The organism is Streptomyces sp. NPDC006393 (assembly GCF_040628575.1).
Taxonomy (GTDB): domain Bacteria; phylum Actinomycetota; class Actinomycetes; order Streptomycetales; family Streptomycetaceae; genus Streptomyces.
Map to the genome: position 1 here is coordinate 1 of NZ_JBEXZD010000024.1, position 56,889 is coordinate 56,889.

50 protein-coding genes and 1 pseudogene (1 of these 51 only partly in view) are annotated in these 56,889 nt (G+C 72.1%); 9 read left to right on the plus strand and 42 right to left on the minus strand.

The genetic code is table 11. The features are described from left to right. The 7 genes and pseudogenes from ABZ484_RS13170 to ureA all read right to left on the minus strand — a co-directional run. Positions 1-570 (minus strand): annotated as a pseudogene (locus tag ABZ484_RS13170) (citramalate synthase); the annotation flags it as partial. Positions 571-853: 283 nt separating this feature from the next. Further along, positions 854-2,155 (minus strand): MFS transporter, encoded by a 1,302-nt coding sequence (locus tag ABZ484_RS13175; RefSeq protein WP_358865969.1) that lies wholly within the window; start codon positions 2,153-2,155, stop codon positions 854-856. Positions 2,156-2,212: 57 nt separating this feature from the next. Beyond that, on the minus strand, positions 2,213-2,812 hold the full coding sequence (locus ABZ484_RS13180; protein WP_358865970.1) for a TetR/AcrR family transcriptional regulator: 600 nt from the start codon (positions 2,810-2,812) through the stop codon (positions 2,213-2,215). After that, the gene (locus tag ABZ484_RS13185) at positions 2,809-3,186 is read right to left on the minus strand and encodes a hypothetical protein (RefSeq protein ID WP_358865971.1); all 378 of its coding nucleotides are present in this window, start codon (positions 3,184-3,186) and stop codon (positions 2,809-2,811) included. Before ABZ484_RS13185 ends, ABZ484_RS13180 begins: the two co-directional genes overlap by 4 nt. Before the next feature lie 26 nt (positions 3,187-3,212). Beyond that, positions 3,213-4,256: an agmatine deiminase family protein gene (locus tag ABZ484_RS13190; protein WP_358865972.1), complete on the minus strand. Its 1,044-nt coding sequence runs from the start codon at positions 4,254-4,256 to the stop codon at positions 3,213-3,215. Positions 4,257-4,265: 9 nt separating this feature from the next. Then, complete coding sequence (locus ABZ484_RS13195) at positions 4,266-5,987, minus strand: urease subunit alpha (RefSeq protein WP_358865973.1); 1,722 nt, start codon at positions 5,985-5,987, stop codon at positions 4,266-4,268. Beyond that, the gene (ureA, locus tag ABZ484_RS13200) at positions 5,984-6,781 is read right to left on the minus strand and encodes an urease subunit gamma (protein WP_358865974.1); all 798 of its coding nucleotides are present in this window, start codon (positions 6,779-6,781) and stop codon (positions 5,984-5,986) included. Before ureA ends, ABZ484_RS13195 begins: the two co-directional genes overlap by 4 nt. Positions 6,782-6,934: 153 nt before the next feature. On the opposite strand from ureA, the gene ABZ484_RS13205 reads away from it, so the two are divergent. Continuing rightward, a complete protein-coding gene (locus tag ABZ484_RS13205) occupies positions 6,935-8,377 on the plus strand; it encodes a cytosine permease (RefSeq protein ID WP_358865975.1) in 1,443 nt (480 codons plus the stop codon). A 15-nt stretch (positions 8,378-8,392) separates the two neighbouring features. Here the strand turns inward: ABZ484_RS13205 and ABZ484_RS13210 are convergent, their stop codons facing one another. The 6 genes from ABZ484_RS13210 to ABZ484_RS13235 all read right to left on the minus strand — a co-directional run bounded on the left by ABZ484_RS13210 (position 8,393) and on the right by ABZ484_RS13235 (position 14,442). Then, a complete protein-coding gene (locus ABZ484_RS13210) occupies positions 8,393-9,481 on the minus strand; it encodes a branched-chain amino acid aminotransferase (protein WP_358865976.1) in 1,089 nt (362 codons plus the stop codon). A gap of 255 nt (positions 9,482-9,736) precedes the next feature. Next, on the minus strand, positions 9,737-10,780 hold the full coding sequence (locus tag ABZ484_RS13215) for a 3-isopropylmalate dehydrogenase (protein WP_358865977.1): 1,044 nt from the start codon (positions 10,778-10,780) through the stop codon (positions 9,737-9,739). A 76-nt stretch (positions 10,781-10,856) separates the two neighbouring features. After that, positions 10,857-10,988 carry a hypothetical protein gene (locus tag ABZ484_RS13220; protein WP_107473529.1) on the minus strand — a complete coding sequence of 44 codons (132 nt, stop codon included), beginning with the start codon at positions 10,986-10,988 and terminating at the stop codon, positions 10,857-10,859. 192 nt (positions 10,989-11,180) lie between these two features. Further along, on the minus strand, positions 11,181-11,636 hold the full coding sequence (locus ABZ484_RS13225; RefSeq protein WP_358865978.1) for a GNAT family N-acetyltransferase: 456 nt from the start codon (positions 11,634-11,636) through the stop codon (positions 11,181-11,183). A 196-nt stretch (positions 11,637-11,832) separates the two neighbouring features. Continuing rightward, positions 11,833-13,464 carry an L-glutamate gamma-semialdehyde dehydrogenase gene (gene pruA / locus ABZ484_RS13230; RefSeq protein ID WP_358865979.1) on the minus strand — a complete coding sequence of 544 codons (1,632 nt, stop codon included), beginning with the start codon at positions 13,462-13,464 and terminating at the stop codon, positions 11,833-11,835. Positions 13,465-13,515: 51 nt separating this feature from the next. Next, positions 13,516-14,442 carry a proline dehydrogenase family protein gene (locus ABZ484_RS13235; RefSeq protein ID WP_358865980.1) on the minus strand — a complete coding sequence of 309 codons (927 nt, stop codon included), beginning with the start codon at positions 14,440-14,442 and terminating at the stop codon, positions 13,516-13,518. A gap of 162 nt (positions 14,443-14,604) precedes the next feature. On the opposite strand from ABZ484_RS13235, the gene ABZ484_RS13240 reads away from it, so the two are divergent. Then, positions 14,605-15,795: a helix-turn-helix domain-containing protein gene (locus ABZ484_RS13240; protein WP_358865981.1), complete on the plus strand. Its 1,191-nt coding sequence runs from the start codon at positions 14,605-14,607 to the stop codon at positions 15,793-15,795. Here the strand turns inward: ABZ484_RS13240 and ABZ484_RS13245 are convergent. Continuing rightward, positions 15,792-16,379, minus strand: coding sequence for a TetR/AcrR family transcriptional regulator (locus ABZ484_RS13245; RefSeq protein ID WP_358865982.1), 588 nt, complete (start codon positions 16,377-16,379; stop codon positions 15,792-15,794). The genes ABZ484_RS13240 and ABZ484_RS13245 overlap by 4 nt on opposite strands. Positions 16,380-16,476: 97 nt before the next feature. Here ABZ484_RS13245 and ABZ484_RS13250 point away from each other — a divergent pair, with 97 nt between their 5' ends. Continuing rightward, entirely contained in the window at positions 16,477-18,048 is a 1,572-nt protein-coding gene (locus tag ABZ484_RS13250; protein ID WP_358865983.1) for an MFS transporter, read from the plus strand. Positions 18,049-18,142: 94 nt separating this feature from the next. Here ABZ484_RS13250 and serA read toward each other — a convergent pair whose 3' ends face one another. From serA to ABZ484_RS13280, 6 genes are all read right to left on the minus strand, one after another. After that, on the minus strand, positions 18,143-19,732 hold the full coding sequence (gene serA / locus ABZ484_RS13255) for a phosphoglycerate dehydrogenase (protein WP_358865984.1): 1,590 nt from the start codon (positions 19,730-19,732) through the stop codon (positions 18,143-18,145). Between the two features lie 273 nt (positions 19,733-20,005). Beyond that, positions 20,006-21,004 (minus strand): ketol-acid reductoisomerase, encoded by a 999-nt coding sequence (ilvC, locus tag ABZ484_RS13260; RefSeq protein WP_358865985.1) that lies wholly within the window; start codon positions 21,002-21,004, stop codon positions 20,006-20,008. A gap of 119 nt (positions 21,005-21,123) precedes the next feature. Then, complete coding sequence (gene ilvN / locus ABZ484_RS13265; protein ID WP_030179423.1) at positions 21,124-21,651, minus strand: acetolactate synthase small subunit; 528 nt, start codon at positions 21,649-21,651, stop codon at positions 21,124-21,126. 34 nt (positions 21,652-21,685) lie between these two features. Continuing rightward, positions 21,686-23,536, minus strand: a complete 1,851-nt coding sequence (locus ABZ484_RS13270; RefSeq protein ID WP_358865986.1) for an acetolactate synthase large subunit — start codon at positions 23,534-23,536, stop codon at positions 21,686-21,688. Between the two features lie 267 nt (positions 23,537-23,803). Then, a complete protein-coding gene (locus tag ABZ484_RS13275) occupies positions 23,804-27,208 on the minus strand; it encodes an EAL domain-containing protein (protein ID WP_358865987.1) in 3,405 nt (1,134 codons plus the stop codon). Positions 27,209-27,663: 455 nt separating this feature from the next. Beyond that, positions 27,664-28,626 (minus strand): 2-hydroxyacid dehydrogenase, encoded by a 963-nt coding sequence (locus ABZ484_RS13280; RefSeq protein ID WP_358865988.1) that lies wholly within the window; start codon positions 28,624-28,626, stop codon positions 27,664-27,666. Between the two features lie 78 nt (positions 28,627-28,704). On the opposite strand from ABZ484_RS13280, the gene ABZ484_RS13285 reads away from it, so the two are divergent. Further along, entirely contained in the window at positions 28,705-29,703 is a 999-nt protein-coding gene (locus ABZ484_RS13285; RefSeq protein ID WP_358865989.1) for an aldo/keto reductase, read from the plus strand. A gap of 152 nt (positions 29,704-29,855) precedes the next feature. Continuing rightward, on the plus strand, positions 29,856-30,998 hold the full coding sequence (locus ABZ484_RS13290) for a PQQ-dependent sugar dehydrogenase (RefSeq protein WP_358866033.1): 1,143 nt from the start codon (positions 29,856-29,858) through the stop codon (positions 30,996-30,998). Positions 30,999-31,009: 11 nt separating this feature from the next. Here the strand turns inward: ABZ484_RS13290 and ABZ484_RS13295 are convergent, their stop codons facing one another. The 7 genes from ABZ484_RS13295 to ABZ484_RS13325 form a co-directional block, all read right to left on the minus strand. Beyond that, positions 31,010-31,204, minus strand: coding sequence for a DUF6191 domain-containing protein (locus ABZ484_RS13295; protein WP_358866034.1), 195 nt, complete (start codon positions 31,202-31,204; stop codon positions 31,010-31,012). Between the two features lie 31 nt (positions 31,205-31,235). Next, on the minus strand, positions 31,236-34,298 hold the full coding sequence (locus tag ABZ484_RS13300) for an AAA family ATPase (protein ID WP_358865990.1): 3,063 nt from the start codon (positions 34,296-34,298) through the stop codon (positions 31,236-31,238). A 110-nt stretch (positions 34,299-34,408) separates the two neighbouring features. After that, the gene (locus ABZ484_RS13305) at positions 34,409-34,594 is read right to left on the minus strand and encodes a hypothetical protein (RefSeq protein ID WP_358865991.1); all 186 of its coding nucleotides are present in this window, start codon (positions 34,592-34,594) and stop codon (positions 34,409-34,411) included. A gap of 304 nt (positions 34,595-34,898) precedes the next feature. Continuing rightward, positions 34,899-35,510 (minus strand): hypothetical protein, encoded by a 612-nt coding sequence (locus tag ABZ484_RS13310; RefSeq protein ID WP_358865992.1) that lies wholly within the window; start codon positions 35,508-35,510, stop codon positions 34,899-34,901. A gap of 45 nt (positions 35,511-35,555) precedes the next feature. Then, positions 35,556-36,131, minus strand: a complete 576-nt coding sequence (locus ABZ484_RS13315; RefSeq protein WP_358865993.1) for a GNAT family protein — start codon at positions 36,129-36,131, stop codon at positions 35,556-35,558. Beyond that, positions 36,109-38,337, minus strand: coding sequence for an MMPL family transporter (locus ABZ484_RS13320; protein WP_358865994.1), 2,229 nt, complete (start codon positions 38,335-38,337; stop codon positions 36,109-36,111). Before ABZ484_RS13320 ends, ABZ484_RS13315 begins: the two co-directional genes overlap by 23 nt. Before the next feature lie 192 nt (positions 38,338-38,529). Then, a complete protein-coding gene (locus ABZ484_RS13325) occupies positions 38,530-38,964 on the minus strand; it encodes a hypothetical protein (protein WP_358865995.1) in 435 nt (144 codons plus the stop codon). Positions 38,965-39,033: 69 nt separating this feature from the next. Between ABZ484_RS13325 and ABZ484_RS13330 the strand changes: the two genes are divergently transcribed. Beyond that, positions 39,034-39,798, plus strand: coding sequence for a methyltransferase domain-containing protein (locus ABZ484_RS13330; protein ID WP_358865996.1), 765 nt, complete (start codon positions 39,034-39,036; stop codon positions 39,796-39,798). Positions 39,799-39,862: 64 nt separating this feature from the next. Here ABZ484_RS13330 and gatB read toward each other — a convergent pair whose 3' ends face one another. From gatB to ABZ484_RS13385, 11 genes are all read right to left on the minus strand, one after another. After that, complete coding sequence (gene gatB / locus ABZ484_RS13335) at positions 39,863-41,377, minus strand: Asp-tRNA(Asn)/Glu-tRNA(Gln) amidotransferase subunit GatB (RefSeq protein ID WP_358865997.1); 1,515 nt, start codon at positions 41,375-41,377, stop codon at positions 39,863-39,865. Between the two features lie 15 nt (positions 41,378-41,392). Further along, complete coding sequence (locus ABZ484_RS13340) at positions 41,393-41,635, minus strand: hypothetical protein (RefSeq protein ID WP_030179380.1); 243 nt, start codon at positions 41,633-41,635, stop codon at positions 41,393-41,395. Beyond that, on the minus strand, positions 41,632-43,134 hold the full coding sequence (gene gatA, locus ABZ484_RS13345; RefSeq protein ID WP_358865998.1) for an Asp-tRNA(Asn)/Glu-tRNA(Gln) amidotransferase subunit GatA: 1,503 nt from the start codon (positions 43,132-43,134) through the stop codon (positions 41,632-41,634). Before gatA ends, ABZ484_RS13340 begins: the two co-directional genes overlap by 4 nt. Before the next feature lie 5 nt (positions 43,135-43,139). Next, positions 43,140-43,436, minus strand: a complete 297-nt coding sequence (gene gatC, locus ABZ484_RS13350) for an Asp-tRNA(Asn)/Glu-tRNA(Gln) amidotransferase subunit GatC (protein WP_006130840.1) — start codon at positions 43,434-43,436, stop codon at positions 43,140-43,142. A gap of 100 nt (positions 43,437-43,536) precedes the next feature. After that, a complete protein-coding gene (locus ABZ484_RS13355) occupies positions 43,537-44,031 on the minus strand; it encodes a cupin domain-containing protein (protein ID WP_358865999.1) in 495 nt (164 codons plus the stop codon). 23 nt (positions 44,032-44,054) lie between these two features. After that, a complete protein-coding gene (locus ABZ484_RS13360; protein WP_358866000.1) occupies positions 44,055-44,426 on the minus strand; it encodes a DUF4267 domain-containing protein in 372 nt (123 codons plus the stop codon). A 560-nt stretch (positions 44,427-44,986) separates the two neighbouring features. Then, positions 44,987-47,245: a bifunctional diguanylate cyclase/phosphodiesterase gene (locus ABZ484_RS13365; RefSeq protein ID WP_358866001.1), complete on the minus strand. Its 2,259-nt coding sequence runs from the start codon at positions 47,243-47,245 to the stop codon at positions 44,987-44,989. Positions 47,246-47,505: 260 nt separating this feature from the next. Next, positions 47,506-49,701 (minus strand): NAD-dependent DNA ligase LigA, encoded by a 2,196-nt coding sequence (gene ligA / locus ABZ484_RS13370; protein WP_358866002.1) that lies wholly within the window; start codon positions 49,699-49,701, stop codon positions 47,506-47,508. 15 nt (positions 49,702-49,716) lie between these two features. Further along, positions 49,717-50,724, minus strand: coding sequence for a methionine synthase (locus ABZ484_RS13375; RefSeq protein WP_358866003.1), 1,008 nt, complete (start codon positions 50,722-50,724; stop codon positions 49,717-49,719). A 31-nt stretch (positions 50,725-50,755) separates the two neighbouring features. Next, entirely contained in the window at positions 50,756-51,454 is a 699-nt protein-coding gene (locus tag ABZ484_RS13380; RefSeq protein ID WP_358866004.1) for an SDR family oxidoreductase, read from the minus strand. A gap of 15 nt (positions 51,455-51,469) precedes the next feature. Continuing rightward, positions 51,470-52,009: a TIGR00730 family Rossman fold protein gene (locus tag ABZ484_RS13385; RefSeq protein WP_358866005.1), complete on the minus strand. Its 540-nt coding sequence runs from the start codon at positions 52,007-52,009 to the stop codon at positions 51,470-51,472. Positions 52,010-52,104: 95 nt separating this feature from the next. Between ABZ484_RS13385 and ABZ484_RS13390 the strand changes: the two genes are divergently transcribed. Beyond that, positions 52,105-52,428: a DUF427 domain-containing protein gene (locus ABZ484_RS13390; protein WP_358866006.1), complete on the plus strand. Its 324-nt coding sequence runs from the start codon at positions 52,105-52,107 to the stop codon at positions 52,426-52,428. A 38-nt stretch (positions 52,429-52,466) separates the two neighbouring features. Continuing rightward, positions 52,467-53,246: an alpha/beta fold hydrolase gene (locus ABZ484_RS13395; protein ID WP_358866007.1), complete on the plus strand. Its 780-nt coding sequence runs from the start codon at positions 52,467-52,469 to the stop codon at positions 53,244-53,246. Between the two features lie 61 nt (positions 53,247-53,307). On the opposite strand, the gene mnmA is transcribed toward ABZ484_RS13395, so the two are convergent. Further along, positions 53,308-54,438 (minus strand): tRNA 2-thiouridine(34) synthase MnmA, encoded by a 1,131-nt coding sequence (mnmA, locus tag ABZ484_RS13400; RefSeq protein WP_358866008.1) that lies wholly within the window; start codon positions 54,436-54,438, stop codon positions 53,308-53,310. A 60-nt stretch (positions 54,439-54,498) separates the two neighbouring features. Here mnmA and ABZ484_RS13405 point away from each other — a divergent pair, with 60 nt between their 5' ends. After that, on the plus strand, positions 54,499-55,152 hold the full coding sequence (locus tag ABZ484_RS13405; protein WP_358866009.1) for an N-acetylmuramoyl-L-alanine amidase: 654 nt from the start codon (positions 54,499-54,501) through the stop codon (positions 55,150-55,152). 27 nt (positions 55,153-55,179) lie between these two features. On the opposite strand, the gene ABZ484_RS13410 is transcribed toward ABZ484_RS13405, so the two are convergent. The 3 genes from ABZ484_RS13410 to ABZ484_RS13420 all read right to left on the minus strand — a co-directional run. Continuing rightward, a complete protein-coding gene (locus tag ABZ484_RS13410; RefSeq protein WP_358866010.1) occupies positions 55,180-56,349 on the minus strand; it encodes a cysteine desulfurase family protein in 1,170 nt (389 codons plus the stop codon). Between the two features lie 210 nt (positions 56,350-56,559). Then, positions 56,560-56,826 carry a hypothetical protein gene (locus tag ABZ484_RS13415; protein WP_030179348.1) on the minus strand — a complete coding sequence of 89 codons (267 nt, stop codon included), beginning with the start codon at positions 56,824-56,826 and terminating at the stop codon, positions 56,560-56,562. A 35-nt stretch (positions 56,827-56,861) separates the two neighbouring features. After that, positions 56,862-56,889, minus strand: the final stretch of a protein-coding gene (locus tag ABZ484_RS13420; RefSeq protein ID WP_086731149.1) for a hypothetical protein. Its footprint extends 137 nt past the window's final position; the window shows 28 of its 165 coding nt (coding positions 138-165); the start codon falls outside the window, past its right edge; the stop codon is at positions 56,862-56,864.

Genomic DNA, 56,889 nt, shown 5'->3' on the forward strand with positions numbered 1-56,889 from the left:
CATGCCGCCGTTGGTGTCGCACAGGATCACCACGTCGGCGCCGGCCTCGGAGGCGGCCCGGACCACCGACTTGGCGTACTCGGGGTTGGCGCGGTAGCCGTCGAAGAAGTGCTCGCAGTCGACGAAGACCCGGCGGCCCTGGGCGCGCAGGTGGGAGACGGTGTCGCGGACCATCTCCAGGTTCTCTTCGAGCGTCGTGCGCAGCGCCAGCTCCACATGCCGGTCGTGCGACTTGGCGACCAGCGTGATCACCGGGGCACCCGACTCGAGGAGCGCCCTGACCTGAAGGTCCTCGGCGGCCCTGGCGCCGGCTCGGCGGGTGGCGCCGAAGGCGACCAGCTGGGCGTGGTGGAAGTCGATCTCCTGCCGGGCGCGGGCGAAGAACTCCGTGTCGCGGGGGTTCGCGCCGGGCCAGCCGCCCTCGATGAAGCCCACGCCGAAGTCGTCCAGGTGCCGGGCGATGGCCAGCTTGTCCGCGACGGTCAGGTTGATGCCCTCGCGCTGCGCGCCGTCGCGCAGGGTGGTGTCGAAGACGTGGAACGAATCGTCCAGCCGGCTGGTTTCGGACATGTCTCAAGGCTCCTGTGTGGGATCTCGGTCGTACCGGAATGACCGGCTCCACCATCCCCCCAATACTCCCTCGCGCTTCGCTCCCGGCTGAAGGTGGGCCAGGAAAACGAAAAACCCCTCGCGGGTGCGAGAGGTCTGCGCGCGGGTCGAGGACGACGGTGGCCGCCCGTACCTGGTCGTACGTGGCGGTCACTGCGGACCGGCGCGCCTGCTGCCAATAATCATGGCGAACGAGAGCACGGGGGCAGTTTGGCACAGTTGCGCCCCCGTGCTCACCGCCGTCTCAGGATGCGGGCGTGAGCCTGGACTCCGGTGCGGTCTTCACCCGGGTCAGATCCAGGTCCTTCGTCTCCCGCATGGTGACGTACACCACGAGGGAGACGGCCGCGCAGGCCGCCACGTACCAGAAGAATCCGGACTCGGCGCCGGCGTTCTTGAACCAGAGGGCGACGTACTCCGCCGTGCCGCCGAACAGGGCGTTGGCGAGGGCGTACGGGAGGGCCACGCCGAGGGCGCGCACGCCGGTCGGGAACAGTTCGGCCTTCACGCAGGCGTTGATGGAGGTGTAGCCGGTGACCACGACCAGCGCCAGCAGGGACAGCCCGAGCGCCGGCCAGAAGCCGCCCGCGTGCCCCAGCAGCGTCATGATCGGCACGGTCAGGAAGGTCGAGCCGAGCGCGAAGGTGATCAGCAGCGGGCGGCGGCCGATCCGGTCGGACAGCCGGCCGGCCAGCGGCTGGAGGCAGGCGAAGACGATCAGCGCGGTGAAGGAGACCAGGGTCGCGGTCCGCTTGGGCAGGCCCGCGGAGTTGGACAGGTACTTCGTCAGATAGGTGGTGTACGTGTAGTAGGCCACCGTGCCGCCCATGGTCAGGGCCATCACCAGCAGCGCCTCCCGCTTGTGCGCCCACAGCGCCCGCAGGGTGCCCCGCTCCTCGCTTCCGGTGGCGTCGGCCTCGTACACCTCGCTCTCCAGCATGCTGCGCCGCAGGTAGAAGATCACGGCCGCGCCGAGCGCGCCGACGACGAAGGGGATGCGCCAGCCGTAGCTGTGCAGGGCGGTGTCGGACATGGTGCGCTGGAGCACGATCTGCAGGCCGAGACCGATGATCTGGCCGGCGGTCATGGACACGTACTGGAAGCTGGAGGCGAAGCCGCGCCGGCGGGGGTCGGAGGCCTCGGTGAGGTAGGTCGCGCTGGCCGCGTACTCGCCGCCCACCGACAGCCCTTGGAGCAGCCGGGCGAGAAGCAGCACCAGCGCGCCCCCGTATCCGGCGACCGCGTACGTCGGCGCGACGGCGATGAGGACGGCGGACGCCGACATGAGGGTGACGGTCAGCGTCAGCGCCGCCTTGCGGCCCCGCCGGTCACCCACCCGGCCGAGCAGCCAGCCGCCCACCGGCCGCATGAAGAAGCCGACGGCGAAGATGCCCGCGGTGTTCATCATCTGGGCGGTGGGGTTCCCGTGCGGGAAGAACGCCCCGGCGAAGTAGGTGGCGAAACTGGCGTAGACGAACCAGTCGTACCACTCCACCATGTTGCCGGCCGAACCGATCCAGATCTTCTTCCAGTGCTCTCGTCCCATGGGGCGGTACATGCCCGGCGACGGAGGAAAGGATTCCTCTTCTCGGCGCCCGCGCCGTCAGGAGATCGCGGCCAGGCCTTCGTCGAGGAACTCCCGCACATGCCCGAGCACTTGGTCACGGTCGGTCCCCCGCAACCCGATGGCGACGTGGATGGAGAAACCGTCCAGCAGCGCACGCAACCGCGCCGCGAAGCGGTCCGCGTCGACCGGGCGGAACTCACCGCGCGAGACGCCCTCGGCGATCAGCGCGACCAGGTCGCGGTGCCACGCCCGCTCGATGGCGGCCTGCCGGGCGCGCGCGTCGTCGTCCGCGTTCTGCGAGCGGTTCCACACCTCCAGCCACAGGGTCCAGTGCGGATCACGGTGACCGTCGGGGACGTACAGGTCGACGTACGCGGACAGGCGTTCCCGCGCGGTCCCGGGGCGGGCCAGCAGCCGGCCGCGCTCGGCGCCCAGTCTGCCCTCGCTCCACTCCAGGGTCCGCAGCAGCAGCTCGTCCTTGGAGTGGAAGTAGTAGAGCAGGTGGCCGCTGCTCATGCCGACCTCCCGGCCGAGCCCCGCCATGGTGAGCTTCTCCAGCCCCCGCTCGGCGATCATGTCCATGGCCGCGGCGAGGACCTCCTCGCGGGGCGGGGCGGGGGTGCGGCGGCGCGTCATGCGGTGCCCTCCGCGGCGGGCGCGGTCGTCACACGGACGCTCTCAGGGACGAAGCGGATCTCGTGGTCGGTCGTGCGGTCGCCGGCCATGATCGCCACCTCGGCGCCGCACGGGCACAGCCGGTCGGCGCCGTGCTCACCGCAGGGGCCGCAGCCGCCGATGTGCCGGTGCCGGTCGGGACGGTCGTCGAGTCCGGCGGCGTCGAGCGGCAGCGGGTCGGCGGCGTAGGTCCCGCGCGGCATGCGCGCCGGGGCCCGCCGCAGCCCGTCGGGGGCGGGCAGCCCGTCCCGGGCCGGGGACTCGGGAAGGCCGGGCAGAAGCCGGACGGGCCGGGTCAGCGTGCGACCGCACGCGGCGCAGAGCAGTACATCCACCCGTATGTTCTACCGGAGCGCCCGCCTCACCGGACCTTCGGCTGCTGCTGGGTGATGCAGTGGATGCCGCCCCCGCCCGCGAAGATCGTCCGCGCGTCCACCAGGGTCACCGTCCGCTCGGGGAAGAGGCGGCGGAAGATGCCGGCGGCGATCTCGTCGCGCGGATCGTCGAAGCCGCACAGGACGACTCCGCCGTTGCAGAGGTAGTGGTTGATGTAGGAGTAGTCGGCCCAGTGGCCGTCGGCCTCCAGCACGGTCGGGGCGGGGACCTCCACGACCTCCAGGCTGCGGCCCCGGGCGTCGGTCGCCGACTTCAGGATGCCGATGACCTCCCCGGTGACCTCGTGGTCGGGGTGGGCCGGGTCCGGCTGGTGGTGGGCGACGACGACGCCGGGGCGGGCGAAGGCGGCGACGATGTCGACGTGGCCGAGGGTGCCGTAGCCGTAGGGAGGGTAGTCGCCGGTCAGGCCGCGCGGGAGCCAGATGGCCTTGCGGGTGCCGAGGTGGGCGTGGATCTCCGCCTCGACCTGCTCCTTGGTCCAGTGCGGGTTGCGTTCGGGGCCGAGCTGGACGGTCTCCGTCAACAGGACCGTGCCCTCGCCGTCGACGTGGATCGCGCCGCCCTCGTTGACGAGCTGCGAGGCGTACGTCCTCGCACCCGCGAGGTCCGAGACGTAGGCGCCGATCTTGGCGTCGTGCTCCCAGCGGGCCCAGTCCTGCGCGCCCCAGCCGTTGAACGTCCAGTCGACCGCGGCCAGTTCACCGTGCCCGTCGGTGAGGAAGGTGGGGCCGATGTCGCGCATCCAGGCGTCGTCGAGGTCGCGTTCCACGGTCTCGACGTCGTCGCCGAGCAGGGCACGTGCCTCGGCCGACTGGCCGGGGCCGCACACCACGGTGACCGGTTCGAAGCGACGGACGGCGCGGGCGACCGACGCCCAGGCGGCACGGGAGGCGGCCAGGTCCTCGGGGGTGTCGAAGGTCGGGTTGGGGCCCGGCCACGCCATCCAGGTGCGCTCGTGCGGCGTCCACTCGGCGGGCATGCGGAAGCCGTCGGCGGCGGGGGTGTTCATCAGGGATCCTCAGAGGAAGTAGAGGCGGTTGAGGGAGACGGAGTCGGCGGGCTCGGAGCGCAGCGGGTCGCCGTCGAGGGTGACCAGGCCGGTGCGCCGGTCGACGTCGACCGCTCCGGTGCGGGAGTTCAGGCGCAGGTCGGCCGGGCCGATGCCGCGGGTGCCGCGCACGGCGACCCGGCGGCGCCGGGTGGGCATCGTGTCGTGGCCCTGGTCCACCGCGGCCTGCGCGACGAAGGCCACCGAGATGTCGGCGGGGGTGGCGCCGTGCGCGCCGAACTGCGGTCCGAGCACCAGGGGTTCGCAGGTGTCGGTGGCCGCATTGGGGTCACCGACGACGCCGTAGGCCGGGAAGCCCGCCTTGAGGACGAGCTGCGGCTTGGCGCCGAAGTACTCCGGTCGCCACAGCACGATGTCGGCGAGCTTGCCGACCTCGATGGAGCCGACCTCGTGGGCCAGTCCGTGCGCGATGGCCGGGTTGATGGTCAGCTTGGCCATGTAGCGCAGCACGCGCGCGTTGTCGTCGCCCTCGCCGTCCCCCTCCAGCGGGCCCAGCTCCGCCTTCATCTTCCCGGCCATCGCGAAGGTACGGCGCACGGTCTCGCCGGCCCGGCCCATGCCCTGGGCGTCGGAGGAGGTGATGCCGATGGCGCCCAGATCGTGCAGGACGTCCTCGGCGCCCATGGTGCCGGCCCGGATGCGGTCGCGGGCCATGGCGGCGTCGCCGGGCAGGTCGGTCTTCAGGTCGTGGACGGAGACGATCATGCCGTAGTGCTCGGCGACCGCGTCCCGGCCGAAGGGCAGGGTGGGGTTGGTGGAGGAGCCGATGACGTTCGGCACCCCGGCCATCTTCAGCACGTTGGGGACGTGTCCGCCGCCGCAGCCCTCGATGTGGAAGGCGTGGATCGTACGGCCCTCGAGGACGCGCAGGGTGTCCTCCACCGACAGGCACTCGTTCAGGCCGTCGCTGTGCAGGGCCACCTGGACGTCGTGCTCCTCGGCGACGCGCAGGGCGGTGTCCAGGGCACGGGTGTGGGCGCCCATGTCCTCGTGCACCTTGAAGCCGCTCGCGCCGCCCTCGGCCAGGGCCTCGATGAGCGGCGCCTCGTGGGAGGAGGATCCCCGGCCCAGGAAGCCGATGTTGACCGGCCAGGCGTCGAAGGCGCCGAACGCGTGCTTCAGGGCCCACGGCGAGTTGACGCCCACGCCCCACACCGGCCCGAACTCCTGGCCGATGATCGTGGTCACGCCGGAGGCGAGCGAGGCCTCCATGATGCGCGGCGACAGCAGGTGGACGTGGGTGTCCACGGCGCCCGCGGTGGCGATGAGCCCCTCGCCGGAGACGATGGACGTACCCGTGCCGACGACCACGTCCACGCCGTCGAGCGTGTCGGGGTTGCCGGCCCGCCCGATCGCGCAGACCCGCCCCTCGCGGATGCCGATGGACACCTTGCGGATGCCCTGCACCGCGTCGATCACGACGACGTTGCTGATGACGACGTCGCAGGTGTCGCGGACGGCCGCCGCCTTCAGGTGCAGGCCGTCGCGGGCGGTCTTGCCGAACCCGGCGAGGAACTCGTCGCCGTACTTCTGGGCGTCGGACTCCACGCGCACGACCAGCCCGGAGTCGCCGAGGCGGATGCGGTCGCCGGCGCGCGGGCCGTGGGTGGCGGCGTACTCGTACGGCGTGAGCCGACGGGCTTCGGCCGGGTGGCCTCCGGGGCGGCTCATCGCGCGACCTCCTGCTCGGTGTTCTCCGGCGCCGTGTTCGCCTGCTCGCTGTTCTCCGGCTCCGTGTTCTCCGGCGCCGTGTTCGCCTGCTCGCTGTTCTCCGGCTCGGTGTTCTCCGGTACGCCGAGGTATCCGCAGGCCGCGGCCCGGCGCAGGGCCTCCTGCTTCGCGCCCGGCGCGTCCAGCGGGCCGTCGACGAGACCCGCGAAGCCGACGGCGATCCGCTTCCCGCCGATCGGCACGAGACCGACCTCGGCGCTCTCCCCCGGCCCGAACCGGACCGAGGACCCGGCGGGCACGGCCAGCCGCATCCCGTAGGCGGCCGCGCGGTCGAAGTCCAGCCGCGGGTTGGCCTCGAAGAAGTGGAAGTGGGAGGTGACCGACACCGGAACGGACGCCGTGTTGGTGACCGTGAGGCACACGGCCGGCTCGGGCTCGGCGTGCCGCGGTCCGGGCAGCAGCGCTCCGGGGCCCTGCTCGCCCAGCGAGCCGCCCGCGATGGGGTCGGTGACCACCGCGAGCCGTGAGCCGTCGTCGAAGACGGCCTCGACGTGGACCTCGGTGACCACGTCCGCGACGCCCGGGAGGACATCGTCCGGGCCGAGCACCGCACGGGCGCGCTCGACCGCCTCGGCGAGCCGGGCGCCGTCGCGGGCGGCCTCGCAGACGGTGTCGGCGATCAGGGCGGTGGCCTCCGGCACGTTGAGCCGCAGGCCGCGGGCCTTGCGGGCGCGGGCCAGCTCGGCGGCTCCGAAGAGCAGCAGCCGGTCACGCTCCGTGGGGGTCAGTCTCACGCGGCGGCACCTCCTTGCCTTGCACGGATTAGAGCAACACTCTAAACGTGAAATCCAGTGCTGCGGAAGATTGACGGTTGACGCCACAGCGACGTCCACGTCACATTGAACGTCGCTCAAACCGTCAGGCGGCAGTCGAAGGAGACGCGAGCCATGCCGATAGAACAGCGCGGAGTCGACACCATCCCCGAGGAGGAACGGACCAGTGGTCCGCGCGATCTGGTGTCGATCCTGCTCGGATCCAATCTGTGCCTCGGTGTGATCATCTTCGGCTGGCTGCCTCCGTCCTTCGGGCTGGACTGGTGGGGCTCGCTCAGCTCGATCGTGGTGGGCACCGCGGTCGGCACGCTGTTCACGGCCCCGCTGGCGCTGGTCTCGCTGCGCACCGCCACCAACCTGTCCACGTCCTCCGGCGCCCAGTTCGGTGTGCGGGGCCGGCTGGTCGGCTCGGTGGTCGGGCTGCTCCTCGCCCTCGGCTACACCGCGCTGACGGTGTGGATCGGCGGCGACGTGATGGTGAGCGTCCTGCACCGGCTGTTCGGGCTGACGCCGACCGGGCTGTCGTACGCCGTCGTCTACACGCTGCTCGCCGCGGCTACCGTCGCGGGCGCTGTCTACGGCTACCGGGTGCTGCTCGCCATGTCCCGTGTCCTCGCGATCGGCATGACGGCGCTGCTGGCCCTCGGCGTGATCGCCTACGCGCCGCACTTCTCCACCGCCGCGCTGCCGGAGGCCGGCGGCTATCTGCTGGGCGGGTTCTGGCCGACGTGGTTCCTCGCCACGGTGGCCGCGGGCCTGTCCGGCCCGATCGCCTTCATCACCCTGCTGGGCGACTACACCCGTTACATCTCCCCCCGCCGCCACTCCTCCCGCCGGGTGCTGCACGCCACCTGGCTCGGCCTGATCCTGGGCCTGCTCGTCCCGCAGCTGTTCGGCACCTTCACGGCCTACGGCGCCCGCGCCGCCCTGGACTACGCCGGGCCGCTGGTCGAGGCCTCCCCCACCTGGTACCTGGTCCCGCTGCTGCTGTCCGCCTCGGCCGGCTCGGTCGGCAACGCGGGTCTGATGCTGTACTCGATGGGCCTGGACCTGGACGCGATCCTGCCGCGCGCCTCGCGCGCCCGGGCCACCTACACGGTCGCCGTCGTCGCCACGGTCTGCGTCTTCGTCGGCCACTACGCCTGGAACGCCCAGTCGGCGATGACGTCCTTCGTGCTGCTGCTGACCGCGATCGGCACCCCGTGGGCCGTCATCACGCTCATCGGCTTCGCCCGCTGCCGCGGTGTCTACGACGCCGACGCCCTCCAGGTCTTCAACCGCCGCTCGCGGGGCGGGATCTACTGGTACCGGGCCGGCTGGAACGTGCGGGCGACCGTCTCCTGGGCGGTGGGCGCCGTGGTCGGTCTGCTGGCGGTGTCCCTGCCGTCGTACCAGGGTCCGCTGCTGCGGCTGACCGGCGGTGTGGACTGCAGCTTCCTGCTCTCGGGCGCGGTCGGCGGCGCGGTCTACCTGCTGCTGACGGCCGGACGGGAACGCGAGGGGGCCACCGTGGACGAGGAGTCCACGGTGGCCCCGGCCGTCCGTCAGGAGACCTGACCCGGCGGCTGAGGATCAGCCCAGCTCGTGCATCCAGCCGTGCTTGTCCTCGGTGATGCCGCGCTGGATGTCCAGGAGAGCCTGGCGGAGCCGCATCGTGACCTCGCCGGGCTCTCCGCCCGACTGCTTCCACTCGGCGCCCGCGCGCTTGACCGTGCCGACCGGGGTGATCACGGCCGCCGTGCCGCAGGCGAAGACCTCGGTCAGCGTGCCGTTCTCCGAGTCGCGCTGCCACTGGTCGACGGAGACGCGGGCCTCCTCGGCCTGGTAGCCGAGGTCACGGGCGACGGCGAGCAGGGAGTCGCGGGTGACGCCCTCCAGGATCGAGCCGCTGAGCGACGGGGTGACGATCTTGTCGCCGTAGACGAAGTACAGGTTCATGCCGCCGAGTTCCTCGACCCACTTGTGCTCCACGGCGTCGAGGTAGCAGACCTGGTCGCAGCCCTGGGCGGCGGCCTCGGCCTGGGCCAGCAGGGAGGCCGCGTAGTTGCCGCCGGTCTTGGCGTCGCCCACGCCGCCGGGGACGGCGCGGACGCGGTCCTCGGAGGCCCAGATGGAGACGGGCTTCACGCCACCGGGGAAGTAGGCGCCGGCCGGGGAGGCGATCACGATGAACAGGTACTCGTTGGCGGGCTTGACACCCAGCCCGACCTCGGTGGAGATCATGAACGGACGCAGGTAGAGGGACTCCTCGCCGCCGTGCGCCGGCACCCACGCCTTGTCCTGCTGGACCAGGGCGTCACAGGCCTCGATGAACGTCTCGACGGGCAGCTCGGGCATGGCCAGACGGCGGGAGGACGCCTGGAAGCGCAGGGCGTTCTTCTCCGGGCGGAAGGTGGCGACCGAGCCGTCGGGCCGGCGGTAGGCCTTCAGGCCCTCGAAGATCTCCTGCGCGTAGTGCAGGACGTGGGTGGCGGGGTCGAGGGGGATCGGCGCGTACGGAACGAGCTGGCCGTCGTGCCAGCCCCGGCCCTCGGTCCACCTGATCGTCACCATGTGGTCGGTGAAGTGGCGGCCGAACCCGGGGTTGGTCAGGATCGCCTCGCGCTCCGCGTCGGAGAGCGGGTTGGCCGAGGGCTTGAGCTCGATCGTGGGCGTCGTCATGAGTGAGTGTCCTTCACCGGGTTGTAGTGACGGGCCGCGCTCACGCCCGCACGGCCAGTGGCCGGTGCTAGGACGTCCGAGCATTCCCTCATGTCGCGGCTCCGCGTTCGATTATCGCGCGGGGCCTGCGATGGAAGGAAACGGGGTGAATACGACCCAGGATTCGATGGTGGCACCCGGCGGCGGGCATGGGGAAGCCGCCGGGCCCGGATGCGACCCGACGGCTTCGAAGGTTCTTCGAGTGGCGCGGCGGGGTCAGCCGGCTACTCGTACGGCGAGCGCGTCACCGATCTCGGAGGTGCTGCGCGCGGGCAGCCCACCGCGCTCCGCGAGGTCGGCGGAGACGGCGTCCTCGATCCGGGTCGCCTCCGCGTCGTAGCCGAGGTGGCGCAGCAGCAGGGCGACGGAGAGGACCGTGGCGGTCGGGTCGGCCTTGCCCTGGCCTGCGATGTCCGGGGCCGAGCCGTGGACCGGCTCGAACATGGACGGGAACTCGCGGCTCGGGTTGATGTTGCCGGAGGCCGCGACGCCGATGCCGCCGGAGACGGCCGCGGCGAGGTCGGTGATGATGTCGCCGAAGAGGTTGTCGGTGACGATGACGTCGAAGCGCTCGGGCTGGGTGACCAGGTAGATGGTGGCCGCGTCGACGTGGATGTACTCGGTGGTGACCTCGGGGTAGTCCTCGGCCACCTTGTTGAAGATGTTGGTCCACAGGTGTCCCGCGAAGGTCAGGACGTTGTTCTTGTGGACCAGCGTGAGCTTCTTGCGGGGGCGGGCCTGGGCGCGGGCGAAGGCGTCGCGGACCACGCGCTCGACACCGAAGGCCGTGTTCACGGAGACCTCGGTGGCGACCTCGTGCTCGGTGCCCTTGCGGATGGTGCCGCCGTTGCCCGTGTACGGGCCCTCGGTGCCCTCGCGGACGACGACGAAGTCGATCTTCGGGTCGCCGGCCAGCGGGGTGGCAACACCCGGCAGGAGCTTGCTCGGGCGCAGGTTGACGTGGTGGTCGAAGGCGAAGCGGAGCTTGAGCAGGAAGCCGCGCTCCAGGACGCCGGACGGCACCGACGGGTCGCCGATGGCACCGAGCAGGATGGCGTCGTGCGCCTTCAGGGCCTCGAGGTCGGCGTCGGTGAGGGGCTCACCGGTGGCGTGGTAGCGCCGGGCGCCGAAGTCGTACTCCCTGGTCTCCAGCTTCACATCCTGCGGGAGGACGGCGGTCAGGACCTTCAGACCCTCGGCCACGACTTCCTGGCCGATGCCGTCACCGGGAATCACTGCGAGATCGATGCTGCGAGACATGTCGGCACCCTACTCCTCGTCCCGAGAGATGACACACGACGTCCGCCATATGGACCGGCGGCCGAGGTGAGCCTGCTCAGTGGCCGGTCTCGCCCCCGTTGTCGCGGCGGTCGAGAGCGCGCTGGAGGGCGGCGGCGGCGTTCTTGCGGTCGGACTCGCTCATGCGGGTGACGTGACGGACGCGGCGGCGGACGGTCGTCTCGGCCATGGTGAATCGACTCCTTCGGGAAAGCGCGGAGCGCGCGCAGGCGGAGGGATTTACGAGACGCCGGAGTGGGCGGGGAGCGGCGCCGCAGGGGTGTCCTGCACAGGGCCCGGCTCACGACCGCCATTCGCTGGATCGAGCGGTGACGTTCGGCTTCTACAAAGCTATGCGAGGACGGCGCGCCTGTCTCCACAATTACTCGGACTTCCTACTATCTGAGACGGCCGCTCCGGCCACACGGCTCTGACCTGGGGTTCTCACCCGCTGCCGGCCCCGGGCCGCGTACAGCCGCGCGCCGTCGTCGCTCGCGGACAGGGCACCGAAGGCGTAGGCGCGGGTCACGACCCCTTCCAGGGCGGCCGTGATCCGTCCGCCGAGTCCGGTGCGACGCACGTCGGGCCGTACGGCCACCCCCTCCACACAGCCGATCCGCAGCCGGCGCCCGCGGTGCCGCACCCGTCGCATGACCACGGCACCGTGCGCCGCGAGCCCGTGCCCCTCGTACCCGAGGGCGTGCAGACCGCCCAGCGTGTGGTCCCAGTCCTCGTCCCCGAAGTCGCCGTCGAAGGCGTCGTACAGCAGGGCCCGGACGGCCCGGAGTTCACCGGGGACGAGCTCGGCGGTGTGCGCGGTACGGATCTCGGCGGCCATCGGACCGGTATCCGGATGGAGGCGAGGGAAGCGGGAGAGCAGGACGGGACGGCGCGGCCGGTCTCCCGCGGGGCTTGCGGCCGGTCTCCCGCGGGACTTGCGGCCGGTCCCCCGCGGGGCTTTGGGACATGGCACCGCCCCCGGCCGGAGGGGTGCTTCCGGACCGGGGGCGGGGTTCGCGGGTTCCGCCCGGGGGTCAGCCCATGTGCGGGTAGGTGTAGTCGGTCGGCGGGACCAGGGTCTCCTTGATGGCGCGGGTCAGGGTCCAGCGCATCAGGTTCTGCGGGGCGCCGGCCTTGTCGTTGGTGCCGGAGGCGCGACCGCCGCCGAAGGGCTGCTGGCCGACCACGGCGCCGGTCGACTTGTCGTTGATGTAGAAGTTGCCGGCCGCGTAGCGCAGCTTCTCCATCGTGTACGCCGCCGCGGCGCGGTCGCCCGCGATGACCGAACCCGTGAGGGCGTAGTCCGACACCGACTCCATCTGGGTCAGCATCTCGTCGTACCGGTCGTCCTCGTAGACGTGGACGGCGAGGATCGGGCCGAAGTACTCGGTCGTGAAGACCTCGTTCTCCGGGTCGGTGCACTCGATGACGGTCGGGCGGACGAAGTAGCCGACCGAGTCGTCGTAGGTGCCGCCCGCGACGATCGTGCAGGCCGGGTCCGCCTTGGCCCGGTCGATCGCGGCCTTGTTCTTCGCGAAGGAGCGCTCGTCGATGACGGCGCCGATGAAGTTCGACAGGTCGGTGACGTCACCCATGGTCAGGTAGTCGACCTCGGCGGCGAACTCCTCCTTGAAACCGGAGTTCCAGATGGAGGCCGGGATGTACGCCCGGGAGGTGGCCGAGCACTTCTGGCCCTGGTACTCGAAGGCGCCGCGGGTCAGGGCGGTCTTCAGCACCGCGCGGTCCGCGCTCGGGTGGGCCACCACGAAGTCCTTGCCGCCGGTCTCGCCGACCAGACGCGGGTAGGAGCGGTACTTCTCGATGTTGTTGCCGACCGTCTTCCACAGGTACTGGAAGGTCTTGGTCGAACCGGTGAAGTGGATGCCGGCCAGGTCGCGGTGGTTCAGGGCGACCTCGGAGACCTCGATGCCGTCACCGGTGAGGAGGTTGATGACGCCCTTGGGCAGGCCCGCCTCCTCCAGCAGCTTCATGAGCAGGACGGCCGCGTGGGTCTGGGTCGGGGACGGCTTCCAGATCACCACGTTGCCCATCAGCGCGGGCGCGGTCGGCAGGTTGGCCGCGATCGCCGAGAAGTTGAACGGCGTGATCGCGTAGACGAAGCCCTCCAGCGGACGGTGGTCCATGCGGTTCCACACGCCCGGGGAGTTGGCCGGGGGCTGCTCGGCCAGGATCTGGCGGGCGTAGTGGACGTTGAAGCGCCAGAAGTCGACCAGCTCGCAGGGGCTGTCGATCTCGGCCTGCTGGGCGGTCTTGGACTGGCCGAGCATGGTGGAGGCGGCGATCGTCTCGCGCCACGGGCCGGCCAGCAGCTCGGCGGCGCGCAGGATGATCGCGGCACGGTCGTCGAAGGACATCGCGCGCCAGGCCGGGGCCGCGGCCAGGGCCGCGTCGATGGCGTCCTGGGCGTCCTGCTTGCTCGCGTTGCGGTAGGTGCCGAGGACGGCCTTGTGGTTGTGCGGCTGGACGACCTCGAAGGCCTCACCGCCGCCCATGCGCTTCTCGCCACCGATGGTGCAGGGCAGGTCGACCGGGTTCTCGGCCAGCTCCTTGAGCTTGGCCTCCAGCCGGGCGCGTTCGGGCGAGCCGGGGGCGTAGCCGTGCACCGGCTCGTTGACGGGCGTGGGGACCTGGGTCACAGCGTCCATGGGTTCCGTAACTCCTTGACTTGAGCGGTGGGTCGGGCGTGGGGTGCGGGCTCAGCCCTTGCTGACCATCGAGCGGAGGAAGAAGCGCAGGTTCGCCGGCTTCTCCGCCAGGCGCCGCATGAAGTAGCCGTACCAGTCGGTGCCGTAGGCGGTGTAGACGCGCATCCGGTGGCCCTCGGCGGCCAGCCGCAGGTGCTCGTCGCCGCGGATGCCGTACAGCATCTGGAACTCGTACTCGTCGAGCTTGCGTCCGGCCGTGCGGGCCAGCTCCTGCGCGATGGAGATCAGACGCGGGTCGTGGGACCCGACCATCGGGTAGCCGTCGCCCTCCATGAGGGTGCGCAGGATCCGGACGTACGCCTTGTCGATCTCATGCTTGTTCTGGTACGCGACCTCGGCGGGCTCCTTGTAGGCGCCCTTCACCAACCGTACGCGGCTGCCGCAAGCGGCGAGGCGGCGCGCGTCGGCCTCGGTGCGGAAGAGGTAGGCCTGGATGACGCAGCCGGTCTGCGGGAAGTCCTTCCGCAGCTCCTCGTGGATGGCGAACATCGAGTCGAGGGTGGTGTGGTCCTCCGCGTCCAGCGTGACCGTGGTGCCGATGGCGGCCGCGGCCTCGACGACCGGACGGACGTTGGCGAGCGCCAGCTCGTGACCGCCGGGCAGCGTCTGGCCGAACATGGACAGCTTCACCGACATCTCGACCTTCGGGCCGAGCTCCAGGTCCTTGAGGCGGTCGATCAGCAGCAGGTAGGCGTCGCGGGCGGCAGAGGCCTGCTCGGGAGTGGTGATGTCCTCGCCGACCACGTCCATGGTCAGCTCCAGGCCCCGGCCGGTCAGGTCCTCGATGATGGGGACGACGTGGTCCACGCTCTCGCCGGGGATGAAGCGGTCGACGACCTGCTTGGTCACCGGGGCCGCCGAGATCAGGCGTCGCATCCGGTCGCTGCGCGACGCGGCAAGAATCACGGGACCCAGCACGGGGCACCTCCACAACAGGTCAAAGAAGGCCGAAACCCGACCATTCGGGGACGGCACGGAGAACCACCGTGAAAGTTAAGGATCCCTCCGATCGTCTGCCATCGACAGCTGTCACGCATCCGTGGACCCGATCTCAGACAGATGTATGAAGGGCCTGCGGAAATGAGGGAGAATGCCCGAGTGACGGCCGATTACAAAGGTGACTACCAGGAGCTGGTCGACGAGATCTCGGAGCTGCTCGGCGCGCCGGCCACGCTGGAGAACCGGGACTTCGTGCTGATCGCCTTCGGCGCCTACACCAGCGAGGAGGACCTGGATCCCTCGGCCCTGGACCCGGTGCGCACCCGTTCGATCCTCACCCGCCGCTCCACGGCAGCGGTCCGCCGCTGGTTCGAGGGTTTCGGCATCACCCGGGCCACGGGCCCGGTCAGGATCCCGCCGACCCCCGAGGCGGGCGTGTACCGGGGGCGGATCTGCCTTCCGGTGCGCCATCGGGGTGTCGTCCTCGGTTACGTCTGGCTCCTGGACGACGATCCGGGGCCGACCGAGCAGCAGCTGGCGGCGGCCATGCGGGTGACCGCGCGGATCGGCGCGCTGCTGGCGGACGAGGCGCAGCACGGCGCCGATCTCACCCGGGAGCTGCGCGCCGTGCTGACCGCCGAACGGGGCTGGCCGCGGGATGCGGCGGTAGCGGAGCTGCGTACGGCCCTGGGTGTGCGCGCGGACGGGCCGCACACGATGGTGTGCGTGGCCCCCTGGCCCTCGGCGGACCCGGACGACGCCCCCTCGGTGCGCACCCTGCCGGGCGCGACGGCGCTGTGCGCGGTGCCCTGGGGTGCCACGGCCCAGTGCCTGGCGCTGCTGGTGCGGCTGCGCTCGACGGACACGCTGACCCCGGCGGTGTCGGCGGCGACGCGGCTGCTGGAACGGGCGGGCGGGGGCGCGGTGGCCGGTGGGATCGCCGCCGGCCGGACGGGGCTGGCCGAGCTGGGCAGTGCCTGGGCGGAGGCCTCGGCCGCCGCGCGGGCCGCGCTGGCGGAGCCGCGCCTCGGTCCGGTCGCCGAGTGGGCGTCGATCGGCCCGTTCCGCCTGCTCACCGCGCTGCCGCCGCAGGCCGCGCAGGACCCCGCCGCGCGCGCCCTGCTCTCCCCCGCCCACCAGGAGCTGGCCCGCACCGCCGAGGTCTTCCTGGACTGCGCGGGCCAGGCCGGCCGGGCCGCCGCCGAGCTGGGCATCCACCGCCAGACCCTCTACTACCGGCTGTCCCGGGTGGAGCAGCTGACCGGCCTGGACCTGGACGACGGCGAGGACCGGCTGCTGCTGCACATGGCGCTGAAGGCGGCGCGCCTCTAGGAGTTCCCCGTGGCTCCGGCGATCACCCGGCGCAGGCCCTCGGTGAGCTGTTCGGCGCTCGGGGCGCTCTTCGGGTCGAAGGTCCACAGGGAGATCAGGCCCGTCATGAGGACCGTGTAGAAGGCGCCGAGGGTGTCGACGACGTCCTCCGGGATGTCCTCCTCGCGCGCACCCGTCAGCAGCGCGACAAAGCCGCGCGAGCCTTCCCGCTGGGCCTGCGCGAGATGGTCGCGCACCTCGGGGAGCTGGTCGCCCATGACCACGATCTCCGCGCTGAGCCGCCAGAACGAGCCGGGGTCCCGCATCGTGGCGATGACGTTCGACCACACTTCCTGGAAGCGTTCGACAGAGCCCGGTGCGGCCTCTGTCCCGGCGCCCGCGTCCCCGGCGAACGCGCCGGACATGTCCTCGACCAGCGAGACGTATGCCTGCGCCAGCAGTGCGTCCTTCGAGCCGTAGTGATAGCCGATCGAGGCGAGGTTGGTCCCCGACTCCTTGACGATGTCGCGCGCCGTGGTGCGCACGAAGCCCTTCTCCAGCAGGCAGCGCTTGGCGCCCTCGAGCAGATCCTCACGGTGTCCCATGTCCTTCACCCTACTCCGGATTCATACGGCTGTCCTAGACGGCTGATTTATACGCCCGTACTAGACAAGCGTTTAAGACGCCCGTACAGTCACTGCCATGACGAACCCGACGAGCACCACCCCGACCGCGGCCGCCCGTGCCGGCCGCCGTGAATGGACCGCCCTCGGCGTGCTGATGCTGCCGCTGCTGCTGGTCTCGATGGACGTCTCGGTCCTCTACTTCGCGATCCCCGCGATCAGCGCGGACCTCGAGCCGAGCGGCACCCAGCAGCTGTGGATCTTCGACATCTACGCGTTCGTCCTGGCCGGACTGCTGATGACGATGGGCTCGCTCGGCGACCGCATCGGCCGCCGCCGGCTGCTGCTGATCGGGGCCGCCGCCTTCGGTGCCGCCTCGCTGGCGGCCGCGTACGCGAACAGCGCCGAGACCCTGATCGCCGCCCGCGCGGTCCTCGGCATCGGCGGCGCCACCCTGATGCCCTCGACGATGGCGCTGGTCCGCACGATGTTCGCCGACCCCGGACAGCGGGCGAAGGCCATCGGCATCTGGTCCGGTGTGATGACCGGCGGCATCGCGCTCGGGTCGGTGCTCAGCGGCGTCCTGGTGCAGTACTTCTGGTGGGGCTCGGTCTTCCTGGTCAACCTGCCCGCGATGGTGCTGCTGCTGGTGCTGGGCCCGGTCCTGCTGCCCGAGTCGAAGAACCCCGAGCCCGGCCGCTTCGACCTGCTCAGCGTGCCGCTGTCGATGGCGGCGGTGCTCCCGGTGGTCTACGGCCTGAAGGAGATCCCCTCCGAGGGAGTGCGCCCGCTCTACGTCGTCTCGATCACCGTCGGCCTGCTCTTCGCGGCGCTCTTCGTCCACCGCCAGCGCAGGGCGGCCGCCCCGATGATCTCCCCGGCCCTGTTCCGCGGCCGCGGCTTCGCCCCCGCGATCGTCCTGAACCTCGTCTCCGCGTTCGCGATGATGGGCTCGGCCTTCTTCACCACGCAGTATCTGCAGTCGGTGCTCGGCAAGAGCGCGCTGGAGGCCGCCCTGTGGGCGCTGCTGCCCTCGGTGCCGATCGGGATGGCGGCCCCGGTGGCGACGCAGCTGGTACAGAAGGGCGTCAACCGGGCCTACGTCGTCGCCGCGGGCTTCGCGATCGCCGCGGCCGGCTACGCGATGCTCGCCCTGGCCGGCACGGACTCGCTGGTGCTGGTGCTGGTCGCGTGCGGCGTCCTGGCCTCCGGCATCGTGATGGTGATGTCCCAGATGACCGACCTGGCGCTGGGCGCGGCCCCGGTGGAGCGGGCGGGCACGGCCTCGTCCCTGCTGGAGACCGGCCAGGAGTTCGGCGGCGCGCTCGGCATGGCGGTGCTCGGCTCCATCGGTACGGCGATCTACCGCCACGAGATCCCGTCCGCCGCCCCGGCCCCCGCCCACGAGACCCTCGGCGGTGCGCTCGCCGTCGCCGGACAGCTCCCGGGGCGGGCGGGCGAGACCCTGGTGACGGCGGCACGCGAGGCCTTCACCGACGGGATGCGGGGCGCGGCGATCGCGGCCGCGGCGGTGCTGGTCGCCGCGGCGATCGCGGCGGCGACGACCCTGCGCCGGGTTCACGTGCGGGAGACCGCGCCGGCGTCGGAGGCGGAGGCGGAGGCGGCCGAGACCGTGGAGGCGGTGGCCTGAGGGCGGCCATGGACCGTACGCGAAAACGCCGGGCGGGCTACCTCACGTAGCCCGCCCGGCGTTCAGTACGGCAACCTGGTTCAGGTGCGGCCACCTACACGAGGTTCACCGAACGAGCCGACGTCGCGCCGATCTCCGCGGCGACCTCGGAAAGGACGTTGGCCGGCACCGTGTCGTCGACGGTCAGCACCGCCAGCGCCTCGCCGCCCGCCGTCGAGCGGGCGACCTGCATGCCCGCGATGTTGATGCCGGCCTCGCCGATGACGCGGCCTACGGTGCCGACGACACCGGGACGGTCCTCGTAGCGCAGGACGACCATGTGCTCGGCGAGCGCCAGGTCCACGTCGTAGTCGCCGACCGCGACGATCTTCTGGACGTGCTTCGGGCCGGCCAGCGTGCCGGAGACCGAGACCTCCTCGCCGTCGGCGAGGGTGCCGCGCACGGTGACGACGTTGCGGTGGTCGGCCGACTCGGAGCTGGTGGTCAGGCGGACCTCGACACCGCGCTCCTGCGCGAACAGCGGGGCGTTGACGTAGGACACCGTCTCGTCGACGACGTCCTCGAAGACGCCCTTGAGCGCGGAGAGCTCCAGCACCTTCACGTCGTGCTGGGTGATCTCGCCGTAGACCTCGACGTCGAGGCGGACCGCGACCTCGCCCGCGAGGGCGGTGAAGATGCGGCCGAGGCGCTCGGCGAGCGGCAGGCCCGGCTTGACGTCCTCGGCGATGACACCGCCCTGGACGTTCACCGCGTCCGGCACCAGCTCACCGGCCAGCGCGAGGCGCACGGACCTGGCCACGGCGATGCCCGCCTTCTCCTGGGCCTCGTCGGTGGAGGCGCCCAGGTGCGGGGTGCAGACCACCTGGTCGAACTCGAACAGCGGGGAGTCCGTGCACGGCTCCTTGGCGTACACGTCCAGGCCCGCTCCCGCGACCCGGCCCTCCTTGAGCGCCGAGTACAGCGCCTCCTCGTCGACGATCCCGCCGCGCGCGGCGTTGACGATACGCACGCTCGGCTTGACCTTGCGCAGCGCCTCGTCGCCGATCAGGCCGAGGGTCTCGGGGGTCTTCGGGAGGTGGACGGTGATGAAGTCGGAGACCTCCAGCAGCTCGTCCAGGGTCAGCACCTTGACGCCCATCTGCGCGGCCCGCGCGGGCTGCACGTAGGGGTCGTAGGCGACGACCTTCATGCCGAAGGCGGACATGCGCTGGGCGACCAGGGCGCCGATGCGGCCGAGGCCGACGACTCCGAGGGTCTTCTCGGCCAGCTCCACACCCGTGTACTTGCTGCGCTTCCACTCGCCGTTCTTCAGCGCGGCGTTGGCCTGCGGGATGTTGCGGGCGGTGGCGAGGATGAGGCCGCAGGCGAGCTCGGCGGCGGTCACGATGTTGGAGGTCGGGGCGTTGACGACCATCACGCCGGCCTTGGTGGCGGCGGAGACGTCGACGTTGTCCAGGCCGACGCCGGCGCGGGCGACGACCTTGAGCCTGTTCGCCGCGGCGATCGCCTCCGCGTCGACCTTGGTGGCCGAGCGGATCAGGATCGCGTCCACGTCGGCGATGGCGGGGAGCAGTTCGGCACGGTCGGCGCCGTTGCAGTGCCGGATCTCGAAGTCCGGGCCGAGCGCGTCGACGGTGGCGGGCGACAGCTCTTCAGCGATGAGTACGACGGGTTTCGAGCTCACGTGAGTCCTCACAAGTCCAATGCGGACGGCCGTCCCGACGGCCGCTGGCGGAGGGGTGCTAGCCGCGTGGAAGACGCACGACGCTGTGGGCCTGACGCGTTGTTGTGCAGCAGTGTAGTGGCGCCACGTGCGCCGCATTGCGCCGCTGCGGAAGGATCACCCGTCCGTGGCTGGACGGGGTGGACAACGCCGCGAGTCCACCGTGACTCCGACGTTACCCCCGGTCCGCCGAAGAGGCCGGGGCGTTCCTCGCCCCGGCCTCCGGCATGAGGCCTACGCCTCCTCGTTCACCCAGCTCATGAGCTTGCGCAGCTCCTTGCCGGTGGTCTCCAGCAGGTGCTCGGAGTCCTGCTTCTTGTACTCGTTGTACTTCTTCAGGCCGCCGTGGTACTCGTCCATCCAGTTCCTGGCGAACGAGCCGTCCTGGATCTCGGCCAGGACCTTCTTCATCTCGGCCTTGGTGGCGTCGGTGATGATGCGCGGGCCGGTGACGTAGTCGCCCCACTCGGCGGTCTCGGAGATCGACCAGCGCATCTTCTCCAGGCCGCCCTCGTACATGAGGTCGACGATCAGCTTCAGCTCGTGCAGGCACTCGAAGTAGGCGATCTCCGGCTGGTAGCCCGCCTCGACCAGGGTCTCGAAGCCGGCCTTCACCAGGGCGGCGGTGCCGCCGCACAGCACGGCCTGCTCACCGAACAGGTCGGTCTCGGTCTCCTCGGTGAAGGTGGTCTTGATGACGCCGGCGCGGGTGCCGCCGATGCCCTTGGCGTAGGACAGGGCCAGCGCGAAGGCGCTGCCGGAGGCGTCCTGCTCGACGGCCACGATGCACGGGACGCCGCGGCCCTCCTCGTACTGACGGCGCACCAGGTGGCCCGGGCCCTTCGGCGCGACCATGCAGACGTCGACGCCGGCCGGGGGCTTGATGAAGCCGTAGCGGATGTTCAGGCCGTGGCCGAAGAACAGCGCGTCGCCGTCCTTCAGGTTGGGGGCGATGGACTCCTCGTAGACCTGGGCCTGGATCGGGTCCGGGACCAGGATCATGATGACGTCGGCCTCGGCGGCGGCCTCCGCCGGGGTGACCACGCGCAGGCCCTGCTCCTCGGCCTTGGCCTTGGACTTCGAGCCCTCGTGCAGACCGACCCGGACGTCGACGCCGGAGTCGCGCAGCGACAGGGCGTGGGCGTGGCCCTGGCTGCCATAGCCGATGACCGCGACCTTGCGGCCCTGGATGATGGACAGGTCGGCGTCAGCGTCGTAGAACAGCTCGGCCACTTTGGGTTCTCTCCTTGGTGTGCAGGTTGTGCGTCCCACCGTATGCCGGTGAGGGGACGGGAGGTTCGGGGGTCTCGGTATCCGGGCGGCCGGTGTCCCCCGACCGCCCGAATACGCCGCTAAGCCGACCGGTCAAGGGCGCGCAGCGACCGGTCCGTGATCGAGCGGGCGCCGCGGCCGATCGCGATCGTGCCGGACTGGACCAGCTCCTTGATGCCGAACGGCTCCAGCATCTTGAGCATGGCCGACAGCTTGTCGCTGGACCCGGTGGCCTCGACGGTCACCGCGTCCGGGGAGACGTCGACGGTCTTGGCGCGGAACAGCTGGACGATCTCGACGATCTGGGAGCGCGTCTCGTTGTCGGCGCGCACCTTCACCAGGACGAGTTCGCGCTGCACCGCCTGGGACGGCTCCAGCTCGACGATCTTGAGCACGTTGACGAGCTTGTTGAGCTGCTTGGTCACCTGTTCCAGCGGCAGGTCCTCGACGCTCACCACGATGGTGATGCGGGAGATGTCCGGGTGCTCGGTGACGCCGACGGCGAGCGAGTCGATGTTGAAGCCGCGGCGGGAGAACAGGGCGGCGATCCGGGCGAGGATGCCGGGGGTGTTCTCGACCAGGACCGAGAGCGTGTGCTTGGTGGACATGACGGTCGTACCTTCCTGAAGTCCTCGGTGGCTCTCAGTCGTCCTCGTTGTCGCCGAAGTCGGGGCGGACGTCACGGGCGGCCATGATCTCGTCGTTGGAGGTGCCGGCGGCGACCATGGGCCAGACCATCGCGTCCTCGTGGACGATGAAGTCCACGACGACCGGGCGGTCGTTGATGGAGTTGGCCTCCTCGATGACCTTGTCCAGGTCCTCGGGCCGCTCGCAGCGGATCGCGTAGCAGCCCATGGCCTCCGAAAGCTTCACGAAGTCGGGGACCCGGGTGCCCCTGGCCTCGGGGTTGACGTCCTCCGGACCGGAGTGCAGGACCGTGTTGGAGTACCGCTGGTTGTAGAACAGGGTCTGCCACTGGCGGACCATCCCGAGGGCCCCGTTGTTGATGACGGCGACCTTGATCGGGATGTTGTTCAGGGCGCAGGTGGTCAGCTCCTGGTTGGTCATCTGGAAGCAGCCGTCGCCGTCGATCGCCCAGACGGTCCGCTCGGGCTGTCCGGCCTTGGCGCCCATGGCGGCCGGGACGGCGTAGCCCATGGTTCCGGCGCCGCCGGAGTTCAGCCAGGTGGCGGGCTTGTCGTACTGGATGAAGTGCGCGGCCCACATCTGGTGCTGGCCGACGCCCGCCGCGAAGATCGTGCCCTCGGGGGCGAGCTGTCCGATGCGCTCGATGACCTGCTGCGGGGAGAGCGAGCCGTCCTCGGGCTGGTCGTAGCCGAGCGGGTAGGTGTCGCGCCAGCGGCTGAGGTCCTTCCACCAGGCGCTGTAGTCGCCCTTCTGGCCCTCGCTGTGCTCCTTCTGGACGGCCTGGATCAGGTCGGCGATGACCTCGCGGGCGTCGCCGACGATCGGCACGTCGGCGGCGCGGTTCTTGCCGATCTCGGCGGGGTCGATGTCGGCGTGGACGATCTTGGCGTACGGGGCGAAGCTGTCCAGCCTGCCGGTGACGCGGTCGTCGAAGCGGGCTCCGAGGGCGACGATCAGGTCGGCCTTCTGCAGCGCGGTGACGGCGGTGACCGCACCGTGCATGCCCGGCATTCCCACGTGCAGCGGGTGGCTGTCGGGGAATGCGCCGAGCGCCATCAGGGTGGTGGTGACGGGCGCTCCGGTGAGTTCGGCGAGGACCTTCAGCTCGGCGGTGGCCCGGGCCTTGAGCACGCCGCCGCCGACGTAGAGCACGGGGCGCTTCGCGGCGGTGATGAGCTTGGCCGCCTCCCGGATCTGCTTGGCGTGCGGCTTGGTGACCGGGCGGTAGCCGGGCAGGTCCATGACCGGCGGCCAGGAGAAGGTGGTCTTCTTCTGGAGGATGTCCTTGGGGATGTCGACCAGGACCGGCCCCGGGCGGCCGGTGGAGGCGATGTGGAACGCCTGCGCGATCACCCGGGGGATGTCCTCGGCCTTGGTGACCAGGAAGCTGTGCTTGGTGATCGGCATCGTGATGCCGACGATGTCCGCCTCCTGGAAGGCGTCCGTGCCGATCGACGAGGACACCACCTGCCCGGTGATCGCGACCAGCGGCACGGAGTCCATGTTGGCGTCGGCGATCGGGGTGACCAGGTTGGTGGCGCCGGGGCCCGAGGTCGCCATGCAGACGCCCACCTTGCCGGTGGCCTGCGCGTAGCCGGTGGCGGCGTGGCCGGCGCCCTGCTCGTGCCGGACCAGGACGTGACGCACGCGGCCGGAGTCCATCAGCGGGTCGTACGCCGGAAGGATCGTGCCGCCGGGAATGCCGAATACGGTGTCGGCGCCGACCTCCTCGAGAGAGCGGATGAGGGACTGCGCACCCGTGACGTGCTCGACGGGCGCGGACTGCTGTCCTGAGGAACGGGGCCGCGGCTGCGGATGGTGGGCCCCGGAGGCCTGCTCGGTCATCGGCATTCTCTTCTCGATGCTGAGGTTCTGCGAGGGTTCGGGTGTCGGCTTTCGCCAGGTTCGCACGGTTCAGGGCTGCTGTGCGGCAGGTGCCCGTGCAACAAAAAACCCCTCGTGCCGTGAGGCAAGCGAGGGGAGCGCGCCGGTGAGGGTCGCTGGGGATTCCGGGTCATCTCTCCGGTGGGTCCCAGCTCAGCCGACGCGCTGTCCAAGTACGAGAATTCGGGTGCGCATGGCACTGACCCTCCCCCCGGCACGCACCCGGTGTCAAGTGGGTGGGACGGGAGTCTCATTATGTGGTCGCAGGGTCGTCCCGCCTCCGAGGACGGCGGTCATCCCGCCGGTGTACATGCCGGCACCCCTCTCCACGGCGCGCTCACCGCGCTCACCGCGTTCACCGCGCACGCCGCCGGCGAAGGCCGGCTCGCCCGGGCCGTGCGGCACGGGGTAGCGGCCGGCGGCGAGCGCCCGGCGCAGCCGGTACTCGTCCAGCGGGCCGGAGAACGCCATGCCCTGTCCGTGGGTGCACCCCATCGCGCGCAGGGCCGCGACCTGCTCGGGCAGGTCCACTCCCTCGGCCAGCGACTGGAGTCCGAGGTCCCCGGCGATGCGCAGCAGCCCGCCGGTGATCTTGTGCAGCCGGGCGGACTCGACGACGCCCTCGACCAGGCCGCGGTCGAGCTTCAGCACGTCCACGGGGAGCCTTCTGAGCGCCGTGATGGCCCCGTGGCCGCTGCCGAAGCCGTCCAGCGCGATCCGGACGCCGAGGCGTCTGAGGCCGGCCAGCCGCCGCTCCAGCTCGTCCAGGGAGACCCGCGGGTCGGTGTCCGACAGTTCGATCATCAGGGCCCCGGAGGGCAGCCCGTGCCGGGTCAGCAGGGCCTCCACGGTGCCGGGCGGCAGCGAGCGGTCCACCAGACGGCGGGCGCCCACCCGGACCACCACGGACACACTCAGACCGCCCCGGGCGCGCTCGGCGGCCTGCTCCACGGCCTCCTCCAGCATCCAGCGGCCCAGTTCGGCCGTCCTGTCGCTGTCCTCGGCGACCCGCAGGAACTCGGCGGGCGTGAAGAGCACCCCCTGGGAGGAGCGCCAGCGCGCCTGCGCGGCGACCGATGTGATCCGGCCGGTCTCCAGGCAGACCACCGGCTGGTGCAGCAGCGTGAACTCGCCGTCGTGCAGGGCGGACCTGAGCCGGCCGGCCAGCTCCGCCTTGCGGACGACGTCCTGCTGCATCTGCGGCTTGTACAGCTCGACGCGGCCCTTTCCGGCCGCCTTCGCCCGGTACATGGCCAGGTCGGCGTTGCGCAGCAACTCCCCCGCGCCCAGTCCCGGTTCCGCGAAGGCCACCCCGATGGAGGCGGCGACACGGACATCGTTGCCGTCGATGAGGTACGGCTGCGAGAGGGTCACCCTGAGGCGGTCGGCGAGCTCCAGGATGTGCCCTTCGCGGGCCGTGCGGTCGCGGGTGCCGTCCCCGACGATGAGGGCCGCGAACTCGTCGCCGCCCAGGCGGGAGGCGGTGTCCCCGTGCCGGACCGCCTCCTGGAGTCTGCGGGCGGCCTGGACGAGCAGCTCGTCCCCGGCCTGGTGCCCGATCGTGTCGTTGACGGCCTTGAAGCCGTCCAGGTCGATGAAGAGCACGGCGGTGCCGCGGTCGGTGGAGCGGCGGCCGGACAGGGCCTGCTGCACGCGCCTGGTGAACAGCGCGCGGTTGGGCAGGTCCGTGAGCGGGTCGTGCTCGGCGTTGTGCTGCAACTGCGCCTGGAGGCGGACTCTCTCGGTGACGTCCCGGCTGTTGAAGATCAGCCCGCCGTGGTGGCGGTTGATCGTCGACTCCACGTTGAGCCAGCCGCCGTCACCGGAGCGGAACCGGCACTCGATGCGCGTGGTGGGTTCCTCCTGCGGGCCGGCGACGAGGAAACGGCGCACCTCGTGCACCACGCAGCCCAGGTCCTCCGGGTGGATGAGGCCGGCCAGTTCGGTGCCCACCAGCTCCTCCGCGGGCCGCCCGTACACTCCGGCGGCGGCCGGGGAGACGTACCTCAGGACGCCGTTGGGCGCGGCGATCATGATGACGTCGCTGGAGCCCTGCACCAGGGAGCGGAAGTGGTTCTCCTTCTGGGCCAGCTCCTGGGTGAGGGTGATGTTGTCGAGCAGCATGATGCCCTGGCGCACGACGAGGGCGAGCACGACGGCCCCGGCGGTGATCAGCACCACGCGGTCGACGCTGTGGCCGTTGAGCACGTTGTAGAGGATCCCCAGCGTGCAGACGGCGGCGGCGAGGTAGGGGGTGAGCGCGGCGAGGGAGCCGGCGATCGGCTGGCCGGCCGGATACCGGACGCCGTCGCCGACGGGCGCGGGCGGCCGGCGGTAGCGGGTGCGCGGGACCGGGCGCCGTCCGGGCGTCCGGTCGTCCGCCACGCGCGCGTGCCCGTCGGCCGGGACGGCCTGTGCGTCGGCCGCCGGGGCGTGGCCGTCCGCGGCGGGGGTGTGTCCGTCGGCGGCGGAAGCGGGACCGGCGTCGGCCTTCGGAGCCTGTCCGTCGGCCACGCGCGCGTGGCCCAGGTGACCCTCGGTCCGCTGTCCGGTGGGCTCGTGCCCCGCGGCATGCCCGCGGGAGCCGTGCCCGTGGGGCTCGCGCGCGTTCGGCTCGCGCCCGTGGGGCTCGTGTGCACGGGGCTCGTGCGCGTGGGCCTCGTGCGCGTGGGGCTCGTGTGCCTGGGGCGCGTGCCCGTCGGCGGTGTGACCCGAGGACTCCGGGGACTTGCGCCCGGCGGGCTCCGCCTGCTGGACCGTCTCGTGTTCCTCGGTGACGGCCGCAGGGCGGGGCGCGACCCAGGGGGCGTACGCGAGGAGCAGCGAGCCGGCGAACCAGCCCGCGTCGAGCAACTGCCCGGAGCGGTAGCTGTTGTGCAGCAGCGGCGAGGTGAACAGGGCGTCGCTCAGCACGGTGAGGGCGAGCCCGCCGATCGCGGTGTTCACGGCGGTGCGGTTGACCGGCGAGCGCCGGAAGTGCAGCGCGAGCACCATGCTGACCAGAGCGATGTCCAGCAGCGGGTACGCCAGCGAGAGCGCGGTGTGCGCGACGCTCGGCCCGTCGAACTTCGCGGCCTGGGCCAGCGCGAGGCTCCAGGACAGCGTGAGCAGCGAGCCTCCGATCAGCCAGGCGTCCAGCGCCAGGCACACCCAACCCGCCTTGGTCACCGGCCGTTTGGCGAGCACCAGCAGGCCGACGATCGCGGGGGGCGCGAAGCACAGGAAGAACAGGTCGGCATAGCTGGGGCTGGGCATGGGCTCGCCGAGGACGACCTCGTACCACCCCCAGACGCCGTTGCCCAGGGCCGCCATCGCCGAGGAGAGGCCGAACAGCAACCAGGCGGAGCGGAAGCGGACGCGATGGCCGCGGCCGTACGCGACGCAGGAGACGGCGGCGGTGCCGGCCGCCGCGGCCAGCCCGAAGTCACCCATGATCAGCGCGAGCTCGTGCGAACCCCAGTCGCAGGCGGAGCCGACGGCGTACCCCGCGCACAGCAGCGCCAGCAGGAGCTGGGGCACCAGTCTCCGGGCGGTGCCGGCGGCGGCCGGCGGGCGGGCCCGCAGCGCGCTCGGCGCGGACTGGGGCCGCAGCGCGCCGCCCAGCGTGGGCAGGGCGGTCGGGGGCGGGCTCACCGGTCCCTCCCGGTCCGCGCCGCCGGGTCCCGGGGGTCCAGGTGCGCCGTGTGGGCGTGCCTGCGGCGTCCGCCCGGCCTGCGGTGCTGGTGGTGACTGTGCGGGCAGTGCCGGCTGGAACGGCTGCCGAGGTGGCTGTGATGACTGTGATGGGTGTGATGACCGCCGTGGTGGCCGCGCCTGCGCGCGGCCGTGTGCCAGGGCCTTTGGTGGCGGCCCCACCGCGTCGGATCGTTCGTCCATAGGCCGTGCATCGCCCGTCGCCCCCCTCGCAGTCTGAAATGTCCGTCCCCGGCGCCGAACGGTTCGCGGCGCAGCCCCTGTCCGGGACGATACACCAGTCCGGTCACTCAGGGACATAGCTGCTCTACGCTGCGTGACGAACGACCCGTAGGCGAGTACGCTCCGCGCCCGCAGGGTCGCGGTCCGTACCCGAAGGGGTCACACGCCCGGGGTCACCCGTCCGACGCACCCGTCGTCAGAACCACGTTGGCGAGCGGCTCCTGGTTCACGAATCGGCGCAACTGGCCCGTCAGCAGCCGCTTCGCGCGCGGCAGGAACGCCGATGTCGGGCCGCCCACGTGCGGGCTGATCAGCACGCCGGGCGCGTGCCACAAGGGGTGGCCGACGGGCAGCGGCTCGGGATCGGTGACGTCGAGGGCCGCGGTGACACGGCCGGTCTCCACCTCCGCCAGCAGGGCCTTCGTGTCGACGACGGCCCCGCGGGCGACGTTCACGAGCAGGGCGCCGTCCTTCATCCGGGCGAGGAACTCGGCGTCCACCAGACCGCGCGTGGCCTCTGTCAAGGGCGTGGAGAGGATGACGACATCGGCTTCCGGAAGCAGAGAGGGCAGATCGGTGAGCGGATGCACCGGACCGCGCGCTGTGGTGCGCCCGGAGCGCGCCACGCGCGCCACCCGCGCGAGCTCGAAGGGCGCGAGCCGGTCCTCGATGGCGGCGCCGATGGATCCGTAACCGACGATGAGGACGGTCTTGTCGGCGAGCGCCGGACGGAAGCCTCCCCGCCACTCGCCCCGGTCCTGAGCCCGGACGAAGTCGGGGATGCCGCGCAGGGAGGCGAGGACGAGCGTCAGGGTGAGCTCGGCCGTGCTCGCCTCGTGCACACCGCGCGCGTTGCACAGCCGTACCCCCGCGGGCAGGTCCTTCAGGCCGGGCTCCACATGGTCGGTGCCGGCGGACAGCGTCTGGACGACCCGCAGCGCGCGCATGCGGGGCATCGGCCGGATGCCGAGCCCGGAGGGCTTCATGTACGGCACGACGTAGAAGACGCAGTCGGCCGGATCCGCGGGGAACTCCTGGCCGCCGTCGTCGCCTCCGTCCCAGAACAGGTAGTTCGGCCCCTCGGGAAGCCCGTCGATCTCGTCGGGCGGGATGGGCAGCCACACGTCAGCAGTCATGCTCAGGAGGCTATGCCAGGTGCGCGGGGAGGCAGACGTTAGGTTGGTGGGCCGCAGCAGAGGGAGGGTTACGGCGAGGTGGAGCGCAGGACGATCGGCGCGGCGGCACTCGCGGTGGGGGCCGTAGGACTCGGATGCATGCCGATGAGCTGGGCGTACAGCACCTCGCGGCAGCGCGGGGAGGAGTCGCTCAGGACCGTGCACCGGGCGCTGGACCTGGGCGCGACGCTCCTGGACACGGCCGACATGTACGGCCCGTTCACCAATGAGTTGCTGGTGGGTCGGGTGTTGAAGGAGCGGCGGTCCGACGCCTTCGTCTCGACGAAGGTGGGTCTGCTGGCCGGCGAGCAGCACATCGTGGCCAACGGCCGTCCCGGCTATGTGCGACGGGCCTGCGACGCGTCGCTGCGGCGGTTGCAGACGGACGTGATCGACCTGTACCAGTTGCACCGCGCGGACCCGGAGGTCCCCGTCGAGGAGACCTGGGGGGCGATGGCGGAGCTGGTGCGGGCCGGGAAGGTACGGGCGCTGGGGCTGTGCGCCGTGGGGGCGCGCGGCGGGCGCCGGTCCGGGGCACGCCTGTACGACGGAACGATCCGGCAGCTGGAGCGGGTGCAGCAGGTGTTCCCGGTCGGCGCGGTGCAGGCCGAGCTGTCGGTGTGGTCGCCGGAGGCGCTCGGGGCCCTGCTCCCGTGGTGCGCCGCGCGCGGCGTCGGCTTCCTGGCCGCGATGCCGCTCGGCAACGGCTTCCTGACCGGCACGCTCACCCCCGGCCAGGGCTTCGAGCCGGACGACCTGCGGGCCCGCCACCCGCGCTTCACCGCCGAGATGATGGCCGCCAACCAGCCGATCGTGGCCGGCCTGCGCCGCGTGGCCGCACGGCACGGCGAGGACGTCACCGCCTGCCAGGTCGCCCTGGCCTGGGTGCTGGCCCAGGGGCCGCACGTGGTCCCGGTCCCGGGCGCCAAACGCGAGCGCTGGGTCGTGGAGAACGCCGGCGCGGCGGACCTGCGCCTGACGCCGGAGGACCTGGCGGAGCTGGGGCGTCTTCCGGAGGCACAGGGGTCGTGGGACTGAGGGGCCGGGCCGGTACGGGGTCCTCGCGGGAACCCGTACGGCGCTCCCGGGGAGCGTCGGAATCCCGGAGTCGGGAACCTTGGAGGCGCCGGGCGGTGTATGAGAAGTAGGACCCGCCGCGTCGAAGGGACTTCATCGTGCAACGACGAGCTGTGACGGGTGTGCTGGCCGCCGCGCTGCTGCTGGCGGCGGGGTGCGACTCCTCGGGGACGCCGTCCGGGCAGGGCGCGGCGCCCAGCCGTACGACGGCCGCCCAGTCCTCGCCCTCCGGGCAGGCACCCGGGGAGACCGCGCCACCGGCCAAGGGCTCGGTCAGGGTGCTGCGCACCGTCGCGGAGGGCCTGGACAGCCCCTGGGGGCTGGCGCCGCTGCCCGGCGGCTCTCTCCTCGTCTCCTCCCGCGACAAGGCCACGATCACCCGGGTCGACGACAGGACGGGCAAGCAGACCGAGCTGGGCACCGTCTCCGGGGTGGCGCCGGAGGGCGAGGGCGGCCTCCTCGGCATCGCGCTCTCCCCCGGCTACGCCTCGGACCACATGATCTACGCCTACTTCACCTCGGCCTCGGACAACCGCATCGTCCGGATGCTGTACGACCCGAAGAAGCCGGCCGGGGAACAGCTCGGCGCACCCGACACGATCTTCAAGGGCATCCCCAAGGGAGTCATCCACAACGGCGGCCGGATCGCCTTCGGCCCCGACGGCATGCTGTACGCGGGCACGGGCGAGAGCGGCGAGCGAGGCCTGGCCCAGGACAAAGAGTCCCTGGGCGGCAAGATCCTGCGGCTGACCCCGGAGGGCCTGCCGGCGCCGGGCAACCCCTTCCCCGGCTCCCCCGTCTACACCTACGGCCACCGCAATGTGCAGGGCCTGGCCTGGGACGGCAGACAGCGCTTGTTCGCCTCCGAGTTCGGCCAGGACACCTGGGACGAGCTGAACGCGATCAAGCCCGGCGACAACTACGGCTGGCCGGACGCCGAGGGCAGGTCGAGCGACCCGAAGTACCACAACCCGATCGCCCAGTGGCACACGGACCAGGCCTCCCCCAGCGGCATCGCCTACGCCGAGGGCTCGGTCTGGATGGCCGGCCTCAGGGGCCGGCGCCTGTGGCGCGTCCCCCTGAAGGGCACGGAGGCCTCGGCGCCACCCCAGGCGTTCCTGACCGACGCCTACGGCCGGCTGCGCACGGTGGTCGCGGCCGGGGGCGACAAGCTCTGGCTGGTCACGAGCAACACGGACGGCCGCGGCGACCCGAAGAAGGGCGACGACCGGATCCTGGAACTGGAGGTGAAGTGACCCCCGGGCGCTCACCCGTCGCCGGGCTCGGCCTCGTCGCGGGCCCTCCTGGGCGGCCGTACGACGACCTTCCCCGAGGCGAGATCGATGGGTCCCCGCCCCGGATCGTTGTCCCCGACGTCCTCCCGGGTCAGTTCCAGCCGCTTCTGCTCGTCCCGGGTGTGCTTACGGCCGGGCGCGAAGAGTTCCTCGAAGATGTCGAACACCATGGCCCCTTCCCGCTGTCCACCGTACGGCTCAACCCGCCGTCGGGACAGTGAGCGTGTCCTGCGGAAACAGCTCCAGCCGGTGCGCCACCGCCGCCGCTTCGCCGCGGCCGGAGACGCCGAGCTTGCCGAGGATGTTCGAGACGTGGACGCTCGCCGTCTTGGGGGAGATGAACAGTTCCTCGGCTATCTGGCGGTTGGTGCGGCCCAGCGCGACCAGACGCAGCACGTCGCGTTCCCGGCTGGTCAGGCCGAGGGACTCGGCGGGGTCGGCCGGGGCGGGGCGCCGCCGCGGGGCGTGGGTCAGGGACAGGCGGGCGCGCTGGGCGAGCAGGGCCACGGAGTCGGCCAGCGGGCGGGCGCGCAGGTGCTCGGCGACGGCGTGGGCCAGGCGGAGCAGCTCCGCGGCGCGCTCCCGCTCGTCCTCGCCGGAGTGCAGCCCGGAGTGCAGCAGGGACTCGGCCAGGCGGAAGCGGACCCGGGCGAGGTCGTAGGGGCGCTCCAGGGTCTCGAAGGCGGCGACGATCTCGGTCCAGTCGTCGGCGCGGCCGTGGCCCTCGGCCCGCAGCAGCTCGGCGCGCACCCAGCGTTCGTACGCCTGCCAGACGGGCACCTTGGCGGCGAGCGTCCTGGTGGCCCGCCGGATGCGGTCGAGGACGTCGGGGCGGCCGGGGTCGGCGGCGGGCAGCCCGACCGCGCGGGCCTCCATGGTGGCGGCGGTGAGCAGCAGGGGCCAGCCGTAGCGCTGGGTTCCGGGCGGGAAGCCGGTCTCCAGGACGCCTTCGAGTTCGGCGCGGGCGTCCAGCAGGCGGCCCTCGCCCGCAGCGACGGCGATCGAGATGCGGGTCAGAGGAAGGGCGTGCTGCGGGGCGAAGTCGTGGGTGCCGAAGTGGACGCGGGCGTCGGCCAGTTGTCCCGCCGCCTCGGCCGGCTCACCGCGGGCGAGGGCGAGTTCGGCACGGATCCGGGCGTGGAAAGCGCGCGGTTTGGCGCTCCGGCCGATGCGCCGGGACCGGGAGGCCGCGTCGGCGGCCTCCTCCCAACGGCCCAGGGTGAACAGGGATTCGGCGAGGTTTCCCCAGACCCAGGCCTCCGTGTCGAGCAGGCCGTGGCCGCGGGCGAAGGCGATGCCCTCCTCCAGCAGCGGGACGGCCTCCCGGGAGCGGCCCACGGACTCCAGCGCGTCCGGCAGGTTGACGTAGGAGCGCCCGGCGACCGCGGTGATGCCGTGGGCCACCGTGTGCTGGTTGACCTCCCGCATCTCGGCCAGTCCGCTCTCGACCTCGCCGGCTTCGACCGTGAGGCCGCCGAGGGTCAGGCGTGCGGTCATCTCGATGTCGCAGGCGCCGACCATGCGCGCGTACTCCACGGCCCGCTCGGCGGCCGAGAAGGCCTCGGCACCGCCCACGTGCACCATGGACCAGTTGGCGACGTTGGCGAGCACCTCGGCGTGCACCTCGGAGGGCGGCAGGCCGCGCACCAGTTCCTGCGCCGTGGCGAGTTCGCGCCAGCCGTCACCCTGGGCCTTCGCCTGGACGACCCGGGAGCGCTGGACCCAGAACCAGGCGGCGCGCAGGGGATCGTGCTCGTCCTCCAGCAGGCGCAGGGCCCGCTTGATGATCTTCATGGCTCGGTCCCGTTCCCCGCAGAGGCGGCCCGCGACGGCGGCCTCGGCCATCAGGTCGAGATGGCGCAGGGGCGTGTCCGCCGGGTCGCAGTCGCAGGGCCGGTAGGCCTCGATGTGGTCGATGAGCCGCAGCCGCGCCCGTACGTCCTGCGGTGCGGCGTCCCACAGTTCCATCGCCCGCTCCAGCAGCCTGAGTTGCTCGCTGTAGGCGTGCCGGGCGCGGGCCGTGACGGAGGCGTCCAGGACGGCGGGCAGGGCCTTGGCCGGGTCGTGGGCGTGGTACCAGTAGCTGGCCAGCCGCATGACGCGCTGGTCGGCCGGGACGAGCGTCGGATCGGCCTCCAGGGCCTCGGCGTAGCGGCGGTTGAGGCGGGAGCGTTCGCCGGGCAGCAGGTCGTCGCTGACGGCCTCGCGGACCAGGGAGTGCCGGAAGCGGTAGCCGTCGCCGGTGCGCGCGGCGACGAGGATGTTGACGTTGACGGCGGCCCGCAGCGCCTCGATGAGGTCGTCCTCGGCGAGCCGGGCCACGGCCGCCAGCAGCCGGTACTCGACGGTGGAGCCGCCCTCGGCGACGATCCGGACGACCCGCTGGGCGGACTCGGGCAGTGCCTCGACGCGCACGAGGAGCAGGTCGCGCAGGGAGTCGCTGAGGGCGGCGCAGCCCTCGGCGGCGCAGCAGGCGAGTTCCTCGACGAAGAAGGCGTTGCCGTCGGAGCGTTCGAAGATGTCGTCGACCTGGGCGGGGGCCGGTTCGGCGGCGAGGATGCCGGCGATCTGGCGGCCGACCTCCGGGCGGGTGAAGCGGGCGAGTTCGATGCGGCGGACCGTGCGGAGCCGGTCGAGTTCGGCGAGCAGGGGGCGCAGCGGGTGACGGCGGTGGATGTCGTCGGAGCGGTAGCTGGCCAGGACGACCAGGCGGCCGGTGCGCAGGGTGCGGAAGAGGTAGGCCAGGAGGTGCCGGGTGGAGGCGTCGGCCCAGTGCAGGTCCTCCAGGGCGAGGACCACGGTGCGGTCGGCGGCGACCTGCTCCAGCAGGCGGGCGGTGAGTTCGAACAGGCGGGCCATGCCGTCCTCGTCGTGCCGGCCCGTGCCGCGCGTGACGGGCTGCTCGCCCAGTTCGGGCAGCAGCCGGGCGAGCTCCTCCTCCTGTCCGGCGGCCGCGGCGGCGAATGCCTCGGGCACCTCCCGGCGCAGGGCGCGCAGGGCGGTGGAGAACGGGGCGAACGGCAGTCCGTCCGCGCCGATCTCCACGCAGCCGCCGACCGCGACGACGGCGTCCCGGCGGGCTGCGGCGGCGGCGAACTCCTCGATCAGCCGGGTCTTGCCGACACCGGCCTCGCCGCCGAGCAGCAGCGCCTGCGGCTCTCCCCCGGCCGCGTGGGCGAGAGCGTCGTGCAGCGTGTCCAATTCGTTCGCGCGGCCCACGAACACCGGACTGACGGACCTGGTCTCCACGGTCCCGAGCATCGCATGCGGGTCTGACAGTGCGGCACCGTTTTTCGGCTGGGCGGTCCGGGCGGTGCCGGGCGGAAGGGCCCGGCCGGCCCCCGAGCCGACGGCCCCGCGCTGCTGCGTGTTCACGCGGCCGGGGTGAACCGGTGCCGCCGCCCGCCGCTGCTATGCGACTCCGCCTCGGGGGCTTTCTGGGCGGCGGATCGCCGGGCGGCGCGGCGGACGCGCAGCGCCTCGCGGACCATGCGCGCCCGGTCGGCCTCGCGGCGCAGATCGGCGGAACGCAGCCGGTGGAGTTCGTACCCGTACATGGTGGCTCCCTGGTGAGAGACGGTGTCCGAACACCGCTTCGGTGTTCGCTGACCACCTTCGTCTCCCAGGGGGGCGAGCCGCATCGGGCGGGTTCCGCATCTTCGGCGCCGCCCGGGGCCTTAGATGCGCAGGAGGGGCCTCATGGACCGCCGTAAGGTACCTACGGCGGCCCTAGGGGTGTCTCGTCGATCAGGCCGGATCAGGGAGCGGTGCCAGCCACCGCGAGCCCGGCATGATCGGCGAGACACCCCTAAGGCCCCTCCTCGGTCTGCGGTGACGCCCGGTCCGGCTGCGCGGTGACGCTCAGGCGGACGGGAGGGCGAGCAGGGCGTCGGTGTACTTCAGGACGGCCAGCAGCAGCCCGAGGACGCCGAGCGTGACGCCCGCCCAGGAGACCGACTTGATCCAGGGCGCCTGCGGGCCGGCGGGGGCGCCGAACGCGGGCCGGGCGAGGACCACGACGCCGACGATCAGGGCGAGGAGCGCGAACAGCCCGCCCCACAGCGCGGTGGTGTGCCAGGCGTCGCCGTAGACCTCCTTGATCTGCTGGGCGACGCTCGCGGAGGTGGAGGTCCGCAGCTGGCCGATCAGCTGCTCGCGCGCGCCCGCGACGGTGCCGAGCCAGCTGCCGCTCAGCGAGACCAGGCCCAGCGCGGCGGAGACGACGGCGCCGGCGCCCTGTCCGACGCCCGAGGGCGCCGCCTCCTTCATGCCCTCGGCACCGGCCTCGGTGGCCGCCGCCTCCGCGTCGTGCATGGTCTCCGCGGCGTCCGCGCTCTCCGCGGCGTTCGTGCTTTCTGCGGCGTCCGGGCCTTCCGCCCTTGCCTCGTCGTCCAGCGGTTCGGTGGCCTCGGCGGTCTCAGTGGCCTCGCCGGCCTCGGTGGCCCCGGCCTCGTCTGCAGTCTTGGTTGCCATGGGGCGCACCGTACGGACGCTGTCTGAGAAGCCCCTTAATGATCGTCAGCGATCGCCCTGTCCGGCACGCGCGCGTGCCGCACGCCACTCGGGAGCCAGCACCGACCAGATCTCGATGTCGTGCCGTACGCCCCGGTGGGCGCGGCTCTCGCGGAGCACCCCGTCCCGGGTCATGCCCAGGCGGCGGGCGACGTTGATGCTCGGCTGGTTGGCGGAGGCCGCTTGCCACTCCACGCGGTGCATGCCGCGCGCGTCGAACGCCCAGTCGAGCAGGACACGCATCGCACGCGTGACCAGCCCCCGTCCGGCCCCGGCGGGCTCCAGCCAGCAGCCGACCTCGCAGGTGCCCTGTTCCGCGTCGAACGTCCGGAACAGCACCCCGCCGACCAGCTTCCCGTCCAGCCAGATGCCGTGCAGGCTGCCGCTGTCGGCGGCGCGCTTCTCGGCGTACCGGGTGAGCAGGGCCCGCGCGGAGTCGACGTCCGTCTCCCGGGATCCGAAGGGGATGTACTGCCCGATGAAGTCCCGCCCCCGGTCGAGGTGCGCGAGGAACTCCTCCGCGTGCCAGGACTCCAGGGGCCGCAGCTCGGCTCCGTCGTCACCCAGAGGTATCGCGTACATCCTGCTGCCGCTCCTTCGCCAGTGCTTCCATGACGTCGGTGAGCTTCTCATGGGCGGCACGGCACTCGGGCGGCTCGATGCTGATCCGGGGCAGTACGCGGTCCAGCCGGCGCGGCAGCCACCAGTTGGCACGGCCCAGCAGATGCATCAGGGCGGGCACCAGCAGGGTGCGCAGCACGAAGGCGTCGAGGGCGACGGCGGCGGCGAGACCGATGCCGAACATGGCGATCACCCGGTCGCCGCCGAGCACGAAGGCGAGGAAGACCGAGATCATGATGACCGCGGCGGAGTTGATCACGCGGCTGGTCTCGGCGAGGCCGACGCGGACGGCACGGCGGTTGTCGCCGGTCTCCAGCCACTCCTCGTACATCCGGCTGACCAGGAAGACCTGGTAGTCCATGGAGAGGCCGAAGAGCACCGAGACCATGATCACGGGCAGGAAGGGCTCGATGGGCCCGGCCCGGCCGAGGCCGAGGAACTCGCTGCCCCACCCCCACTGGAAGATCGCGACGACGACGCCGAACGCGGCGGCGACGGCGGCGACGTTCATGGCGGCGGCCTTCAGGGGTATGCCGACGGACCGGAAGGCGAGCAGGAGCAGGAGGCAGCCGAGGCTGACGACGACGCCGACGAACAGCGGCAGCCTGCCGATGATGACGCCGGCGAAGTCGTCGTATCCGGCGGTCACGCCACCGACCTGCACATCGAGGGAGGTACCGGTCTCCGCGCGGGGCAGGACCTCGGTGCGCAGCCGGTCGACGAGGTCGCTGGTGCGCTGGGACTGGGGCGCGGAGTCGGGGACCACGGTCAGGTAGGCGGTGCTGCCGCCGGTGTCGTAGGTGACCGGGGTGACCGCGGCGACGCCCTCGGTGGAGCGCAGGGTGGTGTCGAGGTTGTCCAGGGCGAGCCTGTCGTCCGCTCCGTCTACACGTGTCACGAGCGTGAGGGGCCCGTTGACGCCCGGGCCGAAGCCCTCGGCGACGAGGTCGTAGGCCTTGCGGGTGGTCGATGACGCGGGGTCGTTGCCCTGGTCGGAGGTGCCCAGGTGGAGGGTGAGCGTGGGCAGGGCGAGCACCGTGATGACGACCAGTGCCAGGGCGCCGAGCAGCTTGGGGTGGCGTTCGACGAAGGCGGACCAGCGGGCGGCGAACCCGGTGGGCAGCTCGGGTTCGGGGCCGTGCTCGGCCAGTCTGCGCCGCTCGCGCCGGCTGAGGGCGCGCGGGCCGATGAAGGACAGCAGGGCCGGCAGCAGGGTCACCGACGCGGCCACGGTGAGGACGACGGTCGAGGCGGCGGCGACCGCGACCCCGTCGAGGAAGCCGAGGCGCAGGATGAGCATGCCCAGCAGGGCGATGCAAACGGTGGCACCCGCGAACACGACGGCGCGTCCGGTGGTGGCGACGGCGTTCGTGGCCGCCTGGTCGACGTCGAGCCCGCGTTTGAGACCGCGTCGGTGCCGGGTGACGATGAACAGCGCGTAGTCGATGCCGACACCGAGCCCGATCAGCATGCCCAGCATGGGCGCGAAGGCGGCCACCGTCATGGCGTGGCCGAGGAGCTCGATGGCGGCGTAGGCGGTGCCGACGCTGACCAGCGCGGTGGCGATGGGCAGCAGGGACGCGGCGAGCGAGCCGAAGGCGAGCAGGAGCACCACGGCGGCCACGGCCACGCCGGCGGCCTCGGCGAGGTGCCCGCCGGAGGACTGGGTGCCGCCGATCGCGCTGCCGCCCAGCTCCACCTGGAGCCCGTCGGCCTGGGCGGCCTTGGCGGCGCCGACGACGGCCTGTGCCTGGGGGGCGGGGATGTCCTGGGCGGGGTGGTCGAAGGTGACCGTGGCGTACGCGGTGTGCCCGTCGCGGCTGATCTGGTCGGCTCCCTGGCCCTTGTAGGGGCTGGTCACGGACGCCACCCCGGGCAGGGTCGCGATCCGGTCCAGGGTGCGGGTCATCGTCTGCTCGACGTCGGAGGCGCGCACGTCGCCGGGCGTGGTGTGCCACACCACGGTGTCGCTGTCGCCGCCCAGGCCGGGGAAGCCCTCACGCAGCAGCTGGGTGGCGCGGCCCGACTCGGTGCCGGGGACCTCGTAGTCGTTGGAGTACGCCGGGCCGGTGACGGCGGAGGCGACGGTGACCCCGCCGAGGGCGAGGAGCCAGAGCAGGACGACGACGAGGCGGTGCCGCAGACACCAGCGCGCAAGGGCTGCCACGAACGTGCTCCCAGGTGTATGGATTGTGGATCTTTGACCGGGAACAGTCGTTCATGAGGTGAACAGCCCGCAAAGAACGCATGAGCAATGTGAAGCCACTCTTGCAGGCGAATGTGATCGTTTAGTGCCTTCGTGGCCTTATTCACAGGACTGGGACCGAATTCACAGGACAGTCAGGCGGGTTCTGTCACCTCAGTCCGACTGGTCGCCGAGTGCCATCACCATCACCCCGGCGATCAGCAGCCACAGCGCCCGTCGGGTGTGGCCCCGCCGACCGAGGAGGGCCGCCCCGGCGCAGACGACGGCGCCGACGGCGTAGGCGGCCGCGACGAGGGCCGGGGCCGAGGCGCGCAGTCGCAGCAGGCACGCGGCGATCCCGGCGAGCGTGAGCAGCGCTCCCGTGCCGGTCGCCGTCCAGCGGGCCCGCCGGGCGACCTCGGCACCGTCCTGCGGACCGCCCCCGTGGCCCTCGGCGTCGTCGGCACCCTCGGCCCTTACGGCGCCCTCAACCCTTTCGGCGTCCTCGGCCCTCTCGGCGTCCTCGCCCCCGCCCCGCACGGCGGCGGCCGAGACCTCGTCCACCGCGGATATCTCGGGGTGCGTTTCGGAATCGGCGCGTCCACTCATGGCGGGCGAGCGTAGCGGCCCGGGAAACCGGATGCGGGACCGGGGTCCGGCCTGCTATCCACGTCCCCCATGGCCGATCTCACGCACGCGCGCTACCCGCGCAGCAACGCCTACGACGCCCGCTGGCTCATCGAGCACCAGATGGGGCCGCATCCGCTGTGGCTGCTGGAGTGGCTGGCACCGGCCCTGCGGCTCGACTCCCTGCCCGCCGGCGCCCGCGTGCTGGACCTGGGCTGCGGGCGCGCGCTGACCTCCGTCTTCCTGGCCCGGGAGTACGGCGTCCAGGTCGTCGCGGCCGATCTGTGGATCAAGCCCGACGACAACGCCCGCCGGATCGACGAGGCCGAAGTCGCGGACCGGGTGGTGCCGGTCCACGCCGATGCGCACGACCTGCCGTTCGGCGAAGAGTCGTTCGACGCGATCGTCTCCGTCGACGCCTATCAGTACTTCGGCGCCGACGACCTCTACCTGCCCTCACTGACCCGGCTGCTGAAGCCCGGCGGGCGGATCGGGGTCGTGGTGCCCTCGGTACGGGAGGAGATCGACGGTGTCGAGCCGCCGGAGCACCTCAAGGCCCACTGGGACCCGGGATTCTGGGCGTTCCACTCCCCCGCCTGGTGGCACCGGAACTGGACGCGCACCGGCGCCGTGACGGTCGAGACCGCCGACTGGCTCGAGGACGGGTGGCGCGACTGGCTGCGGTGGAGCGAGATCTGCGCCGAGGAGAGCCCGAGCGACTTCATGGCGGGGATGGCCCGGGATTCGGTCGAGCTGCTCAACGCCGACCGGGGGCGCCTGCTGGGGTTCGCGCGGGTCGTGGGACGCCGCGGCTGAGAAGCACGGCCCCGGAGGACATGTCCTCCGGGGCCGTACGGCCGTACACGCCGCGGAACCCGGCTCAGCCTTCGCTGACGCCCAGCTTCTCCAGGATCAGCTCCTTGACGCGGGCCGCGTCGGCCTGGCCGCGGGTGGCCTTCATGACCGCGCCGACCAGGGCGCCGGCCGCGGCCACCTTGCCACCGCGGATCTTGTCCGCGACGCCCGGGTTGCCGGCGATGGCCTCGTCGACGGCGGCGGTCAGCGCGCCCTCGTCGGAGACGACCTTCAGGCCGCGCTTGTCGACCACCTCGTCCGGGGTGCCCTCGCCCTCGAGGACGCCCTCGATGACCTGGCGGGCCAGCTTGTCGTTCAGATCACCCTTGGCGACCAGCTCGGTCACCCGGGCGACCTGCTGAGGAGTGATCGCCAGCTCGTCCAGGGCCTTGCCGGACTCGTTGGCGCTGCGCGCCAGCTCGCCCATCCACCACTTGCGGGCGGAGGCGGCGTCGGCACCGGCGTCGATGGTGGCGACGATCGGGTCCAGCGCACCGGCGTTGAGGATCGCCTGCATGTCGGTGGCCGAGATGCCCCAGTCCGCCAGCAGCCGGGTGCGGCGGGCCAGCGGCAGCTCGGGCAGCGCCGCGCGGATCTCCTCGACCCACTCGCGCGGGGGCGCCACCGGCACCAGGTCGGGCTCGGGGAAGTACCGGTAGTCCTCGGCCTCCTCCTTGACCCGGCCGGAGGTCGTGGAGCCCGTGTCCTCGTGGAAGTGGCGGGTCTCCTGGACGATGGTGCCGCCGCCGGAGAGGACGGCCGCGTGCCGCTGGATCTCGAAGCGGACCGCGCGCTCCACGGACCGCAGCGAGTTGACGTTCTTCGTCTCCGAGCGGGTGCCGAACTTCTCGGAGCCCTTCGGCATCAGCGACAGGTTCACGTCGCAGCGCATCTGGCCCATCTCCATGCGGGCCTGGGAGACGCCGAGCGAACGGATGACCTCGCGCAGCTCACGCACGTACGCCTTGGCCACCTCGGGAGCGCGGTCGCCCGCGCCGACGATCGGCTTGGTGACGATCTCGATGAGCGGGATGCCCGCGCGGTTGTAGTCGAGGAGGGAGTGCTGCGCGCCGTGGATACGGCCGGTGGCGCCGCCGACGTGCGTCGACTTGCCGGTGTCCTCCTCCATGTGGGCGCGCTCGATCTCCACGCGGAAGACCTCACCGTCCTCCAGCTGCACGTCGAGGTAGCCGTTGAAGGCGATCGGCTCGTCGTACTGGGAGGTCTGGAAGTTCTTCGGCATGTCCGGATAGAAGTAGTTCTTCCGGGCGAAGCGGCACCACTCGGCGATCTCGCAGTTCAGCGCGAGACCGATCTTGATCGCCGACTCGACGCCGGTCCTGTTCATGACCGGGAGCGCGCCGGGCAGGCCGAGGCAGGTGGGGCAGGTCTGGCTGTTCGGCTCGGCGCCGAGCGTGGTCGAACAGCCGCAGAACATCTTGGTCTTGGTGCCGAGTTCGACATGGACCTCGAGGCCCATGACGGGGTCGTACGACGCCAGTGCGTCCTCGTACGACACCAGGTCGGTCATGGTGGTCACGGTGAAACTTCCCTCTCAGCCCAGCAGGACGTCGTCGTCGCCCAGCCGCTTCAGCTCGCGGTAGAGGATGGCCAGGCCGGTGACGACGCCGGCGGCGGTCACCACGGCGTCGATCAGCCTCAGCGTGTCGCTCTCGGCGCGGGCCTTCTTGATCTGCTTGGCGACACCGATCGCGCCGAACGCGGTGGTGGCCATCGACAGGTACGTACCGGACTTGGACTTCTTGAAGCCCTTGGCCTTGGACAGTGCCTTGCTCACAGCGACGGAGCCTCCTCCAGCAGCGGGTGCCCCCACTTTTCCACGAAGGCGGCCTCGACGGCGGCGCCGACCTTGTAGAGGCGGTCGTCCTTCATCACCGGGGCGATGATCTGGAGGCCCACCGGGAGGTTGTCCTCCGGGGCGAGACCGCACGGCAGGGACATGGCCGCGTTGCCCGCCAGGTTGGTGGGGATGGTGCACAGGTCGGCCAGGTACATCGCCATCGGGTCGTCGGCGCGCTCGCCGATCGCGAAGGCGGTGGTCGGGGTCGTCGGGGAGACGATCACGTCCACCTGCTCGAAGGCCTTGTCGAAGTCCCGCTTGATGAGGGTGCGGACCTTCTGGGCGCTGCCGTAGTACGCGTCGTAGTAGCCGGAGCTGAGCGCGTACGTGCCGAGCATGACGCGGCGCTTGACCTCGGCGCCGAAGCCCGCCTCGCGGGTGAGGGAGGTGACCTCCTCGGCGGAGTGCGAGCCGTCGTCGCCGGTGCGCAGGCCGTAGCGCAGGCCGTCGAAGCGGGCCAGGTTGGAGGAGCACTCCGAGGGCGCGATCAGGTAGTAGGCCGACAGCGCCAGGTCGAAGGACGGGCAGTCCAGCTCGACGATCTCGGCGCCCAGCTCCTTGAGCAGCTCGACGGACTCGTCGAACCGCTGGATGACGCCGGGCTGGTAGCCCTCGCCGCGGAACTGCTTGACCACGCCGACGCGCATGCCCTCGACGCTGCCGTTGCGGGCCGCCTCGACGACCGGCGGGACCGGCTCGTCGATGGAGGTGGAGTCCAGCGGGTCGTGCCCGGCGATCACCTCGTGCAGCAGCGCCGCGTCCAGGACCGTACGGGCGCAGGGGCCGCCCTGGTCCAGGGAGGACGAGAACGCCACCATGCCGAAGCGGGAGACCGCGCCGTACGTCGGCTTCACGCCGACCGTGCCGGTCACGGCGGCCGGCTGGCGGATGGAGCCGCCGGTGTCGGTGCCGATGGCGAGAGGGGCCTGGAATGAGGCGAGGGCCGCGCTCGACCCGCCACCGGAGCCGCCGGGGATCCTGGTGAGGTCCCAGGGGTTGCCGGTGGGCCCGAAGGCGCTGTTCTCGGTGGAGGACCCCATGGCGAACTCGTCCATGTTGGTCTTGCCGAGGATGACGACGTCGGCGGCCTTCAGCCGCTGGGTGACGGTCGCGTCGTACGGCGGGATCCAGCCCTCGAGGATCTTCGAACCGACGGTCGTCGGGACGCCCTCGGTGGTGAAGATGTCCTTGAGCGCGAGCGGCACGCCGGCCAGCGGGCCGAGCTTCTCGCCGCGCGCCCGCTTCTCGTCGACGGCGCGGGCCTGGGCGAGGGCGCCCTCGCGGTCCACGTGCAGGAAGGCGTGCACCTTCTCGTCGACGGCCTCGATCCGGGCCAGGTGGGCCTCGGTGACCTCGACGGCCGTGAGCTCACCGGAGGCGATCTTCTCGGCGGTCTCGGCGGCGGTGAGCCGGATGATGCTGTTGATGTCCGTCATGACTCTCACTCCTCACCCAGGATCTGCGGCACCTTGAAACGCTGCTGCTCCTGGGCCGGGGCGCCGGACAGCGCCTGCTCGGGGGTGAGCGACGGACGGACCTCGTCCGCGCGCATGACGTTGGTCAGCGGCAGCGGGTGGGAGGTCGGCGGTACGTCTTGGTCGGCGACCTCACTGACGCGGGCCACCGCGCCGATGATGTCGTCCAGCTGTCCCGCGAAGTGGTCGAGCTCTTCGGGCTTCAGCTCCAGACGCGCCAGCCGGGCGAGGTGGGCGACCTCCTCGCGCGTGATGCCAGGCATGCAGCGTTCCTCTGGGGTGAGTGTGTGTGGTTTGGGCCCAATCCTATGGGGCGGGGGGCGGTGGGCGTGAAACGGTTTCCCGGTGCCGGGCCGCGGCGGGTCAGTCGCGACGGGTGTCCCAGGGGGCGCTCTTCAGGAAGTGGTTGTCGTAGAGATCCTGCACTTCGAGGATGCTCTCCGGTGTCACCTCGCCGAGGCGGATGCGCTGGAGGTGGCGGAAGTACTCGAAGCGCTCGACGCCCGGGGTGATGACGATCAGCAGGTCGGCGGTGCTGCCGGGGGCGGCGGCGAAGGCGTGCGGGCGGTCCGGCGGGACGATGATCAGGTCGCCGCGCCCGGCGGTGACGACGTCGTCCCCGGAGAGGACCTCCGCCTCGCCGTCGAGGAGGTAGAACATCTCGGCAGAGTTGTGGTGGACGTGCGGGCGGGCTCCGTCGGCGCCCTCCGCGAGCGTGACGCGCACGGTGGACAGCGCGCCACCGCTGGAGCTGCTGTCGGCCAGCAGCTTGACGGCGACCGGATCACCGCCGACCACCTCGGCCTCCGCGTCCCGCACCAGCACGGTCTCATCGAACTTCGGCACGAACAGCGACATGGTGTGTCCCCCTTGTGGTGTGGTCAGACCGCGAAGAGCAGTCCGGCGCTGATCAGTACAACGACGGCGGTGGCGAAGTGGATCCCGAAAGCCACGGCTTTCGCCCCGCCGTGGCGAAGGACTACCAGAGTGTCGACGAGCGGGACGAGTGCCACGCAGACCATGAACCAGGCCTCCGCACGGGTGCCCGCGAAGGCCAGCAGGGCGAGGCCGACCAGCCCGAAGGTGCCGTCCCTGAGGCCCTTGACCGACAGGTAGGCGGCGGCGTCGCCCCGCGGGTCGGCCGGAACGCCGTAGCCGGCCGCGGCGGGACCGGGCTGGAACCAGAACCGGTAGCCGAGGAACACGCAGAACAGGTCGAGCAGGACGGCGAGGCTGTACGCGGTGACGGTCATGGATCTCCCCGATCTCCCACGTCTGGACGCGGGCCATGGCAGCCGTTCGGCTGCTAGCGACGCTAGGAACAACAGCGAAGCTAGCAGAGCTATGACAGATTGGCTAGCGGCGCTAGAAAACCGAACCGACCACGTCGCTCCAGTGCGCCACGAGCGCGAACGAGCGGACCGCGAGCCGCTGACGGTGACGGCCGCGCGGGAACCGGCGGCGTCGGAGGGCCGGGACACGGTCACCACGCGACGGCCGGCCGCCACGACCGGCTGCCGGAGCACGGCCCGAGCGCCGCGCCGCGCGGGCGGCACTGGACACGCGCGGCCCCGACGCGGGCGGCGCGGACGCTGGCGGCGCGGACGCTGGCGGCCTGAGGCACCGGCAGCACGAGATCCGGGGCGCGCGGCGCAAGGTACGGCAGCGCAAGGTAACGGACAGCACAAGGCGTGCGCGGCGCAAGGCGTGCGCGGCGCAAGGCGTGCGCGGCGCAAGGCGTGCGCGGCGCAAGGCGTGCGCGGCGCAAGGCGTGCGCGGCTGGGTCCTCAGAACCGGCCGGGGGACGTGCGGGTCATTCGTCCGAGGCCGCCGCCGGCAGGGCGGCGCGCGGGCGCTGCCAGCCGCGCGAACCGCGCGCCCGCAGCCATGCCGTGGTCTCCTCGGGCGGCATCGCGGCCGCGACCAGCCAGCCCTGTACGGCGTCGCAGCCCAGGTCCCGCAGCCGCTCCCAGGTCTCGTCGTCCTCGACGCCCTCCGCCACGACGAGCAGCCCCAGCGAATGCGCGAGGTCCACCGTGCACCGCACGATCTCCGCGTCCTCGGCGTCCACCGCCAGCCGGGCCACGAACGAACGGTCGATCTTCAGCTCGCTCACCGGCAGTCTGCGCAGGTGCACCAGCGAGGAGTAGCCGGTGCCGAAGTCGTCCAGCGACATCTTCACGCCGTGCGCGGTCAGACCGGCCAGCGTGTCGGCGGCCCGCTGGGGGTCCTCCAGCAGCACGTGCTCGGTGATCTCCAGTTGCAGCGCTCCCGCGGGGACACCGTGCCGGGCCAGCCGGGCGGCGACCGAGCCGGCGAAGCCGGGGGTGTGCACGTCGCGGGGGGAGACGTTGACCGCGACCGGCACGAACAGGCCCGCGGAGCGCCACTTCGCGACCTGCCCGAGGGCGGTCTCCAGCACGTACTCCGTCAGATGGGGCATCAGCCCCGAGGACTCGGCGATCGCTATGAACTCGTCCGGAGGGACCTTGCCGCGCTCCGGGTGCACCCAGCGCACCAGCGCCTCGAGGCCGGCGACGTGGCCGTCGAAGCGGACCTTGGGCTGGTAGTGCAGCTGGACCTCGTGGGCGTCCAGGGCCCGGCGCAGATCGCCGAGCAGCCCGAGCCGGTCGGGGGTGTTGGAGTCCCGCTTGGACTCGTAGACCTCCACGCCCGTACGGTCCCGCTTGGCCTGGTACATCGCCACGTCCGCGCGGCGGAGCATGCCCTCGGCGTCCAGCGCGTGGTCCGGGAAGACGGCGACACCGGCGCTGGCCTCCAGGACGAGGGTGAGCCCGTCCAGGTCGAGCGGCGAGCTGAGGGTGGTGACCAGTGCGCGCGCGACGCGGGTCGCTGACGTCGTCGAGTCGGCCACGGGCAGTAACACGGCGAACTCGTCCCCGCCGAGCCGCGCGGCCTCCGCCCCGCGCGGCAGCGCCTGCCGCAGCCGGTCGGCGATCTGGAGCAGCAGCCGGTCACCGGCGAGATGACCGAGCGTGTCATTGACCGAACGGAAGCGGTCGAGGTCGATCAGCATCAAGGCGGCCCGGGCGCCGATGCGTTCGGCGTCGTCGAGGGCGGTCCAGATGCGTTCCAGAAGCCACTGCCGGTTGGGCAGCCCGGTCAGCCGGTCGCGCAGCTGCTCCTCGGCCCGGGCGCGGGCTATCCACAAGGTGGCGTCCAGGGCGATGAGCGGGATGGAGAACAGCGGCAGCAGCACGGGTTCGGCGACGGCGACGACGCAGACCAGCGGGGCGATGCCGAGCAGGGCGACGGCGACCAGGCCCTGTCTGACCAGGGCGGTGCGGGCGACCGTGGGCAGTCCTTCGGCGGGCGGGGCGTGCAGGTACCACAGCAGGACGCGGGTGACCGCGAGGTAGACGGCGGCGGCCAGCACCACCTCGGGCACGGTGTACGCGGTCCAGGTGTCCGGATCCCAGGGCCGCTCGACGGTCGGGACGCGGCCGAAGCCGTCCAGGACGAGGGCGGCCATGGCGATGCCGAGGATGTCCACCGCGCCGTTCAGCACGCCGGGCCGGCAGCGGTGGCGCCTGGCTATGCCGACCAGCACGACGACGGCCAGGCTCACCAGGCCGGCGGGCACCCAGCCGTAGAGAAGCAGCACGGCCAGGGTGAGGGCGGTGCCGGAGCCGGTGCCGCCCCACCAGCGGGAGCGGCCGAGCATCACCAGGTGGCCGACGATGATGCCGGTGAGCACCGCCAGTGACCAGCCGGCCGTGCCGGACGGGAAGAGCGCGTGGCCGCGGGCGAACGCCCTGTAGAAGCCGGCGCCGAGGACGAGCGCGGCCACCGCGACGACCACCGCGGGCAGGGCCGGCCGGAACCGGTGCCATACGGAGACCACGCCCGGCACGGAAGGCGGTTGCCCTCCCGGCAGCGCGGGCACGCGGATCGCCGCCGTGCCGTGCCCGGCCGCGCGTGCGGTGTGGCCCGCACGCCCCGGATGGCTCCGGGCGCCCGAACGCTCCCCCGTCCGCCCCAGGCTCCCGCGCCATGCGCCGGTCATCCGGCGCAGCCGTGAGTGCGGGGCGGCGCTCTCGGTCGGTTCCATTCCCGTCCCTCTCACAGCCGGCGGTGCCCGCGCCGCGCGGCCCGATGCCCGGCGCTACCGGGCCGCACCGCGCTGGAAAACCCTTCCACGTACTCGTCGAGGAGCACGGGGATGCCCCGACCGCAGCTGGGCACGGCAGGCGCACACCTCAACAGTAGGCCGCAGAAGGCTTCCACGGGCAGCGGTCGTCGACGGTTGCCCGAATGCGCCCCGGCCACCCGTATGCATCTGGTATGCGCGGAACGCGTGCCCTTCAACCGCTACTCACCGGTCGGAAGGGCGACTTCGGCCGCCGCGTCAGGTCCCTGCTCCAACAGGACGCCGAAACCGTCCTCGTTCAGAACGGGCACCTTCAACTGCATCGCTTTGTCGTACTTCGACCCCGGGTTGTCGCCCACGACCACGAAGGACGTCTTCTTCGACACCGAACCGGTCACCTTGGCACCCCGGCTCTGCAACGCCTCCTTGGCGCCGTCCCGCGTGAACTGCTCCAGGGTGCCGGTGACCACGACCGTCAGGCCCTCGAGCGGGCGCGGGCCCTCCTCCTCGCCGGTGCCTTGCTCCTCCAGCGGGACTCCGGCGGCCTTCCACTTGCGCACGATCTCGCGGTGCCAGTCCTCGGCGAACCACTCCTTGAGGGCGGCGGCGATGATCGGTCCCACCCCGTCGGTGCGCGCCAGTTCCTCCTCGCTCGCCTGCTCGATGCGGTCGACGGAGCGGAACTCGCGCGCCAGCGCCTGGGCCGCGACCGGTCCCACGTGGCGGATCGAGAGCCCGTTCAGGAACCGGGCCAGCGGGCGGGCCTTGGCCTCCTCGATGTTCCGCAGCAGCGCCAGGGTGTTCTTCTTCGGCTCGCCCTTCTGGTTGGCGAAGACCGTGACGACCTTCTCCTCGCCCGTCTTCGGGTCCCGCTTGGGCAGACCGCTGTCCGGGTCGAGGACGTAGGCCTTGATGGGCAGCAGCTTCTCCACCGTGAGGTCGAACAGGTCGCCCTCGTCGACCAGCGGCGGGTCGGCCGGCTCCAGCGGGCGGGTGAGCGCGGCGGCGGCCACCTCGCCGAAGTGCTCGATGTCCAGGCACTCCCGGCCCGCGAGGTAGGAGACCCGCTCCCGCAACTGGGCCGGGCAGGCACGGGCGTTGGGGCAGCGGAGGTCGATGTCGCCCTCCTTCATGGGCCGCAGCGGCGTACCGCACTCGGGGCACTCGGACGGCATCACGAACTCCCGTTCGCTGCCGTCGCGCAGGTCGACGACCGGGCCGAGGATCTCCGGGATGACGTCACCGGCCTTGCGCAGCACCACGGTGTCGCCGATGAGCACGCCCTTGGCCTTGACGACGTCCTGGTTGTGCAGGGTGGCGAACTCCACCTCGGATCCGGCCACGGTGACCGGTTCGACCTGCGCGTACGGAGTGACGCGGCCGGTGCGTCCGACGCCGACCTTGATGTCGATCAGCTTGGTGTTGACCTCTTCGGGCGCGTACTTGTAGGCGATCGCCCAGCGGGGCGCGCGCGCCGTGGAGCCGAGCCGGCCCTGGAGGCGGATCTCGTCGAGCTTGACGACCACGCCGTCGATCTCGTGCTCCACCGAGTGCCGGTTCTCGCCGTAGTACGCGATGAACTCGCGGACCCCCGCGAGGTCGTCGACCACCTTGTTGTGCCGTGAGGTGGGCAGGCCCCAGGTCTTCAGCAGGTCGTAGGCCTGGGAGAGCCGGGTCATCCCCTTGTAGCCCTCCAGAGCGCCGATGCCGTGGACGACCATGTGCAGGGGGCGGGTCGCCGTGACGCGCGGGTCCTTCTGGCGCAGCGAACCCGCCGCCGCGTTGCGCGGGTTGGCGAAGGGCTTGTCGCCGGCCTCGACCAGACGGCGGTTGAGCTCCTCGAACTTCTCCATCGGGAAGTAGACCTCGCCGCGGATCTCCACGAGGTCCGGGACGCCGTCGCCCTTCAGCCGGTCGGGGATCTCCGCGATCGTCCGGACATTAGGGGTGATGTCCTCGCCGGTGCGGCCGTCGCCGCGGGTGGCCGCGCGCGTGAGGCGGCCTTGCTCGTAGGTGAGGTTCACGGCGAGGCCGTCGACCTTGAGCTCGCACAGGAAGTGGTACTCCTGCTCGCCCAGTTCCCTGGCGATGCGGTCGGTCCAGGCGGCGAGATCCTCGTCGTTGAAGGTGTTGTCGAGCGAGAGCATCCGCTGGCGGTGCTCCACCGCCGTGAACTCCGTCGCGTACGAGCCCGCGACCTTCTGGGTCGGCGAGTCGGGCGTGCGCAGCTCCGGATAGCGCTCCTCCAGCTCCTCCAGGGAGCGCAGGAGCCGGTCGAACTCGGCGTCGCTGACGACGGGGGCGTCCTTGACGTAGTACCGGAAGCGGTGCTCCTCGACCTGGTCCGCGAGCCGGGCGTGCTGCTCCCGCGCCTCGGCGGGCACCGCTGTCTCCGCTTGCTGCTTGTCGCCGGCCACCGTGTTGTCCTCCCGTTACTCAGGGTTGTCCGCGAGGGACCTCGCCGCCCGGACGCAGTGGGCGAGCGCCTGGCGCGCGTACGCGGGGGAAGCGCCCGCGAGTCCGCACGCCGGGGTGACCGTGACCACGTCCGGGACGAGCCCCGGTCGCAGTCCCAGCCTGCGCCACAGCGTTCTGACACCCATGACGCTACCGGCAGGGTCTGACAACGCGCCGTCCGTGGTGGGCACGACACCCGCGAAGAGCCGGGTGCCGGCCTCCACGGCCTCCCCGATCGCCTCGTCGTCACGCTCGGTGAGCAGCGAGAAGTCGAAGGAGACCGCCGCTGCGCCCGCCCGCCGCAGCAGCGCGAAGGGCACGTCGGGGGCGCAGGAGTGGACCACCACGGGCCCTGCGGTGTGCACGCCGACCACGTCGCGCAGCGTGGCCTCGACGATCTGCCGGTCCACGGCCCGGTGGGTGCGGTACCCGCTGGCGGTGCGCACCCGGCCGCGCAGCACGGCGGTCAGGGACGGCTCGTCGAGCTGGAGCACCAGCTGCGCGCCCGGCACCCGCCGCCCGACCTCGGCCAGGTGCAGCCGCAGCCCCTCCGCGAGCGAGGCGGCCAGGTCCCGGCAGGCGCCGGGGTCGGACAGGGCGGCCTCGCCGTTCCTCAGTTCGAGGTTGGCGGCGAGTGTCCAGGGCCCCACGGCCTGGACCTTCAGCGGCCCCTCGTACCCCTGGGTGAACTCCTCCAGGGCGTCGAGGTCCTCCCCCAGCCAGGACCGGGCCCGCTTGGTGTCCCGTCCGGGCCGGTCGCCGATCCGCCACCCGCTGGGCTCCACGCGCGCGTACAGCTCGACGAGCATCCCGGCCGTCCGCCCGATCATGTCGGCGCCCGGCCCCCGGGCGGGCAGCTCGGGCAGGAAGGGGAAGTCCTCGAAGGTGCCGGTGACGGTCTTGGCGGCCTCACGGGCGCCCCCACTGGGCATCGACCCGACCCCGGTGGCGGCACCGAACCTGAACTGGCTGTTCTCGCTCACCAGGGCAGCCTACGGAACAGCCCGGCCGGGGTCAGCGTCCCGGTCGCACCGTAAGGTCGTTGACCTCCGCGTCCCTCGGCAGGTCGAGGGCCATCACGATGGTCGTCGCGACCGACTCCGGGTCGATCCAGCGGGAGGGGTCGTACTCCTTGCCCTCCTGCTGGTGCACCTTGGCCTGCATGGGGCTGGCGGTGCGGCCCGGGTAGACGGTGGTGACCCGCACGCCGTTCGCGTGCTCCTCCTGCCGCAGGGCATCGGCCAGCGCCTTCAGGCCGTGCTTGGAGGCGGCGTACGCGGCCCAGTCGGCGCCGGCGTTCAGGCCCGCCCCCGAGTTCACGAAGAGCACATGGCCGCGCGTGGCGCGCAGCTGGGGCAGGAAGTGGCGGGTGAGCTCCGCCGGGGCGATCAGGTTGACGTCGAGCTGGTGGCGCCAGGTCTTCGGGGTCAGCTCGCCGACCGGTCCGAGGTCGACCACGCCCGCGATGTGCAGCAGGGAGTCGACCCGATCGGGGAGCGACTGGTGCGAGAAGGCCCAGCTCAGCCGGTCCGGCTCGGCCAGGTCGCCGACCAGGGTCCTGGCCCCGGGGAACTCGGCCGCCAGCTCCTTGGCCCGGCCCGCGTCGCGCGCGTGCAGCACGAGGTCGTCCCCGCGCGCGTGCAGACGGCGCGCCACGGCCGCGCCGATGCCGGAGCCGGCCCCGGTGATCACATGAGTAGCCATGCCCGCCATGCTCGCATCCACGGCTCAGCGCCCGGCCACCGACTCCTCCAGGTACGTGAGCGCGCCCGCGGGCTCGTCGGCGAAGAACACCAGCTCGCTCAGCGGCCGCGGCAGAAAGCCCTCGTCCTCCATGCGGCGGAACTGCTCGCGCAGGCCGTCGTAGAAGCCCGCCGTGTTCAGCAGCACCACGGGCTTGTCGGTGCGGCCGTGCTTCTTCAGCTCCAGGATCTCGGTGGCCTCGTCGAGCGTCCCGGTGCCGCCCACCATGATCACCACCGCGTCGGCCTTCTCCAGGAGCAGCTTCTTGCGCTCGGCGAGGTCTGCCGCGATGACCATCTCGTCGGCGCCGGGCCGCGCCTTGTTCGCCAGGAAGTCCACCGACACGCCGATGAGCCGGCCGCCCGCCTCCTGTACGCCGTCCGCGACCACCTTCATCAGTCCGCTGTCGGACCCGCCCCACACCAGGCTGTGACCGCCCTTGCCGAGCAGCCGGGCGAAGTCCCGCGCGGGACGGGTGTAGCGGTCGTCGAGGTCGGCGGCGGAGAGGAAGACGCAGATGTTCATGCGCTCAACCGTACGCGGCCCCGAGCGTGCGCCGTGTCGGGGAAGGCGTGCGCCGTGCACGGGAAGAACGCGCGGCCCGCGAGCGCTGTCCTGTTATGAGCCAAGGACACACGATCACCATCGAGCAGGGCACCCAGCACGTACGCGTCGTGCACGACGGCCAGGTCCTCGCGGAGAGCGACCGGCTCCTGCTGCTGCGCGAGACCGGCTGCCCCGTGCGCTACTACATCCCCGCCGAGGACGTGCGCCTCGACCTCCTGACCCCGTCCGAGACCCACACCCACTGCCCCTTCAAGGGCACGGCGTCGTACTGGTCCGTGCCGGGCGCCGAGGACCTGGTGTGGTCCTATCCCGAGCCGAAGCCGGACGTCGCCGGGATCAAGGACCACCTCTGCTTCTACGACGTCGAGGTGTTGTGACCCGACAAGCGCGCCCTGCCGTGGCAGTCTTCACAGCCATGGACAAGAAGACCATCTCGCGTGACGGCACCTCGATCGCCTACCAGCGCACCGGACAGGGGCCGGTGGTCGTCCTCGTCAGCGGGGCGATGTCCACGGGGGCCACGGTCGCACCGCTGGCGATGCTGCTCTCGGACCGCTTCAGCACCGTCGTGTACGACCGTCGGGGCCGCGGCGAGAGCGGGGACACGGCGCCGTACGCGGTGGAGCGCGAGGTGGAGGACCTCGCGGCCGTGCTCGACGCGGTGGGCGGCGAGGCGGCGCTGTACGGCATCTCCTCGGGCGGCGCGCTGGCGCTGCGGGCGGCGGCGGGTGGGCTGCCGGTCAGCCGGGTCGCCGTGTACGAACCGCCGTTCGAGGTGCGCGAGGGCCATGAGCGGGAGCGCGCCGCCTACTCCGACGATCTGGCCGGCGCGCTCGCGGAGGGCCGGCGCGGTGACGCGGTGGAACTGTTCCTGCGCGTCACCGGTCTGGCCGAACAGATGATCGTGAGCGCACGCCAGTCCCCCATGTGGCCGGGCTTGGAGGCCATCGCCCCCACCCTGGCGTACGACGACGCCGTGATGGGCGACGGACCGGTCCCCCGCGACCTGCTGGCCTCGATCGCCGTGCCGGTCCTGGCCGTCGCGGGCGACGCGAGCCCGGACCGGATGCGCGAGGCGGCCCGCCAGGTGGCGCTGGCCGCCTCCGAAGGCACCTACCGCCTGCTCAGGGGCCAGACCCACGCGGTGGAACCGGAGGTCCTGGCACCGGTCCTGGCGGAGTTCTACGGCGCGTAGGCACCGTCCCGGCTGTCACGCCACTCCGGCCGGCTCCGCGGCGCACGGGGCCTGTCGGCTCTCACGCCACCCCGGCCGCCGCCCGCACCGTGGAGGCGATCGTCGCCGAGCCGACCACACGGGTGCCGTCGTACAGGACGATCGCCTGGCCGGGGGCGACGCCGCGGACCGGCTCGGTGAAGGTCACGCGCAGCTCGCCGTCGACCGGCTCGGCCGTGACCTCGGTCTCGCCGCCGTGGGCGCGCAGCTGGGCGGTGTAGGTGGCGGGGCCGGTGGGGGCGGTGCCGCACCAGCGGGGCTTGATCGCGGTGAGGCCGCTGACGTCCAGCGCGGAGGCCGGGCCGACCGTCACGGTGTTGGTGACCGGGGAGATGTCCAGGACGTAGCGGGGCTTGCCGTCGGGGGCCGGGGTGCCGATGCGCAGGCCCTTGCGCTGGCCGATGGTGAAGCCGTACGCGCCCTCGTGCGTGCCCACCTTGGCGCCGGACTCGTCGACGATGTCGCCCTCGGCCCTGCCGAGCCGCTGGGCGAGGAAGCCCTGGGTGTCGCCGTCGGCGATGAAGCAGATGTCGTGGGAGTCGGGCTTCTTGGCGACCGCGAGTCCCCGGCGCTCGGCCTCGGCGCGGATCTCGTCCTTGGTGGTGACCGTGTCGCCGAGCGGGAACATCGCGTGCGCCAGCTGCTTCTCGTCCAGGACGCCGAGGACGTACGACTGGTCCTTGGCCATGTCGGAGGCGCGGTGCAGCTCGCGGGCGCCGTCCTCGCGCACGATCACCTTCGCGTAGTGGCCGGTGCACACCGCGTCGAAGCCGAGGGCGAGCGCCTTGTCCAGGAGCGCGGCGAACTTGATCTTCTCGTTGCAGCGCAGGCACGGGTTGGGGGTGCGGCCGGCCTCGTACTCGGCGACGAAGTCCTCGACGACGTCCTCGCGGAAGCGGTCGGCGAGGTCCCAGACGTAGAACGGGATGCCGATGACGTCGGCGGCGCGGCGGGCGTCGCGCGAGTCCTCGATGGTGCAACAGCCCCGCGCGCCCGTGCGGAAGGACTGCGGGTTCGCGGAGAGCGCGAGGTGGACGCCGGTGACGTCGTGGCCGGCTTCCGCGGCGCGCGCGGCGGCGACGGCGGAGTCGACGCCGCCCGACATGGCGGCGAGGACGCGGAGGGGGCGGGAGCGCTGCGGGGTGTCAGTCATAGCCCTTTCAGGGTACGGGGACGCGGGAACCGGGGCCGCCGGATATCCGTTGGAGAGCGCGTGGGGGCGAGGAACGGTGACAAGGAACGGCGGCCGGGGCGGCGGGCACTGCTCCTCGGCGGGGCCGTGGCGGTGGTCGCGGGCGGGGCCGCGCTGGAGCGCTCGGGGCTGGCCCGGCTGTGGTGGGGGCTGCCGGGCGCGCAGCGGCCGCGGGTGGCGGGGGCGGTGGACTTCGGGGGCGCGCGGTGGCTGGCGGCCTCCCCGGCGAACTACCGGCGGGCGGACCGCCCGGACGACTACGCGATCGACCGGGTCGTCGTCCATGTCACCCAGGGCAGCTACGTGAGTGCGGTGAGGGCGTTCCAGGACCCGGGGCACGAGGCCGCCGCGCACTACATCGTCCGCGCGGACGGGCAGGTCACCCAGATGATCCGCGAGCTGGACGTGGCCTTCCACACCGGCAACCGCGCCTACAACGAGCGCAGCGTCGGCATCGAGCACGAGGGATTCGTCGAGCGGGCCTCGTCCTTCACCGACGCGATGTACGCCGCCTCGGCCCGGCTGACGGCGCGGATCTGCGGGCGGTACGGCATACCCGTCGACCGCGAGCACATCATCGGCCATGCCGAGGTGCCGGGCACCGACCACACGGACCCGGGCCCGCACTGGGACTGGGACCGCTACATACGGCTGGTGCGCCGGGCGCCGGCGTGATCCGGACGTGAGGCCCCACGCCAGGCCCTACGTCAGGCCCGCCGCGCGGGCCCGTTCCACCGCCGGGCCGATGGCCTTGGCGACCGCTTCGACGTCGGCCTCGGTGGAGGTGTGGCCGAGGGAGAAGCGGAGGGTGCCGCGGGCCAGGTCCGGGTCGACGCCGGCGGCCAGCAGCACATGGCTGGGCTGGGCGACGCCCGCCGTGCAGGCGGAACCGGTCGAGCACTCGATGCCCTGGGCGTCCAGCAGGAGCAGCAGGGAGTCGCCCTCGCAGCCGGGGAAGGTGAAGTGGGCGTTGGCCGGAAGACGCCCCTCGGGTGCCGGATCGCCGCCGAGGATCGCGTCGGGGACGGCCGTGCGCACGGCGGTGATCAGCTGGTCCCGCAGGGCGCCGATCTCGCGGGCGAACCACTCGCGCTGCTCGGCGGCGAGCCGGCCGGCCACCGCGAAGGAGGCGATCGCGGGCACGTCGAGGGTGCCGGAGCGGACGTGGCGCTCCTGGCCGCCGCCGTGCAGGACGGGTACGGGGCTGTGCTCGCGGCCGAGGATCAGCGCGCCGATGCCGTACGGCCCGCCGATCTTGTGGCCCGAGACCGTCATCGCGGCGAGGCCGGAGGCGGCGAAGTCGACGGGGACCTGGCCGAAGGCCTGCACGGCGTCGGAGTGCAGCGGCACGCCGAACTCGGCGGCCGTCGCGGCGAGTTCGTGCACCGGGAGCACCGTGCCGATCTCGTTGTTCGCCCACATGACGGTGGCGAGGGCCACGTCGTCGGGGTTGCGGGCGATCGCCTCGCGCAGGGCCTCGGGGTGGACGCGGCCGTAGAAGTCGACCGGGAGGTACTCGACGGTGGCGCCCTCGTGTTCGCCGAGCCAGTGGACGGCGTCGAGGACGGCGTGGTGCTCGACGGGGCTGGCGAGGACGCGGGTGCGGGCCGGGTCGGCGGCGCGGCGTGACCAGTACAGGCCCTTGACGGCGAGGTTGTCGGCCTCGGTGCCGCCGGAGGTGAAGACGACCTCGCTGGGGCGGGCGCCGAGGGCTTCGGCGAGGGTTTCGCGGGACTCCTCGACCGTGCGGCGGGCCCGGCGGCCGGATGCGTGGAGGGAGGAGGCGTTGCCGGTGACGCCCAGCGCGGCGGTCAGCGCCTCTGCCGCCTCCGGGAGCATGGGGGTGGTCGCGGCGTGGTCGAGGTAAGCCATGGTGAGGCTGATTCTACGGGCGCTTGTCGTGGGCCCGGGGATCAGGTTGCGACGACCTGGGAGCGACCGCCGTGGCTCCACCTGGACTGAGCCGGCGAGGCGCCGTCACGTGTCCGCTGTGTCCACCCTCCCCCATTGCCTGAACGGCATGGGAGGTGCCCCCATCGCCTTGCGGAACGCCTGCCCACAGCGCTGGGCCACATGCGGCGGTCAGAAGCTCCAGGACACCGTGTGGTCCAGCTGCATGAGGGTGATGAGGACGATGAGGTCGGCGATGCCCAGGGTGAGGCCGAGGAGGGCTCGGCCGCGACGGGTGGTGCCGCGCCAGAGGGCCACTGCCGCGAGGGTGATGGCGATGGGGCCGAGGAAGAGGTTGAGGACCAGGAGGCCGAGCAGGCCGAGGATGAAGGACGCGACGGCCATGCCGTCGGCGTCGCGCAGGGCGGTGCGGCGCGTGGCCGGTGCGGTGAGTTGCATGGCGATGGCTCCCGAGGGATGTGGTGGGCGCGTGGTCAGTGGGACGTGCCGCGGCGGCGGGCG

What these genes read in the sequence shown, in the direction of transcription:
- ABZ484_RS13175 (WP_358865969.1), bottom strand. Translation starts at nt 2,155, where the DNA reads ATGGGACGAGAGCACTGGAAGAAGATCTGGATCGGTTCGGCCGGCAAC.
- ABZ484_RS13180 (WP_358865970.1), bottom strand. Translation starts at nt 2,812, where the DNA reads ATGACGCGCCGCCGCACCCCCGCCCCGCCCCGCGAGGAGGTCCTCGCC.
- ABZ484_RS13190 (WP_358865972.1), bottom strand. Translation starts at nt 4,256, where the DNA reads ATGAACACCCCCGCCGCCGACGGCTTCCGCATGCCCGCCGAGTGGACG.
- ABZ484_RS13195 (WP_358865973.1), bottom strand. Translation starts at nt 5,987, where the DNA reads ATGAGCCGCCCCGGAGGCCACCCGGCCGAAGCCCGTCGGCTCACGCCG.
- ABZ484_RS13205 (WP_358865975.1), top strand. Translation starts at nt 6,935, where the DNA reads ATGCCGATAGAACAGCGCGGAGTCGACACCATCCCCGAGGAGGAACGG.
- ABZ484_RS13210 (WP_358865976.1), bottom strand. Translation starts at nt 9,481, where the DNA reads ATGACGACGCCCACGATCGAGCTCAAGCCCTCGGCCAACCCGCTCTCC.
- ABZ484_RS13215 (WP_358865977.1), bottom strand. Translation starts at nt 10,780, where the DNA reads ATGTCTCGCAGCATCGATCTCGCAGTGATTCCCGGTGACGGCATCGGC.
- ABZ484_RS13220 (WP_107473529.1), bottom strand. Translation starts at nt 10,988, where the DNA reads ATGGCCGAGACGACCGTCCGCCGCCGCGTCCGTCACGTCACCCGCATG.
- ABZ484_RS13225 (WP_358865978.1), bottom strand. Translation starts at nt 11,636, where the DNA reads ATGGCCGCCGAGATCCGTACCGCGCACACCGCCGAGCTCGTCCCCGGT.
- pruA (WP_358865979.1), bottom strand. Translation starts at nt 13,464, where the DNA reads ATGGACGCTGTGACCCAGGTCCCCACGCCCGTCAACGAGCCGGTGCAC.
- ABZ484_RS13240 (WP_358865981.1), top strand. Translation starts at nt 14,605, where the DNA reads ATGAGGGAGAATGCCCGAGTGACGGCCGATTACAAAGGTGACTACCAG.
- ABZ484_RS13245 (WP_358865982.1), bottom strand. Translation starts at nt 16,379, where the DNA reads ATGGGACACCGTGAGGATCTGCTCGAGGGCGCCAAGCGCTGCCTGCTG.
- ABZ484_RS13250 (WP_358865983.1), top strand. Translation starts at nt 16,477, where the DNA reads ATGACGAACCCGACGAGCACCACCCCGACCGCGGCCGCCCGTGCCGGC.
- ilvN (WP_030179423.1), bottom strand. Translation starts at nt 21,651, where the DNA reads ATGTCCACCAAGCACACGCTCTCGGTCCTGGTCGAGAACACCCCCGGC.
- ABZ484_RS13270 (WP_358865986.1), bottom strand. Translation starts at nt 23,536, where the DNA reads ATGACCGAGCAGGCCTCCGGGGCCCACCATCCGCAGCCGCGGCCCCGT.
- ABZ484_RS13280 (WP_358865988.1), bottom strand. Translation starts at nt 28,626, where the DNA reads ATGACTGCTGACGTGTGGCTGCCCATCCCGCCCGACGAGATCGACGGG.
- ABZ484_RS13300 (WP_358865990.1), bottom strand. Translation starts at nt 34,298, where the DNA reads ATGCTCGGGACCGTGGAGACCAGGTCCGTCAGTCCGGTGTTCGTGGGC.
- ABZ484_RS13305 (WP_358865991.1), bottom strand. Translation starts at nt 34,594, where the DNA reads ATGTACGGGTACGAACTCCACCGGCTGCGTTCCGCCGATCTGCGCCGC.
- ABZ484_RS13310 (WP_358865992.1), bottom strand. Translation starts at nt 35,510, where the DNA reads ATGGCAACCAAGACTGCAGACGAGGCCGGGGCCACCGAGGCCGGCGAG.
- ABZ484_RS13315 (WP_358865993.1), bottom strand. Translation starts at nt 36,131, where the DNA reads ATGTACGCGATACCTCTGGGTGACGACGGAGCCGAGCTGCGGCCCCTG.
- ABZ484_RS13325 (WP_358865995.1), bottom strand. Translation starts at nt 38,964, where the DNA reads ATGAGTGGACGCGCCGATTCCGAAACGCACCCCGAGATATCCGCGGTG.
- ABZ484_RS13330 (WP_358865996.1), top strand. Translation starts at nt 39,034, where the DNA reads ATGGCCGATCTCACGCACGCGCGCTACCCGCGCAGCAACGCCTACGAC.
- gatA (WP_358865998.1), bottom strand. Translation starts at nt 43,134, where the DNA reads ATGACGGACATCAACAGCATCATCCGGCTCACCGCCGCCGAGACCGCC.
- gatC (WP_006130840.1), bottom strand. Translation starts at nt 43,436, where the DNA reads ATGCCTGGCATCACGCGCGAGGAGGTCGCCCACCTCGCCCGGCTGGCG.
- ABZ484_RS13355 (WP_358865999.1), bottom strand. Translation starts at nt 44,031, where the DNA reads ATGTCGCTGTTCGTGCCGAAGTTCGATGAGACCGTGCTGGTGCGGGAC.
- ABZ484_RS13360 (WP_358866000.1), bottom strand. Translation starts at nt 44,426, where the DNA reads ATGACCGTCACCGCGTACAGCCTCGCCGTCCTGCTCGACCTGTTCTGC.
- ABZ484_RS13365 (WP_358866001.1), bottom strand. Translation starts at nt 47,245, where the DNA reads ATGGAACCGACCGAGAGCGCCGCCCCGCACTCACGGCTGCGCCGGATG.
- ABZ484_RS13380 (WP_358866004.1), bottom strand. Translation starts at nt 51,454, where the DNA reads ATGGCGGGCATGGCTACTCATGTGATCACCGGGGCCGGCTCCGGCATC.
- ABZ484_RS13385 (WP_358866005.1), bottom strand. Translation starts at nt 52,009, where the DNA reads ATGAACATCTGCGTCTTCCTCTCCGCCGCCGACCTCGACGACCGCTAC.
- ABZ484_RS13390 (WP_358866006.1), top strand. Translation starts at nt 52,105, where the DNA reads ATGAGCCAAGGACACACGATCACCATCGAGCAGGGCACCCAGCACGTA.
- ABZ484_RS13395 (WP_358866007.1), top strand. Translation starts at nt 52,467, where the DNA reads ATGGACAAGAAGACCATCTCGCGTGACGGCACCTCGATCGCCTACCAG.
- mnmA (WP_358866008.1), bottom strand. Translation starts at nt 54,438, where the DNA reads ATGACTGACACCCCGCAGCGCTCCCGCCCCCTCCGCGTCCTCGCCGCC.
- ABZ484_RS13410 (WP_358866010.1), bottom strand. Translation starts at nt 56,349, where the DNA reads ATGGCTTACCTCGACCACGCCGCGACCACCCCCATGCTCCCGGAGGCG.
- ABZ484_RS13415 (WP_030179348.1), bottom strand. Translation starts at nt 56,826, where the DNA reads ATGCAACTCACCGCACCGGCCACGCGCCGCACCGCCCTGCGCGACGCC.